The 55,149-nt window shown below is 67.1% G+C and carries 54 protein-coding genes (1 of these 54 only partly in view); 35 read left to right on the top strand and 19 right to left on the bottom strand.

From position 1 onward, the window contains the following. The 3 genes from Q7V45_RS05580 to Q7V45_RS05570 all read right to left on the bottom strand — a co-directional run. Positions 1-141, bottom strand: partial view of a tetratricopeptide repeat protein gene (locus Q7V45_RS05580; protein WP_304848314.1) — the 5' portion only. 1,233 nt of this gene lie to the left of the window's left edge; 141 of the gene's 1,374 nt are visible here — the first part of the coding sequence; the start codon lies at positions 139-141; the stop codon falls past the left edge of the window. A gap of 132 nt (positions 142-273) precedes the next feature. Continuing rightward, on the bottom strand, positions 274-462 hold the full coding sequence (locus tag Q7V45_RS05575) for a hypothetical protein (protein WP_304848311.1): 189 nt from the start codon (positions 460-462) through the stop codon (positions 274-276). Between the two features lie 66 nt (positions 463-528). Continuing rightward, positions 529-3,309: an ATP-dependent DNA helicase gene (locus tag Q7V45_RS05570; RefSeq protein ID WP_304848308.1), complete on the bottom strand. Its 2,781-nt coding sequence runs from the start codon at positions 3,307-3,309 to the stop codon at positions 529-531. Between the two features lie 184 nt (positions 3,310-3,493). Here Q7V45_RS05570 and Q7V45_RS05565 point away from each other — a divergent pair, with 184 nt between their 5' ends. Further along, positions 3,494-4,072: a hypothetical protein gene (locus Q7V45_RS05565; protein ID WP_304848305.1), complete on the top strand. Its 579-nt coding sequence runs from the start codon at positions 3,494-3,496 to the stop codon at positions 4,070-4,072. Here the strand turns inward: Q7V45_RS05565 and Q7V45_RS05560 are convergent. Then, complete coding sequence (locus Q7V45_RS05560; RefSeq protein WP_304848301.1) at positions 4,056-5,219, bottom strand: YbfB/YjiJ family MFS transporter; 1,164 nt, start codon at positions 5,217-5,219, stop codon at positions 4,056-4,058. The two genes, Q7V45_RS05565 and Q7V45_RS05560, sit on opposite strands and share 17 nt — an antisense overlap. A 70-nt stretch (positions 5,220-5,289) precedes the next feature. Between Q7V45_RS05560 and Q7V45_RS05555 the strand changes: the two genes are divergently transcribed. Together Q7V45_RS05555 and Q7V45_RS05550 are read left to right on the top strand one after the other, a co-directional pair. Further along, positions 5,290-6,891 (top strand): lysine--tRNA ligase, encoded by a 1,602-nt coding sequence (locus Q7V45_RS05555; protein ID WP_304848299.1) that lies wholly within the window; start codon positions 5,290-5,292, stop codon positions 6,889-6,891. Positions 6,892-6,902: 11 nt separating this feature from the next. Further along, positions 6,903-7,559: an ureidoglycolate lyase gene (locus Q7V45_RS05550; RefSeq protein WP_304848296.1), complete on the top strand. Its 657-nt coding sequence runs from the start codon at positions 6,903-6,905 to the stop codon at positions 7,557-7,559. On the opposite strand, the gene Q7V45_RS05545 is transcribed toward Q7V45_RS05550, so the two are convergent. Beyond that, positions 7,534-8,154: a TetR/AcrR family transcriptional regulator gene (locus Q7V45_RS05545; protein WP_304848293.1), complete on the bottom strand. Its 621-nt coding sequence runs from the start codon at positions 8,152-8,154 to the stop codon at positions 7,534-7,536. The genes Q7V45_RS05550 and Q7V45_RS05545 overlap by 26 nt on opposite strands. A 74-nt stretch (positions 8,155-8,228) precedes the next feature. On the opposite strand from Q7V45_RS05545, the gene Q7V45_RS05540 reads away from it, so the two are divergent. The 3 genes from Q7V45_RS05540 (at position 8,229) to Q7V45_RS05530 (ending at position 10,903) form a co-directional block, all read left to right on the top strand. Next, positions 8,229-9,164: an SDR family NAD(P)-dependent oxidoreductase gene (locus tag Q7V45_RS05540; protein ID WP_304848290.1), complete on the top strand. Its 936-nt coding sequence runs from the start codon at positions 8,229-8,231 to the stop codon at positions 9,162-9,164. Positions 9,165-9,302: 138 nt separating this feature from the next. After that, complete coding sequence (locus Q7V45_RS05535) at positions 9,303-10,448, top strand: twin-arginine translocation pathway signal protein (RefSeq protein WP_304848287.1); 1,146 nt, start codon at positions 9,303-9,305, stop codon at positions 10,446-10,448. Further along, positions 10,445-10,903: a MarR family winged helix-turn-helix transcriptional regulator gene (locus Q7V45_RS05530; RefSeq protein ID WP_304848285.1), complete on the top strand. Its 459-nt coding sequence runs from the start codon at positions 10,445-10,447 to the stop codon at positions 10,901-10,903. The genes Q7V45_RS05535 and Q7V45_RS05530 overlap by 4 nt, the downstream gene beginning before the upstream one ends. On the opposite strand, the gene Q7V45_RS05525 is transcribed toward Q7V45_RS05530, so the two are convergent. Beyond that, on the bottom strand, positions 10,860-11,486 hold the full coding sequence (locus Q7V45_RS05525) for a TetR/AcrR family transcriptional regulator (protein WP_304848282.1): 627 nt from the start codon (positions 11,484-11,486) through the stop codon (positions 10,860-10,862). The genes Q7V45_RS05530 and Q7V45_RS05525 overlap by 44 nt on opposite strands. Positions 11,487-11,609: 123 nt before the next feature. Between Q7V45_RS05525 and Q7V45_RS05520 the strand changes: the two genes are divergently transcribed. Continuing rightward, complete coding sequence (locus tag Q7V45_RS05520; protein WP_304848278.1) at positions 11,610-12,527, top strand: sterol desaturase family protein; 918 nt, start codon at positions 11,610-11,612, stop codon at positions 12,525-12,527. A gap of 54 nt (positions 12,528-12,581) precedes the next feature. Continuing rightward, positions 12,582-13,307, top strand: coding sequence for an SDR family oxidoreductase (locus Q7V45_RS05515; RefSeq protein ID WP_304848275.1), 726 nt, complete (start codon positions 12,582-12,584; stop codon positions 13,305-13,307). 146 nt (positions 13,308-13,453) lie between these two features. Here Q7V45_RS05515 and Q7V45_RS05510 read toward each other — a convergent pair whose 3' ends face one another. Both Q7V45_RS05510 and Q7V45_RS05505 read right to left on the bottom strand, forming a co-directional pair. Continuing rightward, the gene (locus tag Q7V45_RS05510; protein WP_304848272.1) at positions 13,454-14,425 is read right to left on the bottom strand and encodes a ketopantoate reductase family protein; all 972 of its coding nucleotides are present in this window, start codon (positions 14,423-14,425) and stop codon (positions 13,454-13,456) included. A 107-nt stretch (positions 14,426-14,532) separates the two neighbouring features. After that, complete coding sequence (locus tag Q7V45_RS05505; RefSeq protein WP_298305841.1) at positions 14,533-14,742, bottom strand: bacteriocin; 210 nt, start codon at positions 14,740-14,742, stop codon at positions 14,533-14,535. A gap of 55 nt (positions 14,743-14,797) precedes the next feature. On the opposite strand from Q7V45_RS05505, the gene Q7V45_RS05500 reads away from it, so the two are divergent. Then, positions 14,798-15,364 carry a hypothetical protein gene (locus tag Q7V45_RS05500; protein WP_304848262.1) on the top strand — a complete coding sequence of 189 codons (567 nt, stop codon included), beginning with the start codon at positions 14,798-14,800 and terminating at the stop codon, positions 15,362-15,364. 40 nt (positions 15,365-15,404) lie between these two features. Continuing rightward, on the top strand, positions 15,405-15,698 hold the full coding sequence (locus Q7V45_RS05495) for a hypothetical protein (RefSeq protein WP_304848259.1): 294 nt from the start codon (positions 15,405-15,407) through the stop codon (positions 15,696-15,698). 9 nt (positions 15,699-15,707) lie between these two features. Here Q7V45_RS05495 and Q7V45_RS05490 read toward each other — a convergent pair whose 3' ends face one another. After that, complete coding sequence (locus Q7V45_RS05490) at positions 15,708-15,839, bottom strand: hypothetical protein (protein WP_304848256.1); 132 nt, start codon at positions 15,837-15,839, stop codon at positions 15,708-15,710. Between the two features lie 110 nt (positions 15,840-15,949). Between Q7V45_RS05490 and Q7V45_RS05485 the strand changes: the two genes are divergently transcribed. Next, on the top strand, positions 15,950-16,633 hold the full coding sequence (locus Q7V45_RS05485; protein WP_304848253.1) for a potassium channel family protein: 684 nt from the start codon (positions 15,950-15,952) through the stop codon (positions 16,631-16,633). Between the two features lie 80 nt (positions 16,634-16,713). After that, positions 16,714-18,366, top strand: a complete 1,653-nt coding sequence (locus tag Q7V45_RS05480; protein WP_304848251.1) for an NAD(P)/FAD-dependent oxidoreductase — start codon at positions 16,714-16,716, stop codon at positions 18,364-18,366. 46 nt (positions 18,367-18,412) lie between these two features. Here Q7V45_RS05480 and Q7V45_RS05475 read toward each other — a convergent pair whose 3' ends face one another. Beyond that, the gene (locus Q7V45_RS05475; RefSeq protein WP_304848248.1) at positions 18,413-20,134 is read right to left on the bottom strand and encodes an amidohydrolase family protein; all 1,722 of its coding nucleotides are present in this window, start codon (positions 20,132-20,134) and stop codon (positions 18,413-18,415) included. A gap of 121 nt (positions 20,135-20,255) precedes the next feature. Next, entirely contained in the window at positions 20,256-20,891 is a 636-nt protein-coding gene (locus Q7V45_RS05470; protein ID WP_304848245.1) for a hypothetical protein, read from the bottom strand. Between the two features lie 233 nt (positions 20,892-21,124). On the opposite strand from Q7V45_RS05470, the gene Q7V45_RS05465 reads away from it, so the two are divergent. Both Q7V45_RS05465 and Q7V45_RS05460 read left to right on the top strand, forming a co-directional pair. Continuing rightward, positions 21,125-22,183 (top strand): type III polyketide synthase, encoded by a 1,059-nt coding sequence (locus tag Q7V45_RS05465; protein WP_304848242.1) that lies wholly within the window; start codon positions 21,125-21,127, stop codon positions 22,181-22,183. Positions 22,184-22,193: 10 nt separating this feature from the next. Further along, positions 22,194-22,697, top strand: coding sequence for an isoprenylcysteine carboxyl methyltransferase family protein (locus Q7V45_RS05460; protein ID WP_304848239.1), 504 nt, complete (start codon positions 22,194-22,196; stop codon positions 22,695-22,697). On the opposite strand, the gene glsA is transcribed toward Q7V45_RS05460, so the two are convergent. From glsA to Q7V45_RS05445, 3 genes are read right to left on the bottom strand one after another with little or no spacing between them, the layout of a single operon-like run. Beyond that, entirely contained in the window at positions 22,691-24,511 is a 1,821-nt protein-coding gene (gene glsA, locus Q7V45_RS05455; protein ID WP_304848236.1) for a glutaminase A, read from the bottom strand. The genes Q7V45_RS05460 and glsA overlap by 7 nt on opposite strands. 58 nt (positions 24,512-24,569) lie before the next feature. Further along, on the bottom strand, positions 24,570-27,560 hold the full coding sequence (locus Q7V45_RS05450; protein WP_304848233.1) for an ATP-binding protein: 2,991 nt from the start codon (positions 27,558-27,560) through the stop codon (positions 24,570-24,572). Positions 27,561-27,618: 58 nt separating this feature from the next. After that, a complete protein-coding gene (locus Q7V45_RS05445) occupies positions 27,619-28,476 on the bottom strand; it encodes a branched-chain amino acid aminotransferase (RefSeq protein ID WP_304848230.1) in 858 nt (285 codons plus the stop codon). A gap of 42 nt (positions 28,477-28,518) precedes the next feature. Between Q7V45_RS05445 and Q7V45_RS05440 the strand changes: the two genes are divergently transcribed. From Q7V45_RS05440 to Q7V45_RS05380, 13 genes are all read left to right on the top strand, one after another. Beyond that, positions 28,519-29,385 carry a DMT family transporter gene (locus Q7V45_RS05440; protein WP_304848227.1) on the top strand — a complete coding sequence of 289 codons (867 nt, stop codon included), beginning with the start codon at positions 28,519-28,521 and terminating at the stop codon, positions 29,383-29,385. A gap of 109 nt (positions 29,386-29,494) precedes the next feature. Beyond that, a complete protein-coding gene (locus Q7V45_RS05435; protein WP_304848224.1) occupies positions 29,495-31,006 on the top strand; it encodes a UxaA family hydrolase in 1,512 nt (503 codons plus the stop codon). A 214-nt stretch (positions 31,007-31,220) separates the two neighbouring features. Beyond that, complete coding sequence (locus Q7V45_RS05430) at positions 31,221-31,427, top strand: cold-shock protein (RefSeq protein ID WP_230553054.1); 207 nt, start codon at positions 31,221-31,223, stop codon at positions 31,425-31,427. 4 nt (positions 31,428-31,431) lie between these two features. Beyond that, entirely contained in the window at positions 31,432-31,890 is a 459-nt protein-coding gene (locus Q7V45_RS05425) for a GNAT family N-acetyltransferase (protein WP_304848217.1), read from the top strand. A gap of 10 nt (positions 31,891-31,900) precedes the next feature. Beyond that, complete coding sequence (locus Q7V45_RS05420) at positions 31,901-33,295, top strand: amidase (RefSeq protein ID WP_304848215.1); 1,395 nt, start codon at positions 31,901-31,903, stop codon at positions 33,293-33,295. A gap of 88 nt (positions 33,296-33,383) precedes the next feature. Next, complete coding sequence (locus tag Q7V45_RS05415; RefSeq protein WP_304848213.1) at positions 33,384-35,498, top strand: adenylate/guanylate cyclase domain-containing protein; 2,115 nt, start codon at positions 33,384-33,386, stop codon at positions 35,496-35,498. A 3-nt stretch (positions 35,499-35,501) separates the two neighbouring features. Beyond that, positions 35,502-36,197 (top strand): methyltransferase domain-containing protein, encoded by a 696-nt coding sequence (locus Q7V45_RS05410; RefSeq protein ID WP_304848211.1) that lies wholly within the window; start codon positions 35,502-35,504, stop codon positions 36,195-36,197. Between the two features lies 1 nt (position 36,198). Further along, on the top strand, positions 36,199-37,869 hold the full coding sequence (locus Q7V45_RS05405; protein ID WP_304848208.1) for a transporter substrate-binding domain-containing protein: 1,671 nt from the start codon (positions 36,199-36,201) through the stop codon (positions 37,867-37,869). Further along, on the top strand, positions 37,866-38,495 hold the full coding sequence (locus Q7V45_RS05400) for a hypothetical protein (protein ID WP_304848205.1): 630 nt from the start codon (positions 37,866-37,868) through the stop codon (positions 38,493-38,495). The genes Q7V45_RS05405 and Q7V45_RS05400 overlap by 4 nt, the downstream gene beginning before the upstream one ends. A 27-nt stretch (positions 38,496-38,522) precedes the next feature. Continuing rightward, positions 38,523-39,395 (top strand): SDR family oxidoreductase, encoded by an 873-nt coding sequence (locus Q7V45_RS05395; RefSeq protein ID WP_304848202.1) that lies wholly within the window; start codon positions 38,523-38,525, stop codon positions 39,393-39,395. Between the two features lie 33 nt (positions 39,396-39,428). Next, positions 39,429-39,956 carry a superoxide dismutase family protein gene (locus Q7V45_RS05390; RefSeq protein WP_304848199.1) on the top strand — a complete coding sequence of 176 codons (528 nt, stop codon included), beginning with the start codon at positions 39,429-39,431 and terminating at the stop codon, positions 39,954-39,956. A gap of 60 nt (positions 39,957-40,016) precedes the next feature. Further along, positions 40,017-41,054 carry a D-cysteine desulfhydrase gene (locus tag Q7V45_RS05385; RefSeq protein WP_304848196.1) on the top strand — a complete coding sequence of 346 codons (1,038 nt, stop codon included), beginning with the start codon at positions 40,017-40,019 and terminating at the stop codon, positions 41,052-41,054. A 436-nt stretch (positions 41,055-41,490) separates the two neighbouring features. Next, entirely contained in the window at positions 41,491-41,781 is a 291-nt protein-coding gene (locus Q7V45_RS05380; RefSeq protein ID WP_304848193.1) for a hypothetical protein, read from the top strand. Between the two features lie 131 nt (positions 41,782-41,912). Here the strand turns inward: Q7V45_RS05380 and Q7V45_RS05375 are convergent, their stop codons facing one another. After that, complete coding sequence (locus tag Q7V45_RS05375; RefSeq protein ID WP_304848190.1) at positions 41,913-42,131, bottom strand: cold-shock protein; 219 nt, start codon at positions 42,129-42,131, stop codon at positions 41,913-41,915. 260 nt (positions 42,132-42,391) lie between these two features. On the opposite strand from Q7V45_RS05375, the gene Q7V45_RS05370 reads away from it, so the two are divergent. Both Q7V45_RS05370 and Q7V45_RS05365 read left to right on the top strand, forming a co-directional pair. Beyond that, positions 42,392-43,426 (top strand): fatty acid desaturase, encoded by a 1,035-nt coding sequence (locus Q7V45_RS05370; RefSeq protein WP_304848185.1) that lies wholly within the window; start codon positions 42,392-42,394, stop codon positions 43,424-43,426. 41 nt (positions 43,427-43,467) lie between these two features. Beyond that, entirely contained in the window at positions 43,468-44,685 is a 1,218-nt protein-coding gene (locus Q7V45_RS05365) for a CaiB/BaiF CoA-transferase family protein (protein ID WP_304848182.1), read from the top strand. A gap of 8 nt (positions 44,686-44,693) precedes the next feature. Here Q7V45_RS05365 and Q7V45_RS05360 read toward each other — a convergent pair whose 3' ends face one another. Next, complete coding sequence (locus Q7V45_RS05360) at positions 44,694-45,107, bottom strand: RidA family protein (RefSeq protein ID WP_304848179.1); 414 nt, start codon at positions 45,105-45,107, stop codon at positions 44,694-44,696. Between the two features lie 34 nt (positions 45,108-45,141). Continuing rightward, positions 45,142-45,594: a DUF5991 domain-containing protein gene (locus Q7V45_RS05355; RefSeq protein WP_304848176.1), complete on the bottom strand. Its 453-nt coding sequence runs from the start codon at positions 45,592-45,594 to the stop codon at positions 45,142-45,144. Positions 45,595-45,677: 83 nt separating this feature from the next. Here Q7V45_RS05355 and Q7V45_RS05350 point away from each other — a divergent pair, with 83 nt between their 5' ends. From Q7V45_RS05350 to Q7V45_RS05335, 4 genes are all read left to right on the top strand, one after another. Beyond that, the gene (locus tag Q7V45_RS05350; RefSeq protein ID WP_304848173.1) at positions 45,678-46,313 is read left to right on the top strand and encodes a hemolysin III family protein; all 636 of its coding nucleotides are present in this window, start codon (positions 45,678-45,680) and stop codon (positions 46,311-46,313) included. Positions 46,314-46,338: 25 nt separating this feature from the next. Continuing rightward, positions 46,339-46,977 carry a hypothetical protein gene (locus Q7V45_RS05345; RefSeq protein ID WP_304848170.1) on the top strand — a complete coding sequence of 213 codons (639 nt, stop codon included), beginning with the start codon at positions 46,339-46,341 and terminating at the stop codon, positions 46,975-46,977. 218 nt (positions 46,978-47,195) lie between these two features. Next, positions 47,196-48,218, top strand: a complete 1,023-nt coding sequence (locus Q7V45_RS05340) for a TIM44-like domain-containing protein (RefSeq protein WP_304848168.1) — start codon at positions 47,196-47,198, stop codon at positions 48,216-48,218. 132 nt (positions 48,219-48,350) lie between these two features. Continuing rightward, the gene (locus Q7V45_RS05335) at positions 48,351-49,325 is read left to right on the top strand and encodes a tripartite tricarboxylate transporter substrate binding protein (protein WP_304848163.1); all 975 of its coding nucleotides are present in this window, start codon (positions 48,351-48,353) and stop codon (positions 49,323-49,325) included. A 70-nt stretch (positions 49,326-49,395) separates the two neighbouring features. On the opposite strand, the gene Q7V45_RS05330 is transcribed toward Q7V45_RS05335, so the two are convergent. Beyond that, positions 49,396-50,199 (bottom strand): hypothetical protein, encoded by an 804-nt coding sequence (locus tag Q7V45_RS05330; RefSeq protein ID WP_304848160.1) that lies wholly within the window; start codon positions 50,197-50,199, stop codon positions 49,396-49,398. A gap of 137 nt (positions 50,200-50,336) precedes the next feature. After that, entirely contained in the window at positions 50,337-51,203 is an 867-nt protein-coding gene (locus Q7V45_RS05325; RefSeq protein ID WP_304848157.1) for an amidohydrolase, read from the bottom strand. A gap of 726 nt (positions 51,204-51,929) precedes the next feature. Between Q7V45_RS05325 and Q7V45_RS05320 the strand changes: the two genes are divergently transcribed. Both Q7V45_RS05320 and Q7V45_RS05315 read left to right on the top strand, forming a co-directional pair. Next, a complete protein-coding gene (locus Q7V45_RS05320) occupies positions 51,930-52,463 on the top strand; it encodes a hypothetical protein (protein ID WP_304848154.1) in 534 nt (177 codons plus the stop codon). A gap of 771 nt (positions 52,464-53,234) precedes the next feature. Continuing rightward, positions 53,235-55,025 (top strand): adenylate/guanylate cyclase domain-containing protein, encoded by a 1,791-nt coding sequence (locus Q7V45_RS05315; protein WP_304848151.1) that lies wholly within the window; start codon positions 53,235-53,237, stop codon positions 55,023-55,025. The last annotated feature ends 124 nt before the right edge of the window (positions 55,026-55,149 follow it).

Raw genomic sequence — 55,149 nt, 5'->3', positions numbered from 1 at the left:
GCCCTGCGCTGGGGCCGGAGTGGTCGCCTGCCGGTCGCGGACCGAGGGCGGCGGATAGAGGTGGTAGGCAAAGGCATAGATGCCGGCACCGCCGGCGATGAACGCCGCCGCGGTCAGCAGGAGCTTGGTCGAAAGGCGCATAGGCAAGGGCTCGATCTGAGAGAATGTCGTCTCAAGTCGGGCGCTTTTACCAGAAGTGCGCAGTTCTGTCGTACGTCGGACAGAGTACGGCCCGCTCCCTGCGGAGCGGGCATGTCTCCTTGAAGTCGAAAACTAGCGGGTCGTGCCCGTCGCGCCGCCGGAAACGCCACCGGAGCCCGACGGTGCCGGCGCCATGCCCTGGTTCACCGAGCCGCCGCCGGTGCCGGCGCTGCCGCCTGCGCTTCCACCGCTCTGGGCCATCGCGGAGCCGCCGAAGAGAAGGGCGGCCGCGGCGACGGCAATGAGCTTGGTCGTGTCCATGAGTTCCTCCTGGTGCGTTGCTTGATGCAGGAGAAACAGCCAGTCGGAGCGATCGTTGCGGCGATCTCAACTATCCAGAAACCGCCTCGTTTCGGCCACCGCATCGGCCAGACCGACGCGTTCGACGGTCACGCCTTGCGGAAAGGCGCTGAGCAGACGACTGGGCAAACGCGAATCGAGCATCACGAAGACGCCGCGATCGTCGGCGCGACGGATCAATCGTCCATAGGCCTGCTTCAGCCGCAGCCGCGCCAGCATGTCGTCGTAGCCGTTGGCGCCCGCGCCCGCCGCCTTCCAGTGCGCCTTGCGGGCGCGGTGAAGAATGTCGGGGCGTGGCCAGGGTACGCGGTCGAACACGATGAGCCGCAGCGACCGTCCCGGCACGTCGACACCGTCACGCACGGCGTCGGTGCCGAGCAGGCACGAATGCTCCTCGGCGCGGAAGATGTCGACCAGGGTCGCGGCATCCATGCCGCCGACATGCTGGGCGTAGAGCGGCAGGCCGGCTTCCTCGAGCACCGGCGCGATGCGCTGGTGCACGGCGCGCAAACGGCCGATCGCGGTGAAGAGGCCCAGCGCGCCACCCCCCGACGCAAGGAAGAGTTCGCGATAGGCTGCGGCCACCAGCTCGGCATCGTCGCGCTTGACGTCCTTCACGACCAGGACCTTGGTCGCGTTCGCATAGTCGAACGGCGACGCCATAGCCGCGCGCATCGCCGGCGCCGCGAGATGCCGCGTGCCGGTGCGCGCTTCGGCAACCGTCCAATCCGCCTGTGCCGCAACGTCCTCGTCGTTGGCGGCCTGCGGCACGCCGAGCGCATCGCGCAGGGTCGCCGAGGTGATCACCGCGCCATGAGCGGGCCGGATCACCGAATTCACGAACGGCTCGGCCGGATCCAGATAGTGGCGATGCATGCCGACGTCGTATTCGCGGCCCTGCACCCGTTCGACGCCGAACCAGTCGACAAAGGCGGGGTCGGGATCGTTGTGCAGGCCGCGCAGCATGGCGCGCCAGGATTCGAGCGTCAGCTCGCAGCGGTTGGTGAGCGACCGCGCCACGCCTTCGATGCGCGCGCGCTGGCCGGAGTCGAGCTTGTCGGCCTCGCCTTCGAGCTTGGCGCGCAGCGCCTGGCGCAGCCGGCGCACCGGCTGCAGCATCTTCTCCAGTGCCTCGGCGAGCTGGTCCGCCGCTTCGACGAGACCGGGATTGAGCGGTCGTACGTCGCATTCCTGGCCGAATCCCTGGTCGTCGCCGGCCGAGCGCGCCCGCACCTGCTGGCGCACCAGCGCGAGGAACTCCTCGGCGGGGCCCAGCACCGTGCCGTCAGCCAGCCGCGTCTGCCAGTTGGGCGAGGGAAGCTGCTGCGCAAGGTCGAGAAGTCGGCGCAAGGCGTTCTGGGCCTCGACATCCTCGCCGAGCAGGTCGGTGACGCGGCGCTCCAGCCCACGGGCGCGGCTGCCGCGCCGTCCCTCCGCACCCAGCAGCCAGCGGCGCAGGTCCGACGCCTCGACCCCGCTCAGATGCGCGCCGAACGCACCGTCGGCGGCATCGAACAGGTGATGGCCCTCGTCGAACACGTAGCGCAGCGGCCGCGTGCCGTCGTCGAGCCCGCCCATCGCCGCCTGGATCATCACCAGCGCATGGTTGGCGATGACGATATCGGCCTGGCGGGCGCGGCGGATCGTGCGCTCGACGTAGCACTTCCGATAATGTTCGCAGGCCGAGTAGATGCATTCGCCGCGCCGGTCGGCCAGCCGCTGCACGCGGCTGCGGCCCACCAGGTCGAGCAGCCAGGCCGGGAGGTCGCCGCCGATCATGTCGCCGTCGCGGCTGGCCAGCGCCCAGCGCGCCAGCAGGCCGAGACCGACCGCGTTCTCCGGCACCAGGCCGGTGCGCATCGCCGCCTCCTGGAAGTTCAGCAGGCAGAGATAGTTCTCGCGGCCCTTGCGGATGACGACACGGCGACGCTTCTCCGCCGAGTCGCGATGCAGCCGGTCGAGCTCGTTGTCGATCTGACGCTGCAGGTTGCGGGTGTAGGTCGAAATCCAGACCGGCGCGCCATTCTTCTCGGCCCACAGGCTGGCCGGCGCGACATAGCCCAGCGTCTTGCCGACGCCGGTGCCTGCCTCGACGAGAACGACGTGGGGTTTGCCTTCCTCCTCGCGCGGCGCGAAGGCCTCGCTGGCGGCCGAGGCATAGTCGCTCTGGGTCGGCCGGGCCTCGGCCAGGTTGGCGCCGGCCGAAACCAGATGCGCCAGCCGCAATCGCGCCTCGCGCGGTTCAACCGGCTGGCTGCCCGGCGGCGGCGCGGGCGGCGGCTCCTCCCACACGGGCAGGCTCTTCCAGATGTCGAGACCGGCGCCCGGGCGTGCTTTCCGGCTACCCTGGTCGATGCCGAGCGCCGTCAGCACCGCATCGCCCCAGCTCCAGTGCCCAAGGGCCATGGCGAGCGCCGTTTCCTTCAGTTCGGGCGAGGCCAGCGCCGCCATGTCGTCGAGTTCATCGAGCAGCGAGCGGGCGATCGCGGGCAGGGCCGCCGCCTCCTGTTCCGGCGTCGCGGGGACTTGCAGGCCGAGTGTTTCGCACAGGCCGCGCACCGTGGGCAGGCAGAAGAGCGCCGGCCGCACGAAGGCGAAGAGTTCGAGCAGGTCGCGTGCCGGGATCTCCTCGAGCCCGAGCCGCGCCGCTACCGCGGGGGCATGGCAGATCAGCGGAGGGCTACCGGCCGCCCGGGCCCCTGCATTGGTGCCGCTCAGCCGCTCCAGCGTTCCGTCAGGCGCGCGCCAGAGCGCGCCGCGAGCGGTCGCGACCAGGGCGGGCCACAGAGAGGTCGCGGGGTTTGTCACGCGGCGCTGAATAGCACAGGGCAAACGGCCGATGCAGTGACCGTCGGTTGTCCCTAGAATCTGCCCCCATGAAACCACCGCCCATCGTCAGGAAGACCACCGCCGTCTTCCACCAGTCCGGCGCCCTGCAAGTGGGCAAGGGCAAGATCACCGGCATCATCGCCCTCACTTTGGGGGGCTTGCCGTGCTGGCGGTGCTCGCCTTCCACTTCCCGGAGTATTTGACCACGCCGGACCTGCGCAAGAAGTACGATGTGGGGCTGCTGCGCCAGGTGCTGCTGGTGGGCATGGTGATCGCCGGCGGCATGGCGATCGCCAACCTGGTCCAGCGCCGCAATCGCTGGCTGAATGCGACGGCACTGGCCCTGATCGCACTGGCCGCCGCATTGGGCGGCCATCGCGTCCCCGTCACCGACTTTCCCGACAACACGCCCTATGTCGGCCTCGACTGGTTCATCCTCGACCTGCTGGGCTCGAGCATGATCTTCATCCTGGTCGAGAAGCTGGTGCCGCTCCATCGCGACCAGCCGGTTTTCCGGCCGGGCTGGCAGACCGACTTCACGCACTTCATCGTGAATCATCTGCTCGTCGGACTGGCGCTGCTGATCGTGAACTTCGCCGCCCATTTCGCCTTCATCGACTACATCTTCGGCACGGCGGTGAAATCCGACCGCCGCTTTCCCGGCAAGTACGGCGTGCTGGGCGACTACATGCCCAGCGGCTTCGTGCGCCAGCAGCTCTTCCCCTTCACCTGGAAGGGCTGAGCGCGCGTCGTCTTCCGTCGGCCACCAGCGACAAGACGGCCGCCAGCGTGAGGGCGGCGACGGCGACCAGTAGCGGCATCGCGAGGCTCCCCGTGGCGTCGTAGACATAGCCCGCGAAGGCCGGTCCCAGGATCTGGCCGAAGCTGAACGACGCCGTCATCAGGGCGATTCGGCTGCGCGGATCGCCGTCGCCCGACCGGGTGGCGATCAGGCCGAGCGCGGTGATGCCCACGAATGTGCCGCCGACGAACACCGCCGAAATCAGGATGCTCGCGGGATGCAGCCACAACGCGCTGGCCGCGACACCGGCCGCTTCGACCAGGCAGGCGACGGCGAACAGCCGCAAGATACCCCAGCGGCGACCCAGCTCCGTCCACAAGGCGACGGACGGTACCGCGCTCAGGCCGAACAGGACCCAGACATAGGGCTCCAGATGGGCCAGCGCCGCGGTCCCGCGCACCATGTCGACGATGAAGGTCGCGGTGATGACGTAGCCGAAGCCGAACAGGCCATAGGCCAGGAGCAGGGCCACGAAGTCCGCCGACAGACGCAGCTCCGCCGGAGCGGGCGGCGCCCGACCAGTCCTCTCGTCAGGCGGCACCAGCCGCACGACCGCCAGGCCGGCGGCCGCGGCCAGGGCGGCGCTTGCGAACCACAGCATCGTCCAGGCGGCGCCGGCCTGAAGCAGCAGCGCCACGGTCGCGGCGGAAACGGCGATCCCGACCCCGACACCTGCGAAATGAATGGCCGAGAGGGCGCCGTTGCCCGTCGCGGCCAGCCGGTCGATCACCAGGGCGGAACTGAAGATCAGTGCAAAGGCGCTCGCCACGCCGGCCACGAATCGCAGCCCGAGAAAGGCGGACATCCCCGTCGAGAGGCCCATGCCGAACAGGCAAATCGCAGTGATCGCGAGCGAAGCCAGCAGCCAGGAGCGGCGCGTGCCTGGAAGGCGGAGCGCGGCCAGGATCGCGCCGGCGAGGTAGCCCAGGAAATTCGCCGAGGCGATGAAGCCGGCCTGCGCCTTGGTGAGACCAAGGGCCTCGACCATCGGCGGCAGGATCGGCGTGTAGACGAACCGGCCGACCCCCATGGCCGCGCCCATTGCCAACAGGCCGCCGAGGCTGAGCAGGAGGGCGCGTCTGTTCATTGCGAGAGCGGCACTTTGGGCTGCGGCCGCAATTGACGCAAATGGCCCTCGCACCTAGTTTGCCCGATCCATGTCCCAAATCGATCGTACCCTTGCCGAGGCCGCGCGCGCGTGGCCGTTTGAAGAAGCCCGCAAGCTCGTTGCCCGCATCGGCGGCAAAGCGCCGGCGAAAGGCTATGTGCTGTTCGAGACCGGCTACGGCCCGTCGGGCCTGCCCCATATCGGCACGTTCGGCGAGGTGGTGCGCACGACCATGGTGCGCCAGGCCTTCCGTCGCCTGTCCGACGTTCCGGCGCGGCTGTTCTGCTTCTCCGACGACATGGACGGCCTGCGCAAGGTGCCGGACAACGTGCCGAACAAGGAGATGCTGGCCGCCCACCTCGGCAAGCCGCTGACCTCCGTGCCCGATCCCTTCAGCAACGAGCATCCGAGTTTTGGCGCGGCAAACAACGCTCGCTTGCGCGCCTTCCTCGATTCCTTCGGCTTCGAGTACGAGTTCCAGTCGGCGACCGACTGGTACAAGTCCGGCCGCTTCGACGGGATGCTGCTCGCCATGCTGCGGCACTACGACGAGGTCCAGGCGGTCATGCTGCCGACCCTCGGCGAGGAGCGCCGGGCGACCTACTCGATTTTCCTGCCGATCTCGCCCAAGACGGGCCGCGTGCTGCAGGCGCCGGTGATCAAGACCGACGCCGATGCCGGCACGATCGTCTATCGCGACGAGGACGGCTCGATGGTCGAGACGCCGGTCACCGGCGGCAACGTCAAGCTGCAGTGGAAGGCCGACTGGGCCGGCCGCTGGTTCGCGCTCGACGTCGACTACGAGATGTACGGCAAGGACCTGATCCCCTCGGCCGAACTCTCGGCGAAGATCGTGCGTATCCTGGGCGGCAAGCCGCCGGAGGGCTTCAACTACGAGCTCTTCCTCGACGAGGAAGGCAAGAAGATCTCGAAGTCCAAGGGCAACGGCCTCTCGGTCGAGGAGTGGCTGCGCTACGCCTCGCCGGAATCGCTGTCGCTCTACATGCACCAGCAGCCGCGGCGCGCGAAGCGTCTCCATTTCGACGTGATCCCGCGCGCCATCGACGACTATCTCTCGCTGATCGAAAAGCTGCCGAAGGAAGAGCCCGCCCGCGCGCTGGAGAATCCGGCCTGGCACATCCACGACGGCGCGGCGCCCGCCAACTCTGCGGCCGGCGTCACCTTCGGCATGCTGCTGAACCTGGCCGGTGTCGCCAATACCGAGGACAAGGACGTTCTCTGGCAGTATCTGCGCCGCTACGTGCCGGGCGCCACGCCGGAGAACGCGCCCTATCTCGACCGGCTGCTCGCCGGTGCGGTCGCGTATTACCAGGACTTCGTGAAGTCCTCGAAGAAGTTCCGGCTGCCCACCGAACGCGAACGGCTGGCGCTGCAGGACCTGCTCGAGACGCTGCGCAAGATGCCCGAGGACGCGACGGCGGAAGTCATCCAGGACGAGGTCTACGAGGCGGGCAAGCGCCACTTCGCCAAGGAAGAGCTGCGGCAGTGGTTCAAGACGCTCTACGAGGTGCTGCTCGGCAGCGAGCAGGGACCGCGCATGGGTGCCTTCATCAAGCTCTATGGCCGCGACAATGTCGTGAATCTGATCGAACGCGCGCTGGCCGGCGAGGATCTGGGTAAGGCAGCGTAGGGACCAGCGACATGCATGACGGCGTCGTCTTCGACTATCTCAATCCCGACGTTCCGGCCGGGCTGCGCCTGCTCGACGTTCCCCTGGTCCGCGCCAATCGCGACACGATCAAAGGCTACGGTGAAGTCGTGCGCGACCCGAAGAAGCAGAAGATCGAGATCGTGCCGTGGCCGCTCAGCGGCTCGCGCAAGCTCGATGCCGGCACCGGCATCGAGGGTGGCACGACCGAGGGCATCTTTTCCTGTGAATGGCGCGACAACGAGCTGATCGGGCGCAACGAGGCGGTGGGCGGCCATTATGTCATCGGTTTCCGCGACCTGCCGGAGACGGTTCGCCCCGGCGTGAAGCTCAGCCAGGGCCGCGTGCTCCTGTGGCACTGCAACTATCACCCCGACGGTGGGCAGCTCTTCTGGCCGCTCGACGGCAAGCCGTTCGTGGTGCCGGCCGCGTTGCCGGGCGACGACCTCCAGCCCGAGAGCTTCAAGGCCTTCTGGTCGGACGGCAGCGTCGGCATCTACATCCATCCCGGCATCTGGCACGAGGGCGTGTTCCCGGTGAACGAGACCGGCCGCTTCTTCGACAAGCAGGGCAAGGTGCACGCGCGCGTGAGCTGCGATCTCGCGCGCGAATTCGGCGTGCTGCTCAACGTGCCGCTGCCGCAGGGCTGAAGCCCGCCGCGGCCCGGAACACCCTCGACAGGGCGGCGATGGCCTCGGGCCGCTCGATCGCGGCCTCGTCCTGGGCCATCATCTCCCAGACGGCTCCCTCCACGGCGGCGAGCGCCACGGCGAGTTGCGCCGTGTCGGCGGTCACTGCGCCGGCTGCCGCGAGCTTGGCCTGAAGGGCGGGGACGAACCGTCGCGCTTCCTCGATGATCGCCTGGCGCCCCTGCACTTCGGGCAATGCGTCGCGCAGCGCGAGCGAGACGTCGAGGCCCTTGCGCTTCTCGACGACGAAGGCGGCGATGGTGGCGTCGATAACCTCGTCCGGCGATGCAGCCTCTGACAGGTCGGCGGCCATGACGGCGTCCAGATAGGTGCGCGTGCGCTGCCGGACGATCTCGACGGCGATGGCGTTGCGGTTCGGGAAGTACTGGTAGAGGGAGCCGACCGAGACGCCGGCCAGCGTCGAGATGCGGGTCGTCGTGCAGGCGGCCCATCCGTCGCGCCGCAGAATGCGAATGGTCGCCTCGACGATGGCATCCACCGTGGCGGCCGAGCGGGCCTGGAGGGGCTTCTTGCGCGGTTTCAGGGCAGCCGGCACGGCGTGGCTCCGATGCGAATGGACGGTCAGTGACCTGATTTCCATTTTCAATGGACCTCAGCCGGAGTCAAAGTATGACCGTCCTCCACCTCGTCACTGGCGGCACATCGGGGATCGGCCTCGAACTCGTGCGCATGCTGCTCGCCGACCCGGCGAACCGGGTCATCGTCGGTGCCCGGCGGCCGGCAGAAGCGGCGGCGCTGCGAGCCCTTGCCGACGGAGGGCGCCTCGACATCCTGCCGCTCGATCTCGCCTCGCTCGCCTCGACGGCGGCATTCACTGACGCCCTCAGGGCACGTCTTGCCGACGAGCGTCTCGCGTCTCTGGCCGCCAATGCCGGCGTCCAGAACGTGAAGGCACGGCGAATGACCGTCGACGGCTACGAGGAAACCCTGCAGGCCAACTGGCTGGCACACGCGCTGATGATCGAACGGCTGCTGCCCGTCCTCGCGCCCGGCGCGCCGGTCGTCTTCACGGCAAGCGGCACGCATGACCCGGCCAGCGCCACCGCCCGCCTGTTCGGATTCAGGGGCGGCCTCTATCGAGGCATCGAAAGGGTGGCGCGAGGTGACCTCGACGGCAGCGCGTCCGAGACGCAGCAGGGTCTGGACCGCTACGCCAGCTCCAAGCTCGTCGCCATCCTGCATGTCTATGCGCTTGCGCGCAGAACGCCGGCAGGCGGGCCGCGCTGGTTCGCCTTCGATCCCGGCCTGATGCCGGGCACGGGGCTGGCGCGCGATCGCTCCGCCGTGGAGCGCTGGGCCTGGTCGACGATCCTGCCGGTGGTGGCGCGGGCGATTCCCGGCGCCAGCACCCCGCAGAGGTCGGCTGCGATCTACGCGCGGTTGCTCACGGGACGCCTGTTTCCGCAGGAGAGCGGCGTACATCTCGATTTCTCCGGCCGCAGGACGGCGAGTTCGGCCGATTCCAACCGCCAGGATTGGCAGGAGGAGGTGGCGGCCTTCGCGGGCGCGATCTCTCGGGGCTGGCATCCGGTCGCGCTTTCTTGACAATCAGGGCAGGGCGCACCTTCGCGTGAGCTGCGATCCTGCATGCGACTCAAAAAATATTCCAAAGAATATTATTCGCTTGCGCCATAACATTCCAAAGAATATGAATAAATTCCCTGGAATGTTATGGAGGAATTCATGGCTATTTCGCGCAAGTCCTTTATCCGCATCCTGGGCGGCGGCCTCGTCGTGGCGACGGGCGTTGCCGTCGCCGTGCCGCGGCTCGACGCCATGCCCGCCGTGGCTGTCGAGGGCTGGCGCGGTCCTGGTCCGGAGGAGGCCGATCCGCGCCGGCGGGCGCTCGCCTGGGCCCTGCTCGCGCCCAATCCGCACAATCTCCAGTCCTGGGCGGTCGATCTTTCACGACCCGACACGATCATGCTCCATGTCGATGCCACGCGACTGCTGCCCCAGACCGATCCGTTCTCGCGCCAGATCCTGATCGGCCACGGCTGCTTCCTGGAGATTCTGGCGATGGCGGCGGCGGCCGACGGCTATCGCGCCGACATCACGCTCTTTCCCGAGGGCGCCTGGGCTCTGGACAAGCCCGTGGCGCGGATCGTGTTAACGAGACAGCCGGGCATCGCGGTCGATCCGCTGTTCGTCCAGGTGCCGCGGCGGCGCACGGTCAAGGGCAGGTTCGAAGCCCGCATGGTCGATCCTGTGCACACGGCGGCGCTGCTTGTGGGGCACAGCACACAGGCGCTGCCTCTCGCCATCGTCGATGAGCCCGGCAGGGTCGACCGCCTACGCACCCTGGCCATCGCCGGCTCGGAACTGGAGATGAATACGGTCCGGACTCACAAGGAGAGTATCGACGTCGCGCGCATCGGCGCCGCCGAGATCGCCACCCACCGAGATGGAATCTCGCTGAAGGGGCCGATGATCTGGGCGTTGCGCCAGACCGGGCAGATGACGCCTGAAAAGGCGATGACCCCCGGAACGCTAGCGTGGAACGGAGGGCGCGACTATACGCTGGCCGGCTACGGCAGCGCCCGCGCCTTCGGCTGGATCGCCAGCGGCGACAACACGCGGACCACCCAGATCGCCGTCGGTCGCAGTTATGTCCGCCTGCAGCTCGCAGCGACGTCGCTCGGCTTGGCGTTGCAGCCGCACAGCCAGACCCTGCAGGAATATCCCGAAATGGCGGATCTGCGCGCGGCGGTGCACAGGGAAACCGGCACGCCGGACGGTGCGACGCTGCAGATGTTCTTCAGACTGGGCTATGCTGGCGATCCCGGTCCGTCGCCCCGACGGCCGCTTCAGAGTTTCGTGACCGTTTGACCGAGCCGCCGCTTCCCTTCCGCATCGTCAACTGGATCGGCATCATCGACCAGTTGGCCTCGACCGAGGCCAACCAGGTGTTGAGGCCGCTCGGCCTTCAGTTGCCGCAGTTCGTTCTGCTGAATCATTTCAGCCACCGGCCCGACGAAACCAGGACCGTCACGGGCGTCGCCCGCGCGTTGCAGCAACCCCAGCCGGGCGTCACCAAGAACGTACAGAAGCTGGTGGCCAAGGGCTGGCTGCGCGAGCGTACGAACGGTGGCGACGGCCGTTCGAAGCTGCTTGTCCTGACGCCCGCCGGCCTCGCCAAGCATCGCGCGGCCGTGGCGGCGCTCACCCCCAGCCTTGCGCGTGCCTTCGACGACTGGCCGGAGCGCGATCAGCGGTTGCTTTTCGCGATGCTCGACCGGCTCAAGCTCTGGTTCGATCGGGATCGGGATCGGCTGCCTCAGTAACTGCGCCGAGATAGGCGACGATCATCCGCACGATCTCGTCCTCGAAGGCCCGGCTTGCGAGGAAGGGCTGCTCCTCCAGCACGGCGGCGCGGACGACCCCCATGAGGGATCGCGACACGACGAAGGCCTGTTCGCGGGTGAGCGGTCCGACCAGCGGGTTCGGCCCGCGTCCGACGGTCTCGCCCGCGCGTGCAATGAAGGCTGCGACGGGCGCGATCAGCTCGATGCCGGTTCCCTGCGCCAGAAGCGCCTGCACGACCGCCTTGCGGGCGCGCTGCCGGCCGCGGAAGGCATGGACGATCGCCCGCACCATGGCGCGCACGCGTCCTTCGACCGAGGGATCGTCCTCGCCCTGCAGCGCCCGTCCGACCTCGCGCAGCGCGGCTTCCATCTCTCCGCGGGCCAGCGCCATAAGCAGCGCGTTCTTGTCGGCAAAATACTGATAGAGCGTGCCGATGCTGACGCCGGCACGCTCGGCGACCGCGTTTGTGGTGAAGGCGGCCAGGCCACCTTTCTCGAGAATCTGAGCCGAGGCTTCGACGATCGACGCGACGGTCTGCGCCGCACGCGCCTGGCGCGGCATTCTTCTTGTGTTTTCAGCGGCTTGGCGGCGTGCGGCCATGACGACACCGGACGGGGGAAGGCGAGTAACCGAATATGAGCATCGCTCATATATTCGACCGCAGCAAGTCACATGGAGGCTTTCGTGCAGTCACTCGCCACTCTCTATCTCGTCATCCTGCCGCTCGTGCTGGCGGCGGCCTTGGCCGAAGGCATCTGGCAGTCGCGGACGCGGGCCGAGGCCTATGACTGGAAATCCTGGGCCTGCTCGCTGGGCGACCTCGCCGGCCGCCGACTGCTGGCCTTCATTCCCTATACGCTCGCCGCGCCATGGCTCGGCTGGATGTATGAGCACCGTCTCTTCACCCAGTCGCTCGACGATGTCGGTTCGGTCGCGCTGCTCTTCGTCGGGCTCGAATTCTTCTACTACTGGTTCCATCGCGCCAGCCACACGGTGCGCTGGTTCTGGTCCTCGCACTCGGTGCACCACTCGCCCAACCAGTTCAACTTCGCCATGGCCTATCGCCTGGGCTGGATCGGCCGCTTCACCGGCACGTCGCTCTTCTTCACGCCGCTGGTGCTGCTGGGCTTCACGCCGGAGACGGTGCTGACGGCGCTGTTCCTGAACCTGCTCTATCAGTTCTGGATCCATGCCGACTGGATTCCCAAGCTGGGCTTTCTCGAGGGTATCCTCAACACGCCGTCCGCCCATCGCGTCCATCACGCGCGCAACCCGGAGTATCTCGACGCCAATTTCGGCGGCGTGCTGATCGTCTTCGACCGCCTGTTCGGCAGCTATGTACCGGAGCGCGATGACCTGCCGTGCGACTATGGCCTGGTCTCGCCCGCGGTCTCATCGCGCAATCCGCTCGTCCTGAACGTCGGCCCGTGGGTGGGCCTCGTGAAGGACCTCGCCTCGGCGCGCTCGGCTCGGGACGTCTGGATGTACCTGTTCGGTGCGCCGGGCTGGCGTCCCGACGGGACGGGCCTCACGGCCGCCGAGGTGCGCAGGGCCCACGCGCTGCGGGCCGGGAACGCCGAAACTCGGGCAGCCATGACGTAATCTCCCTTGAGCCGCCCGATCGCCGCCGACAGATTGGGCGCAAAGGAGAACGCCATGGCCAGGGACAAGGTCTGCGTCGTGATCGGCGCAGGCGATGCGACGGGCGGCGCCATTGCCCGTCGCTTCGCACGCGAGGGATACACTGCCGTCGTCACGCGCCGCAGCGCCGACAAGCTTCAGTCGCTGGTGGCGCGCATCGTGGAGGAGGGCGGCCGGGTCCATCCCTTCGGTTCCGATGCCCGCGACGAAGCGCAGGTCGAGGCGCTGTTCCGCCAGATCGAGACCGAGATCGGCGAGGTCGAGGTCTTCGTCTTCAACATCGGCGGCAACGTGCGTTTCGACATTCGCGACACGACCTCCCGAGTCTATCGCAAGGTCTGGGAGATGACGGCCTTCGCCGGTTTCCTGACGGCGCGCGAGGCGGCCAAGGCCATGGCGCCGCGCGGCCGCGGCACGATGATCTTCACCGGCGCCACCGCCTCGATTCGCGGCGGTCGCGGCTTCTCGGCCTTTGCCGGCGGCAAGCACGCGGTGCGGGCGCTGGCCCAGTCGATGGCGCGCGAGCTCGGTCCGCAGAACATCCATGTCGCGCATGTCATCGTCGACGGCGCGATCGACACCGAATGGATCAAGTCCAATTTCCCGGACCGTTACAATGCCGGCCCCGATGCGATCCTCAATCCCGACGACATCGCCGAAACCTACTGGCAGCTCCACCGCCAGAAGCGCAGCGCCTGGACTTTCGAAATGGATCTGAGGCCCTGGAAGGAGAGCTGGTAACTAAACTCACCCCGTCGTCCTGAGCGGAGTGAGCGAAGCGAACGAAGTCGAAGGACCTCTTTTCGCTTCCACAGGTCGTGCGTCGGAAAAGAGGTCCTTCGACTGCGCCGCCCTGCGGGCGGCTCCGCTCAGGACGACGGGAAACTCTACGCCCGTACCGCCCGCAGCTTCAGCAGTGCCAGCATCATGTCGATGGTTGGCGTCGCCACGCCCGCCAGTTCACTGAGATCGGCAATCGAGTCGGCGAGCGCGTCGATCTCCAGCGGCTTGCCGGACTGAAGGTCGGTCAGCATCGACATCTTGTGGTCGCCCAAGCCGACCGTGAACTCGATACGCTTCTCCATCGGCGTCGCCATCGTCGCCCCGAATTTGGCGGCGACGGCTTCGGCCTCCGTCATCATGCGGCGCGCGATGCCGAGGGCGCCGGCGCTGCGGCCGATCCCGCCATTGTCGGCGAGCGTCAGCACCGCGATCGGGTTCCAGGTCAGGCTGTTGATCATCTTGCTCCAGATCTCGGCGCGGATGTCGGCCTTCACCGGCGCCTTGAGGCCGGCCTCGGTCATGGCCGCGCTGAGCGCGGTGACGCGCGCTGAGTTCGAGCCGTCGGGCTCGCCCAGCGGCAGGTAGCAGACCTCGTTCTCGAGATGCGCCACGCCGGGCTCCGGCACGACGCCGCCCGCCCAGTAGGCGCAACCCAGTGCCCGCTCGGGGCCGAAGGTCGACCATTGCTTGCCGCCTGGGTCCATGCGCTTCAGGCGGCTGCCCTCGTACGGGCCGGCCAGTTTGTGAAAGAACCAGTAGGGTGCGCCGGTGGTCGGTGGGATCAGCGCCGTTTGCGGACCCAGCAGCGGTGCGACCTTGTCGAGCACGGAGAGGTACTGGTGCGTCTTCAGGGTGATGAACACGACATCCTGAGGCCCCAGCTCGGTGGGATCGTCGGTCGCGTTCACCCTCACCGTGAAATCCTCATGCGGTGAAATCAGCCGCAGGCCGTTCCGGCGGATGGCGTCGAGATGGGCGCCGCGTGCAATCAGGCTCACCTCGACGCCCTTCACGCGGGCGAGGTGGGCGCCGATGATCCCGCCGATCGAGCCGGCGCCGTAGAGGCAGATCTTCATGGCGCCAGCCTAGAGCCTTCACGGTCGATGCGGAACTGGCGTCCCTCGCGGTCGTTGTGTCGAGACTCCGTGGCGGCGAGGGGATCGCAAGACGGCGTGGGGGTGCCTCAGCGGCGCGGGGTCGTCGCCGCGCCCACGCCGGCACCCACGGCGCCGCCCACCAAGGCTCCCGGCAGCAGTCCGATCGGCGTGAGGGCGCCGACCAGAGCACCGGTGCCCGCACCGATGCCGCCACCCGTCACAGCCCGTTGGCCCCAGGTGTCGCCACAGGCGGCGAGGGTGAGAGCCAGGAGGGAAATGCCGACGACTTTCATCATGTGGTCAACTCCGTTACGTGCGCGAGAACCGTTCGATCCTGCGAGGTTTCCACAAATGGCCCTTCTGCGGTGTGTCCTCCTGGTGACCTTGGCCTGCCTTGGCCTCGCAGCGCCGCTCCGAGCCCAGACGGTGGGAGGCTACGATTACGCACCCGAGTACGACTTTTCCGAATTCTGGGCCGCGACCGACGGCCGCCTCTTCCAGGTGATCGTGGCGGGGAATCCGTTTCCGCAATGGCCGTTGGAACAGGTGAAGGACCGGCTGCTGCCGGTAATGCAGGCCAACAAGCCGAGGCCGGCCCTCACCTTCACCTACCAGTCACCGCCGGAAGAGGTGCGGCCAAACTACCGTCTGGTGTTGGTCTTTGCTCCGGCCAACGATCTCACGGCGGCGCAGGTCTGTGCCGGACAGTACTTCCTGAAGCCGCCCACACCCGGCCGGGTCTATGTATTTGGCGTTTATTGCCGCAACGATCTCGCCCTCTCCCAGACGACGGCCTGGACCCAGGCGACCGGGCCGGACGATCCGCGGCTCGGGCCGATGTTCGCGCAGCTGTTCATGGTCCTGTTCGACGACCGGCACTGGCAGCGCTTCCCCTTCAATCCGTGGTTTGCCCGCTAGCCGATCCGGCCTAAGAGAGGGGCGACATCAGGGAGATCTCTTGGGTACCGACGTTGAAATCTGGATGCTCTTCGCGCCGTTCTGGCTGCTGGGCATGTTCGCGGCGCTGGGCGCGCTCTGGCACTTCGTGCAATTCCTGAGCGTGCACGCTAAGGCGCACGCGGCTGGGCACGTCCCCAAGAAGTACGAACTCGGCACGCGCCTTCAAGCGCATGAAACCACGGCGCAGGGGCACCATCATTTCACGCGGGCCAAGACCGCCTTGCTGCTGTTTGTCGGCTTCATCGCGCTGGGACTGGTGGCCGGCATCCTGTGGACGCTCTGGCGGGGCTAGTCCCCACCCTCATTCGGCCGCCAGCCCCACGACCTCATAGTCGCCCGACTCCGTGAGCGGACCGGCAATAAGGACCTTCTGGGCGCAGGCAGTCAGAGCCAGAACGAGCAGACCGAGGGAAGCCAGGACCCTGCGGAACATGATGAAATCCTCCACCTTTCCGAGGAACGCCGGCCATTTGCCTTTGGTTGCGGCGTTTTGCAGTCTGTCTGCCGGAGACAGGGAAAGCGGGGGCGGAGGCCCCAGGTGAGATGACCAGACACCGTATGCTCCGCCGCATCGCCTATGTGCGGCGCAATCGCTGCAGCGCCCTCGTGGGCGTCCTGTGCTTTTTCATTCTTCTCAACCCGATGCTTGCCGGCTCGGCGATCGGCGGCGCGATGTTGGGCGTGGCGTTGTTCGTGGTGCTCGTCCTGGCGGTCTGGGCACTGCGCCTTGAACGGCCCGTACTCTGGGGGCTGGGCGTTTTCGGCTTCATCACCGTCGATACCCTGATCGCCGACCGCATGGGCTACAGCGGGCTGCGTCCGATCGCGCTGGGGGCGACGGCGATCTTCGTGGGCGCCGTCACCATTGCGCTCCTGCGTTATGTGCTCGATCGCCGGCCCATCACCACCGACAAGGTGTTCGGGGCCGTCGCGGCCTACATCCTGATCGCGCTCTCCTTTGCGAGCCTCTTCGGCTTCCTGCAGGTCTTCGAAGCCAACGCCTTCACGGCGGTCATTGCCCATGGCCCGGACGGCAAGCTCAACTGGTCGGACCTGATGTACTTCTCCTTCACCGTGCTGACCTCCACCGGCTTCGGCGAGATCACGCCGGCGACGCCCATGGCGCGGTCGCTGATCATTATCGAACAGGTGCTGGGCGTCATGTATGTGGCCTTCCTGATCGCGCGTCTGGCCAACCTGTACGGGTCGCCGAAGCTCCTGCGATAGCGACCTCCAGTCTCGCACTGCGCATCGTCCAAAAGCCTCCGGCCACGCTATACTGTCGGCAAAACCGGATGAGGAACGCCATGGCTATCGCGGCTGAAGCGACACGCACAAGCGAGAGCGTCAACATTGTTGAACACTGGGACGTCATCGTGATCGGTGCCGGCCTTTCGGGCATGTACCAGCTCCTGAAGCTGCGCCAGATGGGCTTCAAGGCTCGCGTCTACGAGGCGGGCGGCGGCGTCGGCGGCACCTGGTACTGGAACCGCTATCCCGGCGCCCGCTTCGATTCCGAGAGCTGGACCTACGGCTTCTCCTTCTCGCCCGAGGTGCTGAAGGAGTGGGACTGGAAGGAACATTTCTCCGGCCAGCCCGAGAACCTGCGCTACTGCGAGTTCATCGCCGACAAGTTCGACCTCCGTCGCGACATCACCTTCAACACCAGGGTGAAGGCCGCGCACTGGGATGAGGCGGCCAACGAGTGGGAGGTGACCTTCGAGACCGGCGGCCGCGCTCGCGCCCGCTTTCTCGTCACCGCGATCGGACCGCTCTCGTCGCCGACCATGCCGACCATTCCCGGCATCGAGGATTTCAAGGGCGAGTCCTGGCATACCGGCCTGTGGCCGCACCATCCGGTCAGCTTCGAGGGCAAGAAGGTCGCCGTGATCGGGACCGGGGCGTCGGGTGTGCAGGCGATCACCGAGATCGCCAAGACGGTGGGCGAGCTCACCGTGTTCCAGCGCACGCCGAACTGGTGCACGCCGCTGCGCAACAGCCGCATCGAGCCTGAAACGATGGCCGACATCCGCGCGCGCTACGACCAGATCTTCGCGCAGTGCCGCGAGAACTGGGGCTGCTTCGTTCACACCGCCGATCCGCGCCATTCGATCGACGTGACGCCGGAGGAGCGCGAGGCCTTCTTCGAGAAGCTTTATGACACGCCGGGCTTCGCCTTCTGGCAGGGTAATTTCCGCGACGTGCTGATGGACCAGGCTGCCAACGACGCGCTGACGGAATTCGTGATCAAGAAGATCCGCGCCCGGGTGAAGGATCCGAAGATCGCCGACAAGCTGATTCCGACCAACCACGGCTACGGCACGCGACGCGTCCCGCTCGAGAGCGGCTACTTCGAGGTCTACAACCAGCCCAACGTGAAGCTGGTCGACATCCGCGAGACGCCGATCGAACGCATCACCGAGACCGGCCTGCGCGTCGGGGGCGTCGATTACGAATTCGACATGATCATCTACGCGACCGGCTTCGACGCCATCACCGGCGCGTTCGACCGCATCGACTTCGAGGGCCGCGGCGGTGCGAAGCTGCGCGACAAATGGGCCGACGGACCGCACACCTATCTCGGCCTCAACGTGGTGGGCTTTCCCAACATGCTGACCCTGGTCGGGCCGCACAATGCGGCGACCTTCTGCAACCTGCCGCGCTGCATCGAGCAGAATGTCGAGTTCGTGTCCGATTTGCTGGGCTACATGCGCGACAAGGGATTGACCCGCATCGAGGCGACGCCGGAGGCCGAAACGGCCTGGACGGCCCACGTCTACGATACCGGATCGCGCCTGCTGCTCACCAAGGTCGACTCGTGGATGACCGGCGTGAACAAGAACGTGCCCGGCCGCCTCAAGCGCACCTTCATGGCCTATGCCGGCGGCGCGCCGAAATACCGCCAGAAGTGCGAGGAGATCGCGGCGAACGGGTACGAGGGGTTCAATCTCTCATCGTGAGCGAAGCGAAGGATCCATCGGCTTCGCCTCAGGATGACAAGGACTCCTATCGCGTGCCGCGCACGAGCCGGCCCGGGCGGGCGCCGGTGAAGGCGCCCTCGCGATAGGTCACCTCGCCGCTGACGACGGTGGCGACATAGCCTTCGGCCTTCTGTTCCAGCCGCCGGCCGCCGCCCGGCAGGTTGTGCACCGGGCGCGGGGCCGAGACCTTGAGGCGGTCGGGGTCGATCACGTTGAGGTCGGCCTTGTAGCCCACCTGCAGCCGCCCGCGATCGCCGAGGCCGACGGTGCGGGCAGGCACGTCGGTCAGCTGCTGGATCGCCCAGGGCAGAGGCCAGCGCTCGCCCTTGCGGTCGCGCGTCCAGTAGGTGAGCGCGTGCGTGGTGTAGCTCGCGTCGCAGATCAGCCCGTAATGCGCGCCGCCATCACCCAGCGCCATCACCGTATGCTCGTGGCGCAGCATGCTGGCCATGTTGACGTCGGAGCAGTCGGTGTAGTTCGCGCCGGGATGGAACAGGATCGTGCGCCCGTCGCCACTCACCAGCAGGTCGTAGGCCAGTTCGAGCGGCGTGATGCCGAGCCTTGCCGCGCGCGCGTCGAGCCGCTGCTCGGCCGGCGGCGTGTAGTCGGGCGGATCGCCCAGCACGAACATGTTGGCGGCGTTGCGCATGAAGGCCAGCATCTGCGGATTGCGGTAGGTCGGCTGCTCCGCGAGCAGCTTCGCCTTCATCGCCGGATCGCGCAGCTTGGCGAGCTTGGCCTCGAGCGGCAGGCCCTCGACCTCGCAGTAGCTCGGGCAGGTCGAGAAGGGATGGAACGAGAGTTCTAGTCCATAGAGGATCGCGACCGGCCGCGCCGCGACCTGGCCGCGGATCGGCAGCCCGTCGCGATGGGCCCGTTCGATCTCGCGCAGCAGGGTCTGCCAGCGTCCGGGATAGAGCGAGAGGTCGAGCAGGGTGAAGGAGAGCGGCCGCCCCGAGAGTTCGACGAGTCGGCGCAGCATGGCGAACTCGGTCGCACCCTCGGCCGTCGTGTCCGCGAAATCGTCGAGGAGCTGGATCACGCCCTTGCCGGCGCGCCGCATGCTGCGCGCAATCGCCGCCAGCTCTTCCTCGCCGGCGGTGATGGTCGGGGTCAGGGCGCCGTCGGGCGTACGATGAAAGAGTGAACGTGAGGTCGAAAAGCCCAGCGCGCCGGCGTCCAGACCTTCCTGAACGAGCTTCGCCATCTCCGCCATGTCCGACGCGTTGGCGGGCTCACGGTCGACGCCGCGCTTGCCCATCACGAAGACGCGCAGCGGCGCATGCGGCACCTGCGTGGCGAAGTCGATGTCGCACTGGCGCTTCGACAGGGCGTCGAGATAGTCGGGAAAGCTCTGCCAGTTCCAGGGCACGCCCTCGCGCATCACCAGCTCGGGAATGTCCTCGACGCCCTCCATCACGTTCATCAGCGTGTCGCGATCCTCGGGCCGGCAGGGCGCGAAACCGACGCCGCAATTGCCCATCAGCACCGTTGTCACACCATGACCCGACGAGGGCGAAAAGCGGTCGTCCCAGGTGACCTGGCCGTCATAGTGGGTGTGGATGTCGACGAAGCCCGGCGTCACCGTGAAGCCCCTGGCGTCGATCTCCTCGCGGCCGCTGCCGGCAATCCGGCCCACGGCCACGATCCTGCCGTCCTGGATTGCGACATCCGCTTCGCGAGGCTCGACTCCGGTCCCGTCGATCACCGTCCCGTTGCGCACGATCAGATCGTATGAGGCGGCCATGGCGTCCTCCCGCAAGAGTTGCTCCTCGTTTGCTAGCACTCCGGCCGCGGCAAGGAAATGCCGACACGAAAACGCCGGGACCTTTCGGACCCGGCGTCGTTGTCGAGATATGCGAAAATGCTCAGCGGACGATCGTGACCTTGAGCGCGGTCTGCACGCTGAATACGGTGGTGATCAGCGTGCCCGGCTTGATCGTCTTGAGCGCGGCCTTGCCCGCCTCGGTGACGACCTGCGGCATCTGTATGACCTCGCCGCTGTCGGGCGAGGGCTTGTCGGGCTCGCCGCCCGAGGCGTTGATCAGGAACACGGTGTTGGTCGCGAGATCGACCTTGGTGCACATGCCGGCCATCGACCACAGGCGGATGCGTTCCCGCGCGCCGGGGATGCCCTCGATGCGGGCGCCCTGGGTCATCATCGCCTTGGCACGCGCCGTCACGGCGGGGCTTGTCGGGGCGATCAGGAAATCGACATAGTCGTACCACTGCACGTCGACGATCTGGCCGACGCGAAGCGCGCCGTAGTTGGTGACGAGGTCGGCCGCCTTCATCTTCACACGGCCGAGATCCTCCCAGACGATGACGAAACCGCGCGTCTTCTCGTCGATGCTGTGGATCGTACCGCGCTTGAAGTTCTGGTAGACGGACGAAACGAACAAATCTTCCTGCGCCATTGCAGTGAACGGCAGGGCGGGCAGCGCGGCGGCCGACAACGCGGCGCCTCCGAGCAGCTTCAGGGTCGAACGACGATCAGCTTGCATGAATTCCCCCACCATCGCGGGATGTTCGGCTCCTGCAGACGGGCAGTTGTTCGCCTCCGAACAGGCTGCCGGGTTATGCCGACGAACAATTCTCAGGGCAACTCCATTTGCAGCACTTCTGCGCGTAGCTTGCCTTGAAGGATATTTCTGCGATCGTGCGAGAACATCGTCAGGCAAACGTGACTTGAACCTTTGAGGGTCCGGGTTGGTTATGGCGGTGGAAGGATCACGCCATGCCCCATCCAAGCGTCCTGCTGTCTGTCGCCCACGCCTTGCCTCCCCACCGGCTGCTGCAAACCGAAGCGGCGGAGGCGGCGCGGGGAATGTTTGCCCATCGCTACGCCGCCTTCGAACGAATGGCGCCGGTCTTCACCACCTCCGGCATCGAGTCGCGATACACGGTGAAGCCCCTTGACTGGTATTTCACTTCGCTGGGATGGCCCGAGCGCAATGCCGCCTATCTCGAAGGCGCTCAGGAGCTGTTTGTCGAGGCCGCGACGCGGGCGCTTGCCGCTGCGGGGGTTGCAGCCTCCGAGGTCGACACGATCGTCACCATCTCCTCGACCGGCGTCGCGACGCCCAGCCTGGAAGCGCGCGTCGCCGGGCGCATGGGCTTTCGCGCCGATGTCGAGCGGGTGCCGGTGTTCGGCCTGGGCTGCGCCGGCGGCGTTTCGGGTCTGGCGATCGCCAGCCGGCTGGCGGCAGCGCGGCCTGGTGCAACCGTGCTGCTGGTTGCCATCGAGATATGTACCGCGGCTTTCCGCATGGACCAGCTCACGCCCGCCAACATGGTGGCGACCGCCCTGTTCGGTGACGGCGCGGCGGCCTGTGTCGTTCGCGCCGGCTCAGGCGAGGACGGACTTGCCCGGATCGAGGGTGCGGGCGAGCATCTCTGGCCCGACACGCTCGACATCATGGGCTGGAAGGTCGATCCGACGGGACTGGGCGTCATCTTCGATCGGTCCATTCCACCCTTTGCCGAGCAGGAGGTTGGCCGGGCGGTGGAGAAGATCCTGTCGCGCATCGGCGTGGCACGCGCCTCGGTCGATCGCTTCGCCTGCCATCCCGGCGGCGCCAAGGTGATCACCGCCCTCGAAGCGACGCTCGGTCTCGCGCAAGGCGCGCTCGACCATGAGCGGGAGGTGCTTCGCCAGTACGGCAACATGTCGGCGCCGACGGTGCTGTTCGTGCTCGAACGGCTCGTGGCCGCGGGACTGCCGCAGCGCACGGTGCTGACGGCCCTGGGGCCGGGCTTCACCTGCAGCGCTCTGTCGCTCGCCCGCGCCGCCTGAGATTGCCGTGATGGATTGGGCTGCGCTGATCCTCGGGCTCGTGGTGGTCCAGCGCCTGGGCGAGCTGGTGCTGGCCCGGCGCAACACGCGCCGCTTGCTGGCGCAGGGCGGCTACGAGGTGGGCGCGGCGCACTATCCGCTGATCGTGGCGCTGCATGCCGCCTGGCTGGTCGGCCTCTGGTATCTCGCGGTGCATCGCGCGCCGGCGGGGCAGGACATCGACCTGCTCTGGCTCACGGTCTTCGTTGTCCTGCAGCTGGGCCGTCTTTGGGTGATCGCCTCGCTGGGCGGCCGCTGGACGACGCGAATCATCGTTTTGCGCGGGGCGCCGTTGGTGCGGCGCGGGCCCTACCGCTTCCTGTCCCATCCGAACTACTGGGTGGTGGCGGGCGAACTCCTCGTCCTGCCTCTCGTCTTCGGGCTGGCGTGGTACGGACTGGTCTTCACGCTGCTCAATGCCGTGGTGATGTGGATCCGGATCCGGACCGAAGCGGCGGCGCTCGAGCCTCAATAGGACGCCAGCACCTCGATCTTGTGGTTGGCGACGATCAGGCGCTTCGCAAGCAGGCGGGCGAGGTTGGCCATGATCTTCTCGCCGGCATGCGGGTAGCGATCACGGAAGGCGTTGAAGGCGTCGAGGGACAATTCGAGGCAAGCGACATGCGTGTCCGCCCAGACATCGGCCGACCGGCTTGTCTCGAGCAGCGCCATCTCGCCCACCGCCATGCCGGCGGACAGGGTGGCAAGGCGGACGCCACTGTGCAGTCGGACGCTGACGACGCCGCTCGAGACGAACATCAGGGATGATGCCGGCTCTCCGGCGGAAATCAGGCGATCACCAAGCCGGTACTCGCGCCGGACCATGGAGCCGGTGAGGGCGGCCAATTCCTCCGCGTCCAGCCCAGCCAGCAACTCCTGCTCGGCAATGTCGACCGGCTGGCCGCGATAGAGATCCCCGTCCTGGCTGTGGAGGATGCGGTCCTCGGCCCATTCGATGGCTTCGTCCAGCAGCCCGATGCTGCGCACGCCCGGCCGGTCGGCCAGCCAGCTCAGAAGCGACTGTTCCGCGGGGGTTCCCTTGGGGATTCCGCTGAACACCATCTCGATGCGGCCGTGCGTGAGATCGTCGAAAATGTCGGCAAGCAACCGCAGCGCCGCATCGCTGACGGAGGGCACGCGCCGGAAGTCGAGAATGAGGTGCGTGAGGTTCCGGCGAAGGCTCCTGACGCGACGCGATATATACTCCATGTTGGCGAAGCTCAGCGCGCCGGTGAGTTCGAGGATGGCGCACTCCTCGTGATGCGCCTCGAGGATGGCCTGCTCGCGCGGCGGGCGGGTGCGGCGTGACGAGACGCTGCCGACGTCGTAGCCGGCGGCAATGCAGGTCTGCACGTCGCCGACCCGGTTGAGCATATGCAGGCCGAAATGCGTGGACAGTGCCTCGCAGGTGCGCAGGCCACGGACACTGTTCCCCTGGTCGTCGATGCGCGGCGAATAGGTGCCGAGGCCGAGCTGCGAGGGCAGGGCGGCGACGATGCCGCCGGCCACTCCGCTCTTGGCGGGAATGCCGACTCGATAGACCCAGCCGCCCGCCGAGTCGTACATGCCCGCGCTGGTCATGACGGAGAGCGTGCGGGCCACCGCATAGGACGATGCGACCTGCTCGCCGGTCAGCGGATTGCGGCCCTTGTTCGCGAGCGTCGCCGCCATGACGGACAGGTCCCGCGCGGAGACGCGGAGCGAGCACTGGCGGAAATAGACGTCGAGCACCTTGTCCACGTCACCTTGCAGGACGCCGTGGTTACGCAGCAGGTAGGCGATGGCCCGGTTGCGGTCGCCGCTTTCGCGCTCCGACCGGAACGTCGGCTCGTCCACTTCGAGCCGGCGCCCAGCGAATTGACCCAGGGTGGTACGCACGCGCTCGAAGGCGCCGTCGGCGTCGCCTTCGCAGATCAGTCCGACGCAGGCGATCGCGCCCGCGTTGACCATCGGGTTGAAGGGCCGGTTGTCCGCGCCCAGGCGAATGGAGTTGAACGCATCGCCGCTTGGCTCGACGCCCACGACGGCTTCGACCCTTTCGGCGCCGAGTTCATCGAGGGCGAGAGCGAAGACGAAAGCCTTGGAAATCGACTGGATGCTGAACTCGACGGTGCTGTCGCCGACTTCATAGACGAACCCGTCGACCGTCGTGGCGGCAATGCCGAAATGGTGCGGATCGGCAAGCGCCAGCTCGGGAATGTAGGAGGCGACCTCGCCGCTATCGTCCTTCGAGAAGTCCGCGTGGCAGTGCGCCAGGAATCGCGCGAGGGGAAGCTCGGTGGAGGACATCGGAGAGTGATCCATTCTGTTCATTGGAAGCGAATTGCCTGCTTCTACCGCCTTACGACTACCCGGCTTCGACGATTTCGCGCACCCGCGTGGCCAGCGTCTCCATGACGAACGGCTTGGTGATGACCGCCATCCGTGCATCGAGCGAGCCGGCGACAAGCGCAGCTTTCTCGGCATAGCCCGTCATGAACAGCACCTTCAAGTCTGGTCGCAGGGCGCGGGCAGCGTCGGCGACCTGCCGGCCGTTCAGCACGGGCAGGCCGACATCGGTGATCAGGAGGTCGATGCGCTGCGCCGACTGCACGATCTCCAGTCCCTGGGGGCCGTCGACGGCCTCGATCACGCGGTATCCGAGGTCGGCCAGGACTTCGACGACCAGGCCGCGGACCACCGGCTCGTCCTCGATCACCAGGACGGTCTCGCCGGTTTCGGCCGGGGCGGCCGCGTCAAAGCCCGCAGCGACCTCGTCGTCGGCTTCTCCCTCGAAGCGCGGCAGGCATAGATGAACCGTCGTCCCGCGGCCGGGAGAGCTTTCGATTTCGACATAGCCCTCGGACTGCCGCGCGAACCCATAGATCATCGACAGGCCGAGTCCGGTGCCCTGGCCCAGCGGCTTCGTCGTGAAGAAGGGTTCGAAGGCACGTGCGATCGTCTCGGCATCCATGCCGGTGCCGGTGTCGGATACCGATATACAGACATAGTCGCCAGCCGACCTGTCAATGTGTGCGGAAGCCGTGGCTTGGTCGACCTGTCTGTTGTGTGTATCGATGACGAGTTGGCCGCCTTCCGGCATGGCATCACGCGCGTTGATGGCGAGGTTGAGGATCGCCGATTCCAGCTGGTTGGCGTCGCAGCGCGTCAGCCAGAGTCCGCCGGCCAGCTTCAATTCGAGCTCGATTCTCTCGCTGAGGGTTCGCCGCAGCAGTTCCTCCATCGAGCCGACCAGGGGACTGACCGGCACGGGGCGCGGGTCGAGCGGTTGGCGGCGCGCGAATGCCAGCAGCCGGTGAGTGAGGGCGGCGGCCCGATTGGCCGAGGCCATGGCGCCGGTGATGAAGCGGTCGAGATCACCCAGCCGTCCCTGACCGATTCGCCGTTGCACCAGGTCGAGGCTGCCGGTGATGCCCTGCAGCAGGTTGTTGAAATCGTGCGCAATGCCGCCGGTGAGCTGGCCGATCGCCTCCATCTTCTGGGCTTGGCGCAGCGCGTCCTCGGTGGCGCGCAGTTCGGCCGTGCGCGCCTCGACACGCGCCTCAAGTGTAGCATTGAGGGCGCGCAACGCCGCTTCGGCCTCGCCGCGTTCGATCACCTGGCGCGTCCGCTCGGCGACCTCCTCCATGAACGCGACCTCGTCGGGTTGCCACCGGCGGACCGGCCGGTCGTTGAGGTAGACGATCGTACGCAGGCGCCCGGCGCGCACGAAGGGCACGACGAGGATTGAACGCGTGTCGACCGCCTGGGCGGTGGCGCGCGTTTCCGCCTCGTCGCTCAGCGGATCGGTTTGCAGGTCGTTCACCACGACGGTCTCGCCGGCGCCGAGCCTGGCCACGATCTTTTTGCCGAAGGCATGGGCGGGGATGCGACCGAGCAGCGGCTGGGCGCGCCCGTCGGTCCAGCACACCGAATAGTCGAACACATCCTCTACCGGATCGAGATGGCCGTAGCCCACGCGGCTGACGCCGAAGAAGCGGCCCATCAGGGCGCAGGCTTGGTTCAGAGCCTTGTCGGTATCGATGCCGCGCAGCGCGTCGCTCAGTTCGAGCATGAAGGCGTGGCGCGCCTCGGCGAGCTTGCGCGCGCTGATGTTGATGGCGGTGCCGACGGCGCGGTAGCACCTGCCGTCGGCATCGAACAGGCCCTTGCCCTTGGCCGCGATCCAGCGCACCACCCCGTCGTCGTGGCCGATCACCCGGTACTGCACGTCGTAGGGTGCCCGGATCGCAGGATCAAGCGCGGCACCGAAGGCCCGGGTGGTGGCGTCGCGGTCTTCGGGATGAAGGCCCCTGTAGAAGTCGTCGAGCGTGCAGACGGCGTCGGGAGAGAAACCGAACATGGCTTTGGTGCGGGGCGACCACGCCAACGTGTCGGTGGTGAAATCGACGTCCCAGATACCGATCTCCGCCGCCTCGGTGGTCAGCCGGAGCGATTCCTCATTCAGCAGGGACTGCCGCTCAGCGTCCTTGTGGGCCGTAACGTCGTGGCCGCCGACGAAGATGCCGTAAACCTCGCCGGCTTCGTCGCGAATCGGTTCATAAACGAAGTCGATGAGGCGCGTGCTGGCATCGACGCTCAGGCGAACCGACATGGCCTGGGCGATGAAGCGCTCGCCGGTGCGGTACACCCGGTCGAGCAGCTCGTAGAAGCCCTGGCCTTCCAGTTCCGGCAGCGCCTCGCGCACGGTGTGGCCGATGAAGTCGCGTGGGCCGGCGATGGCGATGTAGGCTTCGTTCACGTACTCGTAGATGTGGTCGGGGCCCCTCAGCACGGCAATGAAGCCGGGCGCCTTCTGGAACATGCGGCGCTGGCGCTCGTTCTCGGCCAACAGCTGCTGCTCGGTGAGCACTTTCTGGGTGGTTTCACTGCAGACGACCAGCACACCGCCCACGCCGTGCGGGGCATCGGCATCGTCGATCGGGCTGTAGCTGTAGGTCCAGTAGACGTCTTCGCGGCGGCCGTTGCGCGTGATCGGCACCAGGTGGTTCTCGTGCCAGGTGGCGCCCCGACCCGACGTCACCTGCTCGATCTGCGGTCCGATGATGGGCCAGATCTCCTCCCACACGGCCCGGCCCGGCTGGCCGAGCGAGGACGGATGGCGTTCCGGGCCGATCGAGCGCCGGTAGGCGTCGTTGTAGAAGCAGATGAGTTCGGGCCCCCACCAGATGTACATCGGGTGGCCGCAGTTCAGCAGCAGCCGGACCGCGGTGCGAAGCGACTGCGGCCATCCGGCCGGTTCGCCGACCGGCGTGGTCTTCCAGTCATGGGCCCGCATGAGCGCGCCCATCTCGCCGCCACCGGCAAGAAAGCTCGTGTCGCGCTCGGCTGAAATCATGGCCGGACAGTATCGATTCGCGTCCCACCTGCAAGAGCGACGGCGGCCGGCCGTCCTGTCAGATCACCCGCTGGGTGCGGGCGAAGGCCATGTAGAGATCGTGGGCGCGGGCGGCGATGGGGCCGGGCTGCAGGTCGCGGTCCTCGTAACGGCTCACGGGTTGCACCTTGCCGGCGTTGCCGGTGGTGAACATCTCGTCGGCTTCCTCGAGTTCGGCCGGGCGAATGGTGCGCTCCTCGACCGTGATGCCGGCCGACCGCAGGAGCTTGATCGTGCGGTAGCGCGTGATGCCGGCCAGGAAGCTGCCGTTCGGCACCGGGGTCGCGACCACGCCGTTGCGGGCGAGGAAGAGGTTGGAGCTGCAGGTCTCCGCCACGTTGCCGAGCGGGTCGAGCACGACGCCGTTGTTGAAGCCGCGCTTCAGCATCTCGGCGACACCGCGCGAGGAATTGGGATAGAGGCAGCTCGCCTTGGCGTCGGTCGGCGCGGTCTCGGGCGCCGGCCGGCGGATGGACCGGCAGAGGCCGAGCGTCAGCGGCGTGCCGGCGCGCATCGGTGAGACGTAAGTGCAGAGCAGGAACTGCGCGGAGTCCGGATCGACCGAGATGGGGCCGGCGCCGCCCTTGCCCGCCCAGAACATCGGCCGGACATAGAGCTCGGCCTTGGAGCCGAAGCGGCGCACGCTCTCGTGCATCAGCTTCAAAATCTCTTCCGGCGTCTGGGTCGGGTTCAGGCCGATCGCCCGGGCCGAACGCACCACGCGTTCCGCATGGAGGTCGAGGTCGGGACCGCAGCCCTCGAAGGCGCGCCCGCCATCGAATACCATGGAGCCCAGCCAGAAGGCATGGTCGCGCGGCCCCAGGATTGCCGGGTTGCCCTCGTGCCAGGTGCCGTTCCAGTAGGTGAGCGTGTCCATTCTACCCTCGTCCGTCCTCGAAGCGCGCGGACATAGCAGACGATGAGCGGCGCGGCCATCCTGGCCCTGGGTGCGGCATTCTGCTTCGCATTGGCACTGATTCTAACGCAGTTCGGGCTGCGGACGATGCCGTCCTGGCGCTCGCCGCTCTACTCGATCGGCGGCGCGCTGATCGTGGCATGGCTGGCCGCGATCCTGTTCGTCGACTGGAGTACCTTCAATCTCGACGCGGCGCTGATCTTCGCCGGGGTAGGCTGCATCTTCCCCGTCGTCGTCTCCATTCTCGGGGTGCGCTCGAACGAGCGGCTCGGACCGGCAGTGGCCGGCGCCGTTGGCAACGTGACGCCGATCTTCGCCGTGCTGGGCGCGGTGCTGTTCCTGGGCGAACGTCTCGGTCTGCTGCAACTGGCCGGACTGGCGATGGTGGTGGGCGGCGTGGCCCTGCTGGCGCTGCGCGGCGGCAGCGGCGGCCGCCACTGGTCGGTCTGGGTACTCGGCCTGCCGCTCGTGGCGGCATTGGTGCGCGGCGCCATCCAGCCCGCAATCAAGACCGGGCTCGCGCTCTGGCCCGAGCCGCTGGCGGCCGCCGCCATCGGCTATGCGCTCTCGTCGGTCGTGATTGTGTCGCTTGTCGGCCGCCGCGCGTTGCGGGAAGGACCGGCGATCCGCAATGGGGTGCTGTGGTTCCTGGGCGTCGGCTTCGCCAACGGCAGTGCCACCTTCCTTCTCTATGCGGCGCTCGGGCTGGGCTCCATCACCGTCGTCGCGCCGCTGGTCGCGCTCTTCCCGCTGATCGGCGTGGTGCTGAGCTGGATATTCCTGCGCGGCGAACAGCTTCATGCGATCGGGCTGCTCGGCATCCTCGTCAGCGTGGCCGGCGTGATTCTCCTGCTTCTGGGCGGAACCTGAAAGCGGGCCGGGCGGATCGATGCGATTCGCTCGCAACCCTCGCTGGTCGGGAAGCAGTTGCTGCGGGCTGGGGGTGTACTAAGGTCGGCCGATCTCGGAGGAAACAACAATGACGGCACCGCTCACCATCCGCCTGCATGCCGCCGACAACGTCGTCGTGGCCCGCATGGACATCCTGCCCGGTACCCGGGTCGAGGGCGAGGTCGCGGCCGCGACGCGCGTGCCGCCGGGCCACAAGATTCTCACGAAAGCGGTGAAAGCGGGCGAGCCGCTGCGCAAGTACAACCAGATCATCGGGTTCGCGACCGAGGATCTCGACCCCGGAGCCCACATCCATACGCACAACTGCGTCATGGGCGATTTCGAGCGTGACTATGCCTTCTGCGCCGATGCCCATCCCACGGATTTCATCGTGCCTGCCGCCACCTTTCAGGGCTATCGGCGTGCCGACGGCCGCGCGGCGACGCGCAACTACATCGGCATCGTCACGACCGTGAACTGCTCGGCCGCGACCAGCCGCATGATCGCGTCGAGGCTCGAGCCGCTGCTGGCAGAGTTTCCGCACATCGACGGCGTCGTGCCGCTGACACATGGTGGCGGCTGCGGCATGGCCGCGTCGGGCCTCGAGATGGACGTGCTGCGCCGCACGCTCGCCGGTTACACCCGGCATCCCAACATGGCCGCGGTCGTGGTGCTCGGACTTGGCTGCGAGACCAACCAGATCTCCGGCCTGATGACAGCCGAGGGACTGAAGGAAGGACCGAAGCTCATTCCGATGGCGATCCAGGACGAGGGCGGCGTCTCCAGGACCGTGAGGCGCGCTGTCGATTTCCTGAAGGAGATTCTGCCCGAAGCCAACGACGTGAAGCGTGAGCCGATCCCAGCCAGTGAGTTGATCCTCGCGCTGCAGTGCGGCGGTTCGGACGGCTATTCCGGCATCTCGGCAAATCCGGCGCTTGGCGCGGCCGTCGATCTGCTGGTGCGCAACGGCGGAACAGCCGTTCTGTCCGAGACGCCGGAAATCTATGGCGCGGAACATCTGCTGACGCGCCGCGCCGTCAGCCAGGACGTCGGTGAAAAGATCGTCGAGCGTATCCGCTGGTGGGAGGACCATTGTGCTCGCACCGGCGGTGAAATGAACAACAACCCGTCGCCCGGCAACAAGGCGGGTGGTCTCACGACCATTCTGGAGAAATCGCTGGGGGCGGTTGCGAAGGGCGGCACGACGAACCTCGTCGACGTCTACAAGTATGCCGAGCCCATCACCGCCAAAGGGTTCGTTTACATGGACTCGCCGGGCTACGACCCGGTGTCGGCCACCGGTCAGGTCGCCGGTGGCGCCAATGTCCTGTGCTTCACGACGGGCCGCGGCAGCGTGTTCGGGTGCAAGCCGACCCCGTCACTCAAGCTCGCGACGAATACCTCCCTCTATCGACGCATGACTGACGACATGGACATCAACTGCGGAACGATCGTCGATGGCGAGGAGACCATTCAGGAGAATGGTCGGCGCATCTTCGACCTTATTCTTGCCACGGCCTCGGGTCAGAAAACGAAATCGGAGCTTTTGGGAATCGGGGACGACGAGTTCGAGCCGTGGAAGATAGGCGCAACGATGTGAAGAGGGGGGCGCAGCCAAATTGACCTGGCGGCGTTACGTTCCTCATATGCGATCCTACGACTCACGAACTTGGCCATGCTTTGGCAGCCCAGCCCACAGCGGCCGCGGACTTCCCCCCGAGCTGTTACCCAAATTCCCGGTTGTCGAAGGCGGTAGCAGCGAGCGCTCCGCCAGCGCGCATTTGCATGCTCGTTCAACTGCCCAGGAGAGAGAGATGGCTACAGGCACCGTCAAGTGGTTCAACGCCACGAAGGGATTTGGCTTCATCCAGCCGAGCGACGGCGGCAAGGACGTGTTCGTCCATATCAGCGCGGTCGAGCGCTCGGGCCTGAACGGCCTCAACGAGGGCCAGAAGATCGGCTACGAAATCGCCACCGAGCGCGGCCGCTCGGCTGCGGTCAATCTCAAGGCGGCCGACTGACGACATGAGAATCGTCCCTCTCGTCGAACGTCCCGATCTGGCCGAACAGGTTTCCGTCTGGGGGTTCGACGAGTGGGGACACCTCAATCCCGGCCAGACGCTCGAGCAGCGCCGGGCTCATATCCAGGGAAAGATGAACGTCGATCGCGTGCCGATCGCCTTCGTCGCGCTGGGTGACGACGACGGCATCGTCGGCACCGCATCCCTGATCTTCGACGATCTCGACGGCGACCCGCGAAACCCCTGGCTCGCGAGCGTCTACGTCCCGCCCGAGCATCGCAAAAAGGGTATCGCGTCGGCGCTGGTCCGCGAGGTCGAGGACGCCGCTCGGCGCATCGGATACGACCGTCTCTATCTTTTCACGAGCACCGCCCCGTCCCTGTACGCAGCCCTGGGCTGGAGAACGCTTGAGCAGCGCGACTATCGCGGCGAACATATCCAGGTCATGGATAAATCGCTGTGAAGGAGTCCGCATGCCATCCGACCTGCACTATCTATCGCTCGACGAGGTCGCGCGTCGCCTGAAGGCGCGCAAGTTGTCGTCCGTCGAGTTGACGCAGTCGATGCTCGACCGCATCGGCAAGGTCGACCCCAGGCTCAAGAGCTATGCGACCGTGACCGCCGACCGCGCGTTGGCCGATGCCGCGCGCCTCGACGCCGAGGCCGCTTCCGGCTCGTCGCGGGGGCCGCTGCACGGGGTGCCGATCGCGGTGAAGGATCTCTGCAACACCGAGGGCGTCGCGACCGCGGCCGGCATGGCGATCCATCGCGGCAACGTGCCGTCGCGGGATGCGACCGTCGTCGCGCGGCTGAAGCAGGCGGGAGCGGTGATTCTCGGCAAGCTGCAGATGACGGAGGGTGCCTATGGCGCCCACCATCCGAACATTCCCGCGCCCCTCAATCCCTGGAACGCCGCCTATTGGACGGGCTCGTCCTCGTCGGGCTCCGGCGCGGCCACGGCGGCCGGACTCTGCTTCGCCTCGCTGGGTTCCGATACCGGCGGCTCGATCCGCTTCCCCTCGACCATGAACGGTCTCTCCGGTCTCAAGCCCACCTGGGGACGGGTCAGCCGAGCCGGCGTCTTTCCGCTGGCCGAGTCACTCGACCATGTCGGCCCGATGACCCGCAGTGCGCTCGACGCCGCCATCGTGCTCGGCGTGATCGCCGGCGCCGATCCGGAGGACCCGACTTCGGTCGGCCTGCCGGTACCGGACTACGCCGCCTCGATCGACCAGGGCGTGCGCGGCCGGCGCATCGGGCTCGCCACCAACATGCAGGGTCTCGACGAAGACGCGCGGCGTGCCCTCGACGGTGCGGTCGATGCGCTGAAGAGCGCAGGCGCCATGATCGTCGACGTGACGCTGCCTGACGGTTTCGACCAGGGGGGCCGCGACTGGGTACCTCTGTGCGGCGTCGAGGCAGCGGTGGCGCACGAGGGCACCTATCCCTCGCGAGCGGCCGAGTACGGTCCGGTGCTCTCCGGCCTGCTCGAGTTGGGACGCAGCCTCTCCGCGACGGAACTGGCGAAGATGCAGCTCCGTCGGGCCGCGCTCACCGGCGAACTCAATCGCCTGCTGGCCTCGGTCGATCTTCTGCTGATGCCGGTGATGGCCAGGGCCGTGTGGTCGACCGAGGCGCTGCAGGTGGCGGGACGGGATCCCGAGACCGTCGCAGCGCGACTGCGTTACACGGCGCCATTCGATCTCAGCGGTCATCCCACGCTCACTTTGCCGGGCGGGATGACGGCGGACGGCGTGCCCGTCGGCTTCCAGATCGTTGGAAAGGCCTTCGATGAAGGCCTGATCCTGGCGGCGGGACACGCCTATCAGCGGGAGACCGACTGGCATATGAGACGACCGCCGCTGTAACGGCGCGTCGGGGCGTGCGCGTGGACGCTGAATCTCCTTTCATTTATAGTGTTTCCATCGCCTCCTCCCAGGATGTCCCAGCCGCGCAATGCAAAGCCTCTTCGCGAAAAACCTGCGGCTGCGTCCCAGCATCCTGACATTGTTCATCCTGCTGACGGTGCCGGTCTTCTTCGCGATCGTGGCGGTCAACTACGTCTCGAACGAGAAGATCGCGCGCGACAATGCAGATGAGCTGATCGGACGGTTCAGCGTCGAGGCCATCCAGAACACCCAGCACCTCTTCGACCCCATCAAGTCGCTGGTGCGCAGCGCTGCCGCGCTCGGTTCGGAGCAGCCGGAATTCTTCGAAGACAACCGCTCGCTGAAATATCTCTTCAGTATTCTGCAGCACAGCGATCGCATCATCAGCATGTATGTCGGCCTGAACGACGGCTCCTTCCGTCAGGCCCGGCAGATCGATCCCGCCGTCGAGATCCAGGGCAAACTGCCGCCCGCCGGCACACGTTACGCCGATCGATGGATCACGCCGCAGCGCGGGTCCGCGCCCGTCGACCACTATCTGTTCCTCGACGCGGATCGCAAGGAGCTGGGCCTCTCCGAGCAGACCACCTCCTACGATCCGCGCGCGCGCCTGTGGTATCGCACCGCGCAGCAGACGCGGGCCCTGTCGGTCAGCGACGTCGACGTGTTCGCGACCCTGGGCCTCGTCGGCTTCACCGTCGGCGCGCCGTTCTATGTCGACGGAACGTTGCGCGGCGTCGCCGCCGCCGACATCACGCTCGACGGGCTTTCCGATTACCTGGCCGAGCGCAAGATCAGCCCGGGCACGCTGTCCTACATCCTCGACCATCAGGGCCGGGTCATCGCCAACTCCGAGCGGGTGAAGACCTATGCCAGCCATAACGGAAGGGTAGAGCTCCAGCACATCACGTCGCTCGGCAACGAGCTGCCGGCGATCGCCTTCGGCTTCCGTCCGCGCGGCAACGAGAAGATGTACTCCTTTGCGCAAGGCGGGAAGGAGTACGTGGCGAGGCTTGCGAGCCTTCCGCCCGAGTTCGGCAAGAAGTGGCAGCTCTTCGTCATCACGCCGCTGGACGATTTCACAAGCGCCTTCGACGAGCAGAACAAGCGCCTGGCCCTGTTCGGCGCGATCGCCATCGTCGTCCAGATCTGCATCATCTATTTCCTGTCCAGCGTCGTCTCGGCCCCTCTGGAGCGGCTCGCGCTCAAGGTGACGAAGATCCAGGACCTCGAGGGCGACAATCTTCCGCCGCTGAAGTCGCCGATCCGCGAGGTTGCGGTCCTCGCGCGCGCCATCGACACGCTGGACTCCGCGGTCAAGTCGTTCGCGGCCTTCGTGCCCGTGGGCCTCGTGCGCCAGCTTCTCGACTCGGAGCAGAGGCTGGTGCTGGGCGGCCACAGTCGCTTCCTCACGATCTTCTTCTCCGATCTCGAGGGCTTCTCGACCATGTCGGAGGAAGTGCCCTCGCAGGAGCTGTTGCTGCGGGTCTCGGCCTATCTCGGCGTCGTGACCCATGCGGTCAACATGGAGCACGGCACGATCGACAAGTTCATCGGTGACGGCGTCATGGCCTTCTGGGGGGCGCCGGCCCTGCTCGAAGACCATGCGCAGAGATCCTGCTTCGCCGCGTTGCGCATCCGCGAGGGCATGAAGGAGCTGAACGCCGGCTGGGAGGCGGCCGGCGCCCGGCCGCTGAAGGTCCGCATCGGCATCCACAGCGACGCCGTACTGGTGGGTAATATCGGTTCCAAGGAGCGCATGAGCTACACCGTCATGGGCGACGGCGTGAACATCGCGGCGCGGCTGGAGGGCATCAACAAGGAGTACGGCACGGGCATCTGCATCAGCCACGCCGTCTTCAAGGAGGCCGGCGAGCGGCTTTGCGTACGGCCGATTGACGATGTCACCGTGAAGGGCCGCCGCTCGAAGATTCCGATCTACGAGCTGGTCGGCGCCTACGGGATCGGTCCGGAGTTCGAGCCGGACGAGGCGACCCTGCGCCTCTGCAAGCTGACGCGCACCGCCTACAGCGCGCTGGTGGCCGAGGACTATGCGACGGCGCTGTCGCGCTATCAGGAGATCGTGGTGGAATTCCCGGACGATCCGGTGGCGCGTACCATGGCGAAGCGGCTGGCAACGATCGATCCTTCGCGTCTCGTACCGCTGCAGATGTCGCGCTGATCGATGTTCGACGCCCGCAAGCCCTCTCCGGCGGTCGCGGCGCTGCGGCCGAGCGAATATACGGCTGCACTGATCCAGGCGCTTCGCGCTGAACCCAGCCGCGTGTGCGGTGTGCGGGCGCTCGAGATCGGATGCGGCAGTGGCGTGATCCTCGCCGTGCTGGGCGGCCTCGGCGCTGCTTCGCTTTGCGGGATCGACATCGAAGAAGATGCCATCGCCACCGGCCACGCGCTGCTGCGCGACCTTGGCCACGATGCCGAGATTCACCGCGGCGACATGTGGCAGCCGGTGGCCAGCCGGCGCTTCGATCTCATCGTCGCCAACCTGCCCCACTTCCCGATGGATCATTTCGAGGTGGCCGGGCGCCTGTCGACCTGGAGCTCGGGGGGGATCGACGGCCGCGAGCTGCTCGATCCGTTCCTCGAGGGTCTGCCGGACCATCTCGCGGTCAACGGCCGCGCCCTCATCACCCACAACGCGTTCGTGGATGTCGGGCGGTCGCGCCGGATCCTCGAGCGGTACGGGCTCGCAATGCACATCGTGAATACGGTGCTGGTTCACATCGCCAACGAGAAGATTGACCTCATGACACCTTCCATCCTGCGCGCGGAGGAGGGTCGTTCCATCCATCGCTACGGACCGCATGTCTTCGCCGACATGCACATCGTCGAAATCGCCACGGCCGGGACGCGGAGCTGACATGGCCCTGCGTCGCGTTCTGTATGTCGCGCTCTTTTGGCTCGTCGCGTTTGCCGTCCTGCCGGCGCACGCCGAGACCCCGGATGCCGCGCTGGCGAAGCTGATCGGCGAGGCGCGCGCCGCCGCCGCGGCCCCGGGCGCCTGCGAGCAACCCGGCCTCGACCGGCTGGTCCGCATTTTTTGCGAAGGCAAGATCCGCGTCGGTGTGCGCGAATACTATCCGCTGTTCGGGACTCGCGAGGGCCAGAACCGCCTGGGCTACGACGTCGATGTGGCGCGCGAGATCGCCAAGCATCTCGGCGTCGAGCCCGCCTTCACGCGTGTCAACGCGGCGAGCCGCATTCCGCTGCTCGCCGACGACAAGATCGACCTCACGATCGCGACCATGGGGCACAATACCCAGCGCGACGGGCAGGTGCGCTTCATCCGTCCGCACTATTACCGGTCGGAGACGATCATCGTCGGGCCGAAGGAACTCGCGATCAAGGGTTGGCCCGATATTGCCAGCCGCACGATCTGCGTCTCGATCGGCAATGGCTCGAACGCCCAGATCGTCTCTCACAATGCCCGCCTGATGCTGTTCGACGAGGCCGGTGTGCTGCCCGACAGGTTGCGCGACGAGACCTGCGTGCTGGCGGCGCAGGACGACAGCTTCTTCGATTACTATTTCACGGATCCGGCCTTCGCGAAGGCCTACGACAGGAAGTTCGGCTTCGCCCAGCTTCCCTGGGGCATGGCCGTGGCGTTGACCGGCAGCGATCGGCTCGCCCGGGCGCTCGACCTGATGAGCCAGATCTTCCATCGCGACGGCGTCTTTCTCGGCGTGGCGAAGCAGAACCGCATCGGTCTCGGTTTTCTCGAGCTCCAGCGCGCGGTCTGGAACAGGCCCGACTGCAACACCGATACCGGAAGCACCAGCCCGGCCTGCGTCCTTCCGGCGTTGAGCGCGGCACTGCTGCCGACGCCCTTTGCCGGCCGGGTAACCGCCTTCGAGGCGTGGCTGGAGAAGCACACCGGGATCAGCGTGCAGTTCCCGATGTTCAAGACCTTGCCCGCCTGGCAGCTCTTCACGGCGGGAATCGTGAACTCGCTGGTCCTGGTGGCGGGCGCACTCGTGGCGACGCTGCTGTTCGCCCTGGTGCTGGGCGTGCTCCAGAGTTCCCACTCGTTCCTGCTGCGTTGGCCGGCCCGCGCGCTCACCATCGTCCTTCAATCCTCGCCGGTCGTGCTGACGCTCGTCATATCCGCGGCCGTGGCGCTGGCGCTCTTTCCCTATTCCTCGGCCGTCGCGATCGGCGCCGCGATCGTGGCGCTCGGCCTGATGAACGGCGCCAACGCGGGACAGGCCATCGCCGAGGCGATGCACACGCTGCGGACGGAGCGGGGAGGGCCGCCGGCGCCTACCGTGGAACTGTTCGGGCGCGCGGTCAGCCGCTCTGCGACCCAGATCGTTTCCTTCCTCGTCAATGCCGCCAAGGGCACGCCGATCGCGAGCTTCATCGGCGCGCCCGAGCTGCTGAGCGCGCTCACCGACATCACCTCGTTCGCCAGCGGCCGGGCCAGCACCTATTCGCTGCTGCTGGTCTTCTATGTCTGCGTGGTGATCGTCGTGGTGTGGCTTTGCGACAAACTGCGGGTCTGGCTCGAACGCCGACAGATGGTGACGGCATGAGCAGGATATCGCCCGACTTCGTGCCGCAGCTGCTGGCCGGCATGGTGGTCAACTTCGAGATCGCAGCCATCGCCCTGCTGATCGGCCTGGCCGTCGGTGGCCTGCTGACGCTGGCGAAGCTGGCGGGCGGCGTGCGCGGCGCGGTCGCCACGACCTTGATCGGCCTGATGCGCGCGGCGCCGACCTTCGTGGTCATGTTCTTCCTGCTGAACATCATCCCGTCCGATGCGACCCTGTTCGGCGTTAACGTCGCGCCGTCGGGCCTCATGACCGTCGCGCTGTCGCTGGTGCCCTATGCCGCGGCCTATGTCGCCGACAATGGCGGCGAGGCGTTGCGGCAGCTCCGCGACGGGTCGCCGCTGGGGGCACTCCTCTTCCTGCCCAACGTGACGCGCGCCTTCTTCGTGCTGGTCATGTCCTCGAGTGCCGGCGCCGCCATCGGCGTTCCCGAGGGGATCGCGGTCATCCTGCGCGAAGCCGAGTTGATGCCGACGCTCGGCGACAAGATGGTCCTGTTCGCGATCGGCATCCTCTGTTTCGGGGTCACCCTGCAGGCGGGATTCGCGCTGATGCGCCTCCTGCAGCGCCATCTCGGCCGCCTCGCGCTGCGCGCCCGCGAGGGATAGTCTCCGGGCGATGAAGGGGGGAGGACGATGACAACCAGCGTGCGCTACGACTCCGTGTTCCGGGCCGGCCTGTTCGCCGGCAGGACCATCATCGTCACCGGCGGCGGCTCCGGTCTCGGCCGCTGCACCGCCCACGAGCTGAAGTCGCTCGGCGCGCGCGTGGCGCTCGTCGGCCGGACCCTCGAGAAGCTCGAGCGTGTGAAGGAGGAGCTGGGCGATCCCGACACCTTCATTTTCTCGGCCGATCTGCGCCGCGAGGACGAGGTCAAGGCGGCGATCGATGGCGTGATGGGCTGGAGTGGCCGCATCGACGGACTGGTGAACAATGCCGGCGGGCAGTTTCCCGCACCGCTCAAGGACATCTCGCTGAACGGCTGGAACGCCGTGGTCGCCAACAACATGACCGCGACCTTTCTCGTATCCAAGGCGGTCTATCTCGCCTCGATGGAAGCGCATGGCGGCGTGATCGTGAATGTCGGTGCCGACTTCGAGCTCGGCAATCCCGGCATGGCCCACAATGGCGCCGCCCGGGCCGGGCAGACCAATTTCACCTACAGCGCCTCGATCGAATGGGCACATTCGGGCGTCCGCGTGAATTCCGTCATTCCGGGCTTCATCGCCTCGTCGGGCCTCGACCGCTATCCCGAGCGTGCCCACGAGGCGCTGCGTTCGGTAAAGGACCGAATTCCCGCCAAGCGCCATGGCACGGAGTCCGAGATCGCGGGCGCCATCGTCTATCTCCTGAGCGACGCGGCGGCCTACGTCACCGGCACCACGCTGAGGGTCGACGGTGGATTGCACAACTATGGCAAATCGACTTTCTACCAGGTTCCCGATCACAACAATTCGAAGCCCTTCAACGGGTTTCCGCTCTACCGGCCGCCGAAGGTCCTGGAGTAGGGTGACGATCCCAACCCCATGACGGAGGAACCGATGCGTGTCTCCCCAGTGATGTGCAGCCTGCTCGCTGCAGCCGGAGTCGCCGTCTTCTCCTTTGCCGCCCAGGCCCAGAGCCCGACCGCGAAGGCCTCGCTGAAGGATGCGACCGGCAAGGATGTCGGCAACGTCCAGCTCCTCCAGACGCCGCACGGCGTGCTGCTCAAGATGTCGCTGAAGGGTGTGGCACCGGGCGAGCATGCGTTCCATATCCACGCGGTCGGCAAGTGCGAGGCGCCCTTCACCAGCGCCGGCGGTCATTTCAATCCCGCCTCCAAGAAGCACGGCATGGAAGCGGCCGAAGGCTCGCATGCCGGCGACATGCCCAACCTCTACATCCCGGCCAATGGCGAACTGAGGATCGATGTCGCCAACCACATGGTCTCGCTGGTCAAGGGCCAGCCCAATTCGTTGTTCGATGCCGATGGTTCGTCGATCATCATTCACGCTGGGCCCGACGACTACAAGACCGACCCCACCGGCAATGCCGGCGACCGCATCGTTTGCGGCGTCATCACGGAGTGACCTGAAGACTTCGTCCGCGGCAGCGGGCGAGGGCGCGTATTCCCACCTGGAGCTGATTGAATGGACCTGTCTCGTTTCCCGCGTCGCATCTACACCAACGCGCCCACACCCATCGAACACCTGCCGCACTTCACCAAGGCCCTCGCCGCCAGCTGCCCAGGCGGCGTCGGCCCCGAAATCTGGATCAAGCGCGACGACATGCTGGGCCTGTTCCCCGGCGGCAACAAGACGCGCAAGCTCGAGTTCCTCGCGGGCGATGCGATCGCGCAGGGTTGCGATACGCTCGTCACCTGCGGCGCGCCGCAATCCAACCATTGCCGCATCACGCTTTCCGCTGCGGTGAAGGAAGGGCTGAAGTGCCGCTTCGTGATCGAGGAGCGCATCCCCGGCAGCTACAAGAAGGAAGCCGGTGGCAACAACTTCATGTTCGAGCTGATGGGCGTCGAGGCGATCACGGTCGTTCCCGGCGGCACCAACATGGGCGAGGCGATGTCGCGTGTGGCACAGGAAGTGGCCTCGCTCGGCCGGAAAGCCTATGTGATTCCCGGTGGCGGCTCCAACGCCATCGGCGGTCTGGGCTATGTGGCTTGCGTGCAGGAGATGCAGGTCCAATGGCTCGACATGGGCCTCGCGCTCGATGCCGTGGTGGTGGGCTCGGGCAGCTCGGGCACGCATGGCGGCATGGTCGCGGGCTTCCTCGGCAACAATATCAAGGTCCCGCTGATCGGCGTCGGCGTCAGCCGCGATCCCGCCGACCAGGAGCCGCTGGTGCTGAAGGAAGCGCAGGCGGTCATCGACCTGCTGGGCGTCGACATCAAGGTGCCGGCGTCGGCGGTGAAGAGCTTCGGCGGCTTCTGGCAGCCCAAGTACTCGGTGCCGAACAAGAAGATGGTCGAGGCCGTGCAGATGCTGGCGCGCACCGAGGGCATCCTGCTCGATCCGGTCTATACCGGAAAGATCATGGCCGGCCTGATCGGCCTCGCGCGCCAGGGCCACTTCAAGCCGGGTGCCAAGGTGCTGTTCATCCACACCGGCGGCCTGCCTTCGCTGCACGTCTACGAGGACGTGGTGCTGGGCCGTACCGTCTTGCCGGACTGACGCGCTGGCCGAGCATCCCGCGCTGGCCGTGATCCGAGAGCGGGATCGATTGGCATGACCGCGGCTTCGTTGTTCGGGAGACGCGCTGCGCAGACGAGCTTTGCCGTGGCCGGAATCGTGCCGGTCTTTGCGGGCCTGTGGGGCGTGCTCCATCCGCTTGCAGGACCCGTGGGTTCGCCCATGGCAACACCCTAAGCTGGTGTTGCACTTCGTTCCTGAATTCAGGCCGTCTTTGGCAATGCCAAGGACGTTCCCTGTGCTTGCCTCACCCAGCAATTACCCTCGGCTCCCTGAATGCGCTCAGCCCGGCCTGAATGAGCGCTTGCCGCGGACGCGCCGAGCGCCCATCTAAGGCGGGTATTCGGCGACGTCTGCGTCGGCGCCTCCCGATTCCGAAGCATCCGACGATGCATCGATGCGCAAGACGAGGTGCGACATGGCCGTTGAACGAAAAGTCGAAACTTCCCCAAAGCCCGCCGTCGTGCTCACGCCCGACGAGGAGGTCACCTTGAGGCGGGTCGCCTTCGGCCAGTCGGACGTGCGGGCCATGCGCGCCCAGGACCTGACCAGGTTGCGCAATCTCCGTCTGATCCAGGACAGCAAGGACGGCCCGTGCCTCACGGTCAGCGGCCGCCAGCGGTTCGACGAACTGCCCAAGGCAATGCTGATGGACAGGGGGCCCAAGGACCTGATGTCGGCGATGGCCAAGGTCTTCAAGACGAACTGACAGAAAGCGAAAGGCCCCGCACCTTTACAGGTACGGGGCCATATCGCGTCGCCGCTCCAGCCGCACGCCCCAGTACATCCGTGGTGGCGCGCAGGGAGGAGGGCGGCCGCCGTGTTACCGGCGGCCCGTGATCAGGATGCGGCCTTGAGGTTTTCCGCAGCCATCTTGCCGCTCTTGCGATCGGCGACCAGCTCGAATTCCACCTTCTGGCCCTCGCTCAGCATGCTCATGCCGGCGCGCTCGACCGCGCTGATGTGCACGAAGGCGTCGGTGCCGCCATTGTCCGGCTGAATGAAGCCGAAGCCCTTCTGAATGTTGAACCACTTCACGGTTCCCGTCGTCGTTGTCATGGGAGACCCCTTTTCTATTTTGGATATGCGAGCCCATGCGCTCTTTCAGCATTTGAACATGCGGAAGCGCGCTGGAGCCCGTCGAAATTGCACTGGCTTTCGGGATCAAGTGTCGTGGAGCGGGCCGCTGAACAATGCCGGCGGGCGCGGACCAAATCAGATGTCCGTGTATCGACGAGCTTCATATGGTCCCTTGTTCCGACACTATCAAGGGCCAAATACAGCTGGTCCTTGCATCGTGGCGAAGGACGGAGGTGTTCATGGAGCCTCATTCTACCCCCGATCCCATCGATTCCGAGTTGCGCGCCGCAGCCGCCTCGTTCGCGCACCCCTCCGGGAGGCGGAGCCTCCTGCAGCTCGCAACCTCATTCGGTCCCTTCCTCGCAGGCTGCGTGGCGATGTACGTCGCCTGCGGCATTTCCCCGTGGCTCGTCCTTGCCCTCGCCGTACCGACCGGTGCGTTCATGGTGCGCGTGTTCATCGTCCAGCACGATTGCGGACACGGCTCGTTCTTCGCGTCGCGCCTTGCCAACACGATCGTCGGCCGGCTGTGCAGCCTGTGCACCTTCACACCCTTCGCGAACTGGCGACGCCAGCATGCGCAGCATCATGCCGAATGGAACAATCTCGATCGCGGCGATCGCGGCAGCGACATCTATTCCTCGTGCCTCACCGTGCGCGCCTACCTCGCTTTGTCGCCCCGCCAGAGGTTCCTTCATCGCCTCGTCCGCCATCCGCTGATCGCCAACTTCCTGCTGCCGCCCCTGGTGTTCGTGCTGCTCTACCGCCTGCCGTTCGACACGCCGCGCGCATGGGTACGCGAGCGCCGCTCGGTCCTTTTGACCAATGCGAGCCTCGTTGCCTTGTTCGCGACTCTCGTTCTGTTGCTGGGCTGGCGCGACGTGCTGCTGGTGCATTTGTCGATCATGGTCGTGGCGTCGATCCTCGGCGTGTGGCTGTTCACCTTGCAGCATCGCTTTCCGGGCGCTCAGTGGAGTGGTCGCGGCGCCTGGCGTTACGTCGATGCCGCGATGGACGGATCGTCGTGGTTCGATCTGCCGATCGTCCTGCGCTGGTTCACCGGCAATATCGGCTTCCATCACGTCCACCATCTCAACCAGCGCATTCCCAACTACCGGCTGCCGGCGGCCCACGAAGCGGCCCAGACGGTGCGCGCCGTTCCGCCGCTCCGCCTGCGCGCCGGCCTCGCGGCGCCGCGGCTGACACTGTGGGACGAAGCGTCGAGCCGCCTCGTTCGGTTCTGCGACGTGGCGCGGCTGGAGACGCCCGCCTGATCTTGCTCTAGCGTGGGGCCCTCGCAGAGGAGCCCCCGTCAATGTCCGTCCCCCACGGCCCGCTTCAGGGCGTCAAGGTCGTCTCCTGCTCCACCGCGCAGGCGGGCACCGTGCCTTGGATGCTGATGGCCGATCTCGGCGCCGATGTGATCAAGATCGAGTCGCCCCAGGGCGGCGACCCGTCGCGCCGCATGACCGTGCTGCCCGGCATGGGCAGCACCTTCTTCGAGACCAACAATCGCGGCGTGAAGAGTGTGACGCTGAACCTCAAGAGCGAGGAGGGGCGCGCGATCCTGCACAAGCTCGTCGCGAAAGCCGACATCTTCGGCCAGAACTTCCGTCCCGGCGCGGCCGAGAAGAACGGCTTCGGCTGGGAGGCGCTGCAAAAGGTCAATCCGAAGCTCGTCTATGTCTCGATCTCGGGCTACGGCCCCGACGGGCCGCATGCCGACCTGCCGGGCACCGATTCGATGGCGCAGGCGCTGGGCGGCATCGCCGAGGCTTATTCCATGCCGGGCCAGAAGATGCGCACCGGTGTGGTCTCGGTCGCCGACGAGACCTGCGCCATCCTGGCGTTCGGCGGTGCGTTGGCGGCGCTCACGCATGCGCGCACCACGGGAGTCGGCCAGAAGATCGACCTGTCGCTGCTGGGCGGGCAGATCCGGCTGATGGGCTGGACGCTCCAGACGGCGATGTGGCGGGACCGCAATCCCGTGACAGGTCAGGCCCGCGTCACCGGCACGCGCGAGCGGCCGGGCATCAGTGCCAGCTTCGACGATCGCGACGGCAAGCCGCTGGTCTTCCAGATCACCGGCCCGGAGGACTGGAAAGACGCGATGACGTCGCTCGGCTTCCACGAGCCTCTGGAGAAAGCGGGCTTCGCCGATCTCGGCGTGATCATCGACAATGACCAGAAACGCATCGAGCTTCTCGCAACGCTCGACGCCCTGTTCGCGACCGGAACGCGCGAAGACTGGGTCTCCCGCCTGCGCGGCGCCGACATCGTCTCGGCGCCGATCAACACGCTGCTCGAAGCCTCGAACGATCCCGACGTCGTGGCCAACGGCTATGTCGCCGAGGTCGAGTATCCGAAGCTCGGCCGGAAGCTGAAGGTGCACGGCACGCCGTGGAAGTTCTCCGAGACGCCCGCCCGGCCCGGCATCGCGCCGGAGCTGGGCGAGCACAACGACGCCGTGCTGGGCGAGCTGGGCTACGGGCCGGACGAGCTGGCCGACCTGCGCGCGCGCAGGATCATCTGAGGCCTTCCCTAGGGTAGGATCGCCTCGCCCTCGATCTCGACCTTGGCGTTGGGGTCGATCAGGGCCGACACCTGCACCAGCGTCATCGCCGGGAAGTGGCGGCCGAGCGTGGCGCCCCAAGCGGCGCCGACCGCCGCGCCGGCGGCGTTGAATTCGGCGATGTCGGTGACGTAGGCGCGCAGCGCCACGAGGTGTTCCGGCTGGCCGCCCGCGGCCTTGAGCACGGTCACCAGGTTGGAGAGCGCGATGCGCCATTGCGTGCCGGCATCGGCGTCGGCGGGAATGTGGGCCTGCACCGGCTCGCGACCGATCTGGCCGGCGATGCGTACGCTGCGCGTGCCCGTGGCGACGACACCATGGGAGAAGCCGCGCGGGCGCGGCCAGCCTTCGGGCAGGATCGGTGTGTAGGCGATATCGGACATGTCTGGTGTCTCCTCCGTTTCGGTTGGAGACACTCTAGCCGCTGCCCCCCTGGCCTCCCACCTTCTTGAAGGCGGCGCTGGAGGCACCGTGGCCCAGGGCCTGGGCATAGCCCTCCCACGTGGTGAGGAGACCGTTCTGCGCCTGCGCGATCGCGAACAGCGGCTGGCCGGGGCTGTACAGCTTCACGCCGTACTTGTTCTCGACCTTGCCGGTGCCGAAGCTCACGAAGGAGACCAGCAGTCGGTCGCCGTCGGGCATCGCCTTGCAGCGGATGGTCTCGTCGGTCTGGAAACCCTGCGCCACGAGGCGGCAGCCGTCGGGGCCGCTGACGGTGAGCGTGTGGGTCACGAAGTTCTGCGTGCCGCCGGCGCCGGGTCCCAGTGCCTGCTCGTAGACATAAGTGCCATCCCACGGTTGGGCGGCGAAGGCGACCGGGCCTGCGGCAAGTCCGAGACCCAGGGCGAGGCCGGCGATGACAGACTTCACTTGGTTCTCCTTGTCCGGGCCGGAAAAGCGGTACCGTCGCGGCGCGGGTTGCGCGTGCGGGCCCGTGTCCGCATCGTGACAGCATGGCAGATCAGAAGGTCGACCGTTACCTGCGCGCCGATGCGGCGGTTCATGCGCTCGGCCTCCTCCTGGGGGGCGTCGGCGCCGCCGTGATCCTGATCGTCGCCGCGCGCGCGTCGCAGCCGGGACAGGTCGGGCCGATCCTCGTCTATGTCGTGGGGCTGCTGGCGATGCTCTCCTGCTCGGCGGCCTACAATCTGCGCCTCGCCAGCCCGCGGCGCGACTGGCTGCGGAGGCTCGACCATGCCGCGATCTTCGTCATGATCGCCGGCACCTATACGCCGCTCACCCTGCTGAAGCTGCGCGAACCGTGGTCGAGCGGGCTCACGGCGGTGATGTGGGCGGCGGCCTCGCTCGGCATCGCCGTGAAGTTCCTGCAGCCGCGGCGCATCGAGCAGATCTCGGTGCTGCTCTATCTCCTGATGGGCTGGATCGGCCTGTTCGCGATCGACGAGCTGCTGGCCTCGGTGGAGCGGGAGACGCTGATCCTGCTTCTCGCAGGCGGCGTGGTCTATTCGCTGGGCACGATCTTCCATCTGTCGAGCCGGCTGCCTTACCAGCAGGCGCTGTGGCATGCCTCGGTGCTCGTGGCCGCTTCTATCCACTATGCGGCGATCCTGTCGCTGTTGACGCCGTGAAGCGACACCGGTTTACGTGGTCGGCATGTCGTCGCGTCTGCTCTTCCGCCTGACCGCCGTCGCCGTCCTCGCCGCGGGCCTCGTCATGGTCGTGGCCGGCGCCTCGATGAGCGTGTGGGCCTGGAACACGGCGGAGACCCAGATCGCCTTCCGCCTCGGCCTGCCGCTGGCGACGGCGTGGCTCGTCTTCACCCTGGTCCGGCTGGTGCGCGTGCTGCCGGAGGCCTGGAGAGGCGAGGAACAGGCGCGCGATCCGCTGACGGCCCTGGCGGCGGCTCCGAAGACGGACGTGGACGAGAGGCTGAAGAAGACTTCGCCCGATGCGCTTTCGGTCCGGCAGATCGCGCTGCCGCGCGAACCCGAGCTGCGGCGGCGTCCGAGGATCGTGCAGAAGGTCGAACTGCGCGGCGGCCGCACACTCTATCGCGTCCAGCCGGTGCGGCCGGCGCCGGTCGCACGGCGCGCCGCCGCCGCCGCGACCCTCGTGATCGCCGCGGTCATCCTGTTCTTCCTGCTCGGGCCGCTCGACCTTGAGGATGTGAGCTGGATCGCCTCGCTATTTCGAGCGCTCGAGGAGTTCCCGAGCCTTTTTCATCGTGTCGACGCAGTTGGCCTCCTGGCCGCGCTCGGCTTCGGCGCGCGCGGCCACCAGCAGCGCCTGTAGCGCCGTCCGGTCGGCGGCAGCATCCTTTCTCGCTTCGTTCCGGGCCGCCTGCGGCGAGGCCGGGCCAGAGAGCGAGGGCGAAGGCGATGATTCGGATGTGCATACATCGTCAAACGACGCTTTCGGGGGCCCGGTTGCCCTTGAACTGCCGGCGAAGTGCACTAACATATGGTGTGCAAAACAGGCCGGGATGAACCCGGTGCTACAGGGATGTCCAAATGACCAAGTTTCGTTGGCTCGCGATCCTCGCGGCTCTGATCATTGCGGTGCCGTCGCTGGCCCCGTCGCCCGCCGATGCGCGGGCAGGCAGTGGCGGCAGCCGCGGCAGCAAGTCCGGCCAGGCGCCGGCCCCGACCCAGACCGCGCCGACCTCCAAGCCGGCCGAGCGCAGCGCCACGCCGCAGCAGCAGAGCCCGTCGGCCAATCCGGCCAGCGCGGCCGCCGCCGGCGCCAAGCCCGGTGGCTTCATGTCGCGCAATCCGTTCCTGTCGGGACTGATGGGCGGCATGCTGGGCGCCGGCCTGATCGGCATGATGATGGGCGGCGGCTTCGGCGCCGGCCTCGGCAGCATGGCCGGCATGCTGGGCCTGCTCCTTCAGCTCGCCCTGATCGGCGGCATCGTCTACTTCGGCCTGCGCTGGTGGAAGTCGCGCAACGGTGCCCCGCAGGCGGCCTTCGCCGGCGCCGGTGCCGGAGCGGGCGGCCCGATGGGCAGCAATCCGATGACGCCGAACGATGCGGCGCCGAATTCGATGGCCCGCACCGGCCTGCAGCCCCAGATGGGCGGCATGCTGGGCGGTGGCGCGGGGGCGGCTTCGGCGGCCACCGAGACGCAGTCTCTCGCGATCGGTGAGGACGACTACAACGCCTTCGAGGCGCTGCTCACCAACGTGCAGGCGGCCTACAGCGCCGGCGACCTCGCCAAGCTCCGGACTCTCGTCTCGCCGGAAATGCTGGGCTACTTCTCCCAGGACCTGGCGGCCAATGCGAGCCGCGGCGTCGAGAACAAGGTCTCGGACGTGAAGCTCGAGCAGGGCGACCTGTCCGAGGCCTGGAGCGAGGGCTCGGTCGACTACGCCTCCGTCGCCATGCGCTTCAGCATGATCGACGTGATGCGCGACGTCGCCGACGGCCGCATCGTCGAGGGCAACGAGCAGGTGCGCACCGAGGCGACGGAAGTCTGGACCTTCCTGCGCGGCCGCGGCGGCAACTGGATCCTCTCGGCCATTCAGAACACCTGATCGGCTCCTCGATCTTTCGAAATGCAGAATCGGCCGGCCCCCAAGCCGGCCGATTTTCTTTGTGCGGCCCGCTCCTTGCTCGGATAGCCTGTTAGTGGGCCCGCCGTTGGGGGGAAGGGAAGGAAAATCATCATGACTCGCCTGACACGAAGGGCCGCCCTCGCGGGCGCCGCACTCCTGCCGCTCAGCGCCGCCGCACCGTCGCGCGCGCAAGGGAAGTTTCCCGACAAGCCGATCCGGCTGATCATCCCCTGGGCCGCGGGTGGTCCGGCCGATGGCGGCTTCCGCATCCTCGCGGAATCGGCGGCCAAGAAGCTGGGCCAGCCGGTCGTCGTCGAGAACAAGGGCGGCGCGGCCGGGGTGCTGGGCGCGCTGGCGCTGCAGGACGCCAAGCCCGACGGCTACACGATCAGCCAGATGCACATGAGCGTGCTGCGCCAGCCGATGCTGAACGCCTCGCTCAAGTACGATCCGATCAAGGACCTGACCTACATCCTGCAGATCACCGGCTTCGTCATGGGCGTCGTCGTGCGCCCCGATGCGCCGTGGAAGACGCTGCCCGAGCTGCTGGCCTATGCCAAGGCCAATCCCGGCAAGCTGAACTGGGGCACGCTCGGTGCGGGCTCGACCCAGCATCTGGCGATGGAGAGTCTCGGCCTCAAGGAAGGCCTCAGCTGGACGCATGCGCCCTATCGCGGCACCGCCGACACGCTGCGCGCGCTGATGGGTGGCGAGATCGACTTCGCCTCGGAATCCTCGGGCTGGGCGCCGCTGGTGATGGCCGGCAAGCTGCGCCTGCTCGCGGTCTTCACCGAGAGCCGCGCCAAGCGCTTCCCCGAGGTGCCCACGGTCAGGGAACTCGGCCTCGAGATCGCCGTCGACAGTCCGGGCGGCCTGATCGGCCCCAAGGGCATGGACCCCGCCGTGGTCAAGATCCTGGCCGACGCCTTCCGCGAGGCCGCGGGCGAGCCCAAGCACCTCGCCTTCCTCGACAACATGGACCAGCCGCTGCTGCTGCTCGACGGCCCCGCCTATCAGGCGAAGATGGCGAAGACGATGGAGCAGGAGCGCGTGCTGCTGAAGAAGCTGAATCTGCTGGCGACTTGAGAAGGCGGAAGGAAGAGAAGCCGTCGTCCCTCGACTTCGCTTCGCTCCGCTCGGGACGACGGGTGTGTTGTTACGACCGCAACAACGCCCCGTAGCCTTCGATCGACGTCCGGATGCCCGTCATCCGCAGGCAGTGCCACAGGCTCGCCTGGTTGGCGGTGATCACCGGACGGCCGAGATCGCGTTCGAGTGTTTCGATGATGCCGACGCAGCGGAAGCCGGTGCCGCCGATCAGCACGCCGTCGGCCTCGGTTGGACAGGCCCGGCGGATCTGGGCGTAGAGCGGCTCGATCTCCTGCTCGAAGCCCATGCCCTGCGGATAGAGATCCTGCGGCGGCACGTCCCGCCACTTGCGGCCGGGATCGAGGCGCAGGTGTCCCACCGGCGCGAGTCCGTGATCGCCGTAGTAGCGCAGCGCCGCGCCCACCGTGTCGTCGGGAAACCACGGCGGCACGACGAGGAACGGCCGCTTCACCCCCGAGTGCCGCAGCGCTGCCAGCGTATCGAGCCCATTGGTCGTGACCCTGGCCTCGTCGCCCGCGATGCCCGATCGCACCACCGAAGACAGCGCCTCGACGGTGGCCTCGTCCCAGCCCTTGCCGCCCACGACGCTGCTCGACGTGTGGGCGAAGACGACGGCCTGCAGCTTCATGGTCGAGAACTGCTTCGCGCCGCGCGCCAGATCGTCGGCGAGATCGACGCCGCTTTTGTCGGCGCGCCACCTGGCCCACGGCGTCGGCGCCGTCACTCGCGCGGCATGGATCGACACGCCGGGCGGCGCCATCGCCCACCACTCGGCCTCCGGCACGGCTTCGTTGCCGACGATGAACAGCCCGATGCGGGCGCGCCAGCCCCAGTTGTCGTGGTGAGTCATGTGTTGCCTTTCGTATGAGCAGCGGCGTGCGCAACCCCCTCACCCAGCCTCTCCCCCTGGCGGGGGCGAGGAGCATGACTCCTCGAACTCCTCTCCCCCGATCGGGGGAGAGGCTGGGTGAGGGGGCGACGCACCACTCAGAACCCGTAAAGAACCTTCGGATTGTCGACGAGGATCTTCTGCCGCACGCCGGCGTCCGGCACGCAGCGGAAGAAGGTGCGCAGCAAATCCGCCTCCTGCGGGATCGCCTTCGCATCGTGGCCGACATGCGGCCAGTCGCTGCCCCAGACCAGCCGGTCGGGATTGGCCGCGACCAGCGCCGCCATGAACGGCGCGGTGTCGTCATAGGCGGCGCCCGGCCCGGCGCCCTGGCGGGTGTTGCGATCGGCGCCCGAGAGCTTGCACCAGTAGCGGCCGGTCTTCAGCCGCTCGCAGAACCAGCGGAAGCCCGCATAGTCGACGCCCTTGTCGGCCATGGTGCGCCCCATATGATCGATCACGAAATCGAACGGCATCTTCTCCAGCGTCGGCGCCAGCTCCATCAGGTCGCCGGTCTCGACCCAGAGCTGCACGTGCCAGCCGCGCGCCCCGAGGCGCGGCGCCAGCGCCACAAGGTCGTCGAGGCTCATGCCGCCCGAGGAGACCGGCTTGCCGTCCTGGCGCAGCAGGTTGATGCGCACGCCCCTGAAGCCCGCCTCGCTCAGCTCGTCGAGCCGGCGCTCGCTCACCTCGGGCTTCAGCAGCGCCACGCCGCGCAGCCGGTCGCGATGGCGCTGCAGCGCGTCGAGCGTCACCTCGTTGTCGCCGCCGGCCGCCAGCGCATGGACGATCACGCCGCGCGCGATGCCCAGCCGGTCCCACAGCGCCAGCAGCGCCTCGACCGGCGTCTCCTGCAGCGGCGCGAACTTGCCGCCCTGCACGGCGGGGAAGCGGTCGTAGGGACCGTAGACATGGACGTGGCAGTCGGCGCTGCCGGCGGGGAGGGCGAAGCTTTCCTGGGTCATGCGGACCACTCTAGTGACTTTCCGGACCGGATAGAATCAAGCGGTCCTTTCAGCACCGACCACCCGGAGAGGCTGGCCGGAAACGGATCAAGTCGCGTGGGGGCCTCCTCCGGATGAGGGGCAGGGCTGGCGCTTGTGAATACTCCGTCGTCTCGACCGGAGCGCCCCTCGAGTGCCTCGGGGCAGGCTCCGCGCGGAGTGGAGGGCCGTCACATTTTGAATACGCCGTCGTCTCGACCGGAGCGCCCCCTCGGACGCCCTCGGGGCGGGCTCCGGCGCGTAGCGGAGAGACCTTCTCTCCACCAAAAGCCGGCAAATCGTCGAGAGAAGGTCTCTCCGCTACGCCTCGCTGCGCGAGGCTTCGGTCGAGACGACGGGAGAGCGGGTGCATGCGATTGAGCCGCGTGATTCGCGGTTCAAGCTAAGGCATTCGGACAACATGTAGTGGGCAGCGCCGCAGTCTACACAACATGTGGTCCCGACCGCGTTGGCGCGGAGAGCGCCCTTTTCGCCGACACATATTGCGTTTGTTGCATTTATTTCGTTTACGCGGCCCGCCAAGACAGCCGAAAGCGTGCAACTTACCAGTATACCCCATCGCCGCGCCCGCGTCGAACGCCCCGCGCTCCCTGCCGAACCACCAAAGGAACACACGCCCGCAGCGCGCGTTGTCCTCTACCTTTTTAGTGGCCCCACCCCCGCAACGATCCGGAGACAGCCCCTCCCATGAAGACCCTCCCCCTGGCCCTCGGCCTCGCTGCCGCCTTCGCCGCCGCCGGCTGCTCCCAGCTCGACCAGGCCTTCGTCCCGCCGCCGCCCAGCGCGCTGTCGCAGCCGATCCAGGCCGCCGAGATCGACTGGTCGCGCAGGAGCGGCGCCAACACGGTGAGCGGCATCGCGACCATGAAGGCGGGCGACACCACCCACACCTGCGGGGGCCAGGCCGCCAACCTCGTGCCCGACAGCGCCTATGCCCGCGCCCGCATGACGGCGATCTTCGGCAACGACCAGCGCGGCACGCGCGCCTCGGCCCAGGGCCCGGTGAAGTTCGACCGCGACGACCCGCTCTACGTCTCGACCCTGCGCCGCACCACCTGCGACGCCTCCGGCAGCTTCTCCTTCCCGCGCGTCCCCGACGGCGTCTGGTACGTCACGACCAGCGTGAAGTGGGACGGCCCGGGCGACCGCGCCGAGGGCGGCTCGATGATGAAGCGGGTGGACGTGCGGGGCGGGAAGCTGGTGAAGGTGACGTTGCCTTGAGGGAGGGCGTTTTGCTGGCTGATATCGGGGAGAGTTTTTTATGCCACGGGCGCGGCAAGATTTCTTGGCTCGCAAAGAGGTAAGAGTCTGCATCCGGAAAGCGTTATTGCCTTGAAAATGAAACAACTCTAGATTGGAGATTGCGCTTAACTCACAGGCAAGAATTGATCGCTAAATGACGATGTTTAAGTCACAGCGTGTTCGCGATCCGGTGCACAATTTAATCGGATTGGGGAGTGCGTCGATCGGGACATTCCGTATGTTCACATCTCACGTCACACCAAGTATCGGACACTGAATTGGGATTGTATTTCAATACAATCACGAGAAGGCGAAGCTCATGTTCGAGATGAGCCTGGAAACAGCATGTTGGACGTTTTGTGGGCGCGATGTCGTAGTCTCGCGGTACCTCAGTCCGGTAAATGGGAGTTCTTCGGCTCTGCATTTGTCGGCACTGTTAAGAGGTTGGACGCTGCCATAGCCAGTGCGATGGCCGATGAGTTCTTTTACGAGTTGTACATGCCAATGCTTGTGCATGCTCCTTGGCAGAGGACGAAGAGAAAGAGACTGTAAGTCGCATACAGAGGGCATTGGGATGGGATGCCCAGTGGACACCTTATGTTTTCTGCTCCGTGCAGTGTGCCCCTTGCTAGGTGGACTAGTGCAGACCGGTACACTCTGTGCGCTGCCCGAGTGGCGGAAACTAAGCGCTCACCCACCCGTGATCCCCCACCCCTGATCCATCCGCCCGCGTGCTACAGTACCAGCCCCATGCCGCCTCTCTCGCGCCGCACCTGGAGCTGGACCTTCGATCTGCCGCCGTCCGTGCTGTGGCCGGTGCTGGCCGACACCAACCGTTTCAACGAGGCGATGGGCCTGCCGCCCTACCTGCTGGAGGAGACGCCGCAGCCCAACGGCACGGTGCTGCGCCGCGGCCGGGGCAAGGCGGCGGGGTTCACGCTCGAATGGGAGGAGAAGCCCTACGAGTGGGTGCTGGGCCGGCATTTCAACGTCTCGCGGGTCTTCTCCAAGGGGCCGTTCCGCCGCTTCGGGCCGGTGTTTGATCTCGAGCCCGACGGCAAGGGCGGCTCGCTGGTCAGCTACGCGCTCGAATGGGAGCCGCTCACCCTGATGGGCCGCCTGTTCGGCCGGCGCCTGGCCGAGCAGGCCGGCGCCGCCGTGGGCAAGCGCATCCTGGAGGCTGTGTCCTTCCTCAAGGGCGAGCGCGAGACGCCGTTCGAGCTGCCGACGCCGGCGCTGCCTGACGGCGCGTTCGAGCGCGCGGCGGCGATGGCGGTGGAGATCGACCGCAGCCCCTACGGCAACGGGCTCGGCCGGGTGCTGACCGGCACGGTGCTGGGCGGCATGGCGGGCGATCTCGCCCATCTCAAGCCCAAGCGGCTGGCGCGCCAGATCGGCGTGACGCCGCGCGCCGCCATCGAGGGCTGCCTCGCCTCGGTGCGGGCGGGGCTTCTGACCATGAGCTGGGACCTGCTCTGCACCAACTGCCGCGGGCCCAAGCTCTCGGCCTCGGCCCTGTCGGAAGTGCCGCGCGGCGCGCACTGTCCCTCCTGCAACATCGACTACGACCGCGATTTCGAGAAGAACGTCGAGCTCACCTTCGCGCCCGCGCCCTCGGTGCGGCCGCTGATGGCGGGCGGCTTCTGCCTCTCGGGCCCGATGGCGACGCCGCATGTCGCGGTCCAGCTTCTCCTGGCGCCGGGGGAGCGGCGGAGCGTGGCCGTCGATCTGCCGCCCGGCCGCTACCGGCTGCGCACGCTCCATCCCGGCGGGACGGTCGACATCGAGCACGAGGGCGGGCCGTTTCCCGGCCTGCTTGTGACGGCGACGGGCGTCGAGGCGATGCCTGCGTCGGGCGAGGCGGGAACCATCGCGTTCGTGAACGAGGCGGGCTTCGAGCTGGCGGCGCTGATCGAGGACCGGACCTGGACGCGCGAGGCGCTGACCGTGCCGGAGGTGATCTCGCTGCAGGCGTTCCGCGATCTCTTCGCCGCCGCCACCCTGCGGCCGGGCGACGAGGCGGGGGTCAGCCAGGTGGCGCTGCTCTTCTCCGACCTGCGCGGCTCGACCGCGCTCTACGAGCGCATGGGCGATGCCGCCGCCTACAACGTCGTGCGCGAGCATTTCGCGCTGCTGGCCGCCATCGTGCGCGACCATGACGGCGCGGTGGTGAAGACCATCGGCGACGCCGTCATGGCCTCGTTCGGCGATCCCGCCCACGCGGTGCGCGCCGCGCTCTCCATGCAGGCCCGCATCGCCGACCAGGATCTGTCCCTGAAGCTCGGCGTCCACATGGGCCCGAGCGTGGTGGTGACCCTGAACGACCGGCTCGACTATTTCGGCTCCACCGTGAACATGGCCGCCCGCCTGCAGGGCCAGAGCGACGGCGGCGACGTGGTGCTGAGTCGTGCGGTCGCCGACGATCCCGCGGTCCAGACCGTCATCGCCGACGTGTCCCGCCGCGAGGAAGAGGTGGCGCTGAAAGGCTTCGACCGGCCGGTGGGGTTCGTGCGTCTTTTTCAAGCTCCTCTCCCCCGCTAGGGGGAGAGGTTAGGTGAGGGGGTTACACGGGGTGCGTCGCCCCCTCACCCAGCCTCTCCCCCTAGCGGGGGAGAGGAGCTTGAAAAAGACGCACGAACCCCACCGGCCGGTCGAAGCCTTTCAG

The sequence above is a fragment of the Reyranella sp. genome, assembly GCF_030651995.1.
In the GTDB taxonomy this organism is placed as follows: domain Bacteria; phylum Pseudomonadota; class Alphaproteobacteria; order Reyranellales; family Reyranellaceae; genus Reyranella.
This window is presented reverse-complemented; position numbering and strand designations above follow the sequence as displayed.

What these genes read in the sequence shown, in the direction of transcription:
- Q7V45_RS05575 (WP_304848311.1), bottom strand. Translation starts at nt 462, where the DNA reads ATGGACACGACCAAGCTCATTGCCGTCGCCGCGGCCGCCCTTCTCTTC.
- Q7V45_RS05560 (WP_304848301.1), bottom strand. Translation starts at nt 5,219, where the DNA reads ATGAACAGACGCGCCCTCCTGCTCAGCCTCGGCGGCCTGTTGGCAATG.
- Q7V45_RS05555 (WP_304848299.1), top strand. Translation starts at nt 5,290, where the DNA reads ATGTCCCAAATCGATCGTACCCTTGCCGAGGCCGCGCGCGCGTGGCCG.
- Q7V45_RS05550 (WP_304848296.1), top strand. Translation starts at nt 6,903, where the DNA reads ATGCATGACGGCGTCGTCTTCGACTATCTCAATCCCGACGTTCCGGCC.
- Q7V45_RS05540 (WP_304848290.1), top strand. Translation starts at nt 8,229, where the DNA reads ATGACCGTCCTCCACCTCGTCACTGGCGGCACATCGGGGATCGGCCTC.
- Q7V45_RS05535 (WP_304848287.1), top strand. Translation starts at nt 9,303, where the DNA reads ATGGCTATTTCGCGCAAGTCCTTTATCCGCATCCTGGGCGGCGGCCTC.
- Q7V45_RS05525 (WP_304848282.1), bottom strand. Translation starts at nt 11,486, where the DNA reads ATGCCGCGCCAGGCGCGTGCGGCGCAGACCGTCGCGTCGATCGTCGAA.
- Q7V45_RS05515 (WP_304848275.1), top strand. Translation starts at nt 12,582, where the DNA reads ATGGCCAGGGACAAGGTCTGCGTCGTGATCGGCGCAGGCGATGCGACG.
- Q7V45_RS05510 (WP_304848272.1), bottom strand. Translation starts at nt 14,425, where the DNA reads ATGAAGATCTGCCTCTACGGCGCCGGCTCGATCGGCGGGATCATCGGC.
- Q7V45_RS05505 (WP_298305841.1), bottom strand. Translation starts at nt 14,742, where the DNA reads ATGATGAAAGTCGTCGGCATTTCCCTCCTGGCTCTCACCCTCGCCGCC.
- Q7V45_RS05500 (WP_304848262.1), top strand. Translation starts at nt 14,798, where the DNA reads ATGGCCCTTCTGCGGTGTGTCCTCCTGGTGACCTTGGCCTGCCTTGGC.
- Q7V45_RS05490 (WP_304848256.1), bottom strand. Translation starts at nt 15,839, where the DNA reads ATGTTCCGCAGGGTCCTGGCTTCCCTCGGTCTGCTCGTTCTGGCTCTG.
- Q7V45_RS05485 (WP_304848253.1), top strand. Translation starts at nt 15,950, where the DNA reads ATGACCAGACACCGTATGCTCCGCCGCATCGCCTATGTGCGGCGCAAT.
- Q7V45_RS05480 (WP_304848251.1), top strand. Translation starts at nt 16,714, where the DNA reads ATGGCTATCGCGGCTGAAGCGACACGCACAAGCGAGAGCGTCAACATT.
- Q7V45_RS05475 (WP_304848248.1), bottom strand. Translation starts at nt 20,134, where the DNA reads ATGGCCGCCTCATACGATCTGATCGTGCGCAACGGGACGGTGATCGAC.
- Q7V45_RS05470 (WP_304848245.1), bottom strand. Translation starts at nt 20,891, where the DNA reads ATGCAAGCTGATCGTCGTTCGACCCTGAAGCTGCTCGGAGGCGCCGCG.
- Q7V45_RS05465 (WP_304848242.1), top strand. Translation starts at nt 21,125, where the DNA reads ATGCCCCATCCAAGCGTCCTGCTGTCTGTCGCCCACGCCTTGCCTCCC.
- Q7V45_RS05460 (WP_304848239.1), top strand. Translation starts at nt 22,194, where the DNA reads ATGGATTGGGCTGCGCTGATCCTCGGGCTCGTGGTGGTCCAGCGCCTG.
- glsA (WP_304848236.1), bottom strand. Translation starts at nt 24,511, where the DNA reads ATGTCCTCCACCGAGCTTCCCCTCGCGCGATTCCTGGCGCACTGCCAC.
- Q7V45_RS05450 (WP_304848233.1), bottom strand. Translation starts at nt 27,560, where the DNA reads ATGATTTCAGCCGAGCGCGACACGAGCTTTCTTGCCGGTGGCGGCGAG.
- Q7V45_RS05445 (WP_304848230.1), bottom strand. Translation starts at nt 28,476, where the DNA reads ATGGACACGCTCACCTACTGGAACGGCACCTGGCACGAGGGCAACCCG.
- Q7V45_RS05440 (WP_304848227.1), top strand. Translation starts at nt 28,519, where the DNA reads ATGAGCGGCGCGGCCATCCTGGCCCTGGGTGCGGCATTCTGCTTCGCA.
- Q7V45_RS05435 (WP_304848224.1), top strand. Translation starts at nt 29,495, where the DNA reads ATGACGGCACCGCTCACCATCCGCCTGCATGCCGCCGACAACGTCGTC.
- Q7V45_RS05430 (WP_230553054.1), top strand. Translation starts at nt 31,221, where the DNA reads ATGGCTACAGGCACCGTCAAGTGGTTCAACGCCACGAAGGGATTTGGC.
- Q7V45_RS05425 (WP_304848217.1), top strand. Translation starts at nt 31,432, where the DNA reads ATGAGAATCGTCCCTCTCGTCGAACGTCCCGATCTGGCCGAACAGGTT.
- Q7V45_RS05420 (WP_304848215.1), top strand. Translation starts at nt 31,901, where the DNA reads ATGCCATCCGACCTGCACTATCTATCGCTCGACGAGGTCGCGCGTCGC.
- Q7V45_RS05415 (WP_304848213.1), top strand. Translation starts at nt 33,384, where the DNA reads ATGCAAAGCCTCTTCGCGAAAAACCTGCGGCTGCGTCCCAGCATCCTG.
- Q7V45_RS05410 (WP_304848211.1), top strand. Translation starts at nt 35,502, where the DNA reads ATGTTCGACGCCCGCAAGCCCTCTCCGGCGGTCGCGGCGCTGCGGCCG.
- Q7V45_RS05405 (WP_304848208.1), top strand. Translation starts at nt 36,199, where the DNA reads ATGGCCCTGCGTCGCGTTCTGTATGTCGCGCTCTTTTGGCTCGTCGCG.
- Q7V45_RS05400 (WP_304848205.1), top strand. Translation starts at nt 37,866, where the DNA reads ATGAGCAGGATATCGCCCGACTTCGTGCCGCAGCTGCTGGCCGGCATG.
- Q7V45_RS05395 (WP_304848202.1), top strand. Translation starts at nt 38,523, where the DNA reads ATGACAACCAGCGTGCGCTACGACTCCGTGTTCCGGGCCGGCCTGTTC.
- Q7V45_RS05390 (WP_304848199.1), top strand. Translation starts at nt 39,429, where the DNA reads ATGCGTGTCTCCCCAGTGATGTGCAGCCTGCTCGCTGCAGCCGGAGTC.
- Q7V45_RS05385 (WP_304848196.1), top strand. Translation starts at nt 40,017, where the DNA reads ATGGACCTGTCTCGTTTCCCGCGTCGCATCTACACCAACGCGCCCACA.
- Q7V45_RS05380 (WP_304848193.1), top strand. Translation starts at nt 41,491, where the DNA reads ATGGCCGTTGAACGAAAAGTCGAAACTTCCCCAAAGCCCGCCGTCGTG.
- Q7V45_RS05375 (WP_304848190.1), bottom strand. Translation starts at nt 42,131, where the DNA reads ATGACAACGACGACGGGAACCGTGAAGTGGTTCAACATTCAGAAGGGC.
- Q7V45_RS05370 (WP_304848185.1), top strand. Translation starts at nt 42,392, where the DNA reads ATGGAGCCTCATTCTACCCCCGATCCCATCGATTCCGAGTTGCGCGCC.
- Q7V45_RS05365 (WP_304848182.1), top strand. Translation starts at nt 43,468, where the DNA reads ATGTCCGTCCCCCACGGCCCGCTTCAGGGCGTCAAGGTCGTCTCCTGC.
- Q7V45_RS05360 (WP_304848179.1), bottom strand. Translation starts at nt 45,107, where the DNA reads ATGTCCGATATCGCCTACACACCGATCCTGCCCGAAGGCTGGCCGCGC.
- Q7V45_RS05350 (WP_304848173.1), top strand. Translation starts at nt 45,678, where the DNA reads ATGGCAGATCAGAAGGTCGACCGTTACCTGCGCGCCGATGCGGCGGTT.
- Q7V45_RS05345 (WP_304848170.1), top strand. Translation starts at nt 46,339, where the DNA reads ATGTCGTCGCGTCTGCTCTTCCGCCTGACCGCCGTCGCCGTCCTCGCC.
- Q7V45_RS05340 (WP_304848168.1), top strand. Translation starts at nt 47,196, where the DNA reads ATGACCAAGTTTCGTTGGCTCGCGATCCTCGCGGCTCTGATCATTGCG.
- Q7V45_RS05335 (WP_304848163.1), top strand. Translation starts at nt 48,351, where the DNA reads ATGACTCGCCTGACACGAAGGGCCGCCCTCGCGGGCGCCGCACTCCTG.
- Q7V45_RS05330 (WP_304848160.1), bottom strand. Translation starts at nt 50,199, where the DNA reads ATGACTCACCACGACAACTGGGGCTGGCGCGCCCGCATCGGGCTGTTC.
- Q7V45_RS05325 (WP_304848157.1), bottom strand. Translation starts at nt 51,203, where the DNA reads ATGACCCAGGAAAGCTTCGCCCTCCCCGCCGGCAGCGCCGACTGCCAC.
- Q7V45_RS05320 (WP_304848154.1), top strand. Translation starts at nt 51,930, where the DNA reads ATGAAGACCCTCCCCCTGGCCCTCGGCCTCGCTGCCGCCTTCGCCGCC.
- Q7V45_RS05315 (WP_304848151.1), top strand. Translation starts at nt 53,235, where the DNA reads ATGCCGCCTCTCTCGCGCCGCACCTGGAGCTGGACCTTCGATCTGCCG.